Annotated in this window: 62 protein-coding genes, 1 tRNA gene and 1 pseudogene (1 of these 64 cut by a window edge); 37 read left to right on the plus strand and 27 right to left on the minus strand. The window is 41.0% G+C overall.

What is annotated here, in order from left to right; genetic code table 11:
• Positions 1-73: 73 nt before the first annotated feature.
• On the minus strand, positions 74-400 hold the full coding sequence (locus WCW66_00285) for a hypothetical protein (protein MFA6391175.1): 327 nt from the start codon (positions 398-400) through the stop codon (positions 74-76).
• 206 nt (positions 401-606) lie between these two features.
• Here WCW66_00285 and WCW66_00290 point away from each other — a divergent pair, with 206 nt between their 5' ends.
• The gene (locus WCW66_00290) at positions 607-1002 is read left to right on the plus strand and encodes a RidA family protein (protein ID MFA6391176.1); all 396 of its coding nucleotides are present in this window, start codon (positions 607-609) and stop codon (positions 1000-1002) included.
• Positions 1003-1172: 170 nt separating this feature from the next.
• On the opposite strand, the gene WCW66_00295 is transcribed toward WCW66_00290, so the two are convergent.
• The 8 genes from WCW66_00295 to miaA all read right to left on the minus strand — a co-directional run bounded on the left by WCW66_00295 (position 1173) and on the right by miaA (position 7864).
• Complete coding sequence (locus WCW66_00295) at positions 1173-2489, minus strand: reverse transcriptase domain-containing protein (GenBank protein ID MFA6391177.1); 1317 nt, start codon at positions 2487-2489, stop codon at positions 1173-1175.
• Between the two features lie 50 nt (positions 2490-2539).
• Entirely contained in the window at positions 2540-2929 is a 390-nt protein-coding gene (locus WCW66_00300; protein ID MFA6391178.1) for a hypothetical protein, read from the minus strand.
• Positions 2930-3152: 223 nt separating this feature from the next.
• The gene (locus WCW66_00305) at positions 3153-3587 is read right to left on the minus strand and encodes a hypothetical protein (protein MFA6391179.1); all 435 of its coding nucleotides are present in this window, start codon (positions 3585-3587) and stop codon (positions 3153-3155) included.
• 9 nt (positions 3588-3596) lie between these two features.
• A complete protein-coding gene (locus tag WCW66_00310; GenBank protein ID MFA6391180.1) occupies positions 3597-4142 on the minus strand; it encodes a hypothetical protein in 546 nt (181 codons plus the stop codon).
• Between the two features lie 143 nt (positions 4143-4285).
• Entirely contained in the window at positions 4286-5257 is a 972-nt protein-coding gene (locus WCW66_00315; protein ID MFA6391181.1) for a PIN domain-containing protein, read from the minus strand.
• Positions 5258-5277: 20 nt separating this feature from the next.
• The gene (locus WCW66_00320; protein MFA6391182.1) at positions 5278-6447 is read right to left on the minus strand and encodes a hypothetical protein; all 1170 of its coding nucleotides are present in this window, start codon (positions 6445-6447) and stop codon (positions 5278-5280) included.
• Complete coding sequence (locus tag WCW66_00325) at positions 6386-6733, minus strand: nucleotide pyrophosphohydrolase (protein MFA6391183.1); 348 nt, start codon at positions 6731-6733, stop codon at positions 6386-6388. The genes WCW66_00320 and WCW66_00325 overlap by 62 nt, the downstream gene beginning before the upstream one ends.
• Before the next feature lie 252 nt (positions 6734-6985).
• The gene (gene miaA / locus WCW66_00330) at positions 6986-7864 is read right to left on the minus strand and encodes a tRNA (adenosine(37)-N6)-dimethylallyltransferase MiaA (GenBank protein MFA6391184.1); all 879 of its coding nucleotides are present in this window, start codon (positions 7862-7864) and stop codon (positions 6986-6988) included.
• A gap of 77 nt (positions 7865-7941) precedes the next feature.
• Between miaA and WCW66_00335 the strand changes: the two genes are divergently transcribed.
• Complete coding sequence (locus tag WCW66_00335; protein ID MFA6391185.1) at positions 7942-8460, plus strand: hypothetical protein; 519 nt, start codon at positions 7942-7944, stop codon at positions 8458-8460.
• 24 nt (positions 8461-8484) lie between these two features.
• Here the strand turns inward: WCW66_00335 and miaB are convergent, their stop codons facing one another.
• The 6 genes from miaB to WCW66_00365 form a co-directional block, all read right to left on the minus strand.
• A complete protein-coding gene (miaB, locus tag WCW66_00340; protein ID MFA6391186.1) occupies positions 8485-9771 on the minus strand; it encodes a tRNA (N6-isopentenyl adenosine(37)-C2)-methylthiotransferase MiaB in 1287 nt (428 codons plus the stop codon).
• 6 nt (positions 9772-9777) lie between these two features.
• Entirely contained in the window at positions 9778-11577 is a 1800-nt protein-coding gene (gene thrS, locus WCW66_00345; protein MFA6391187.1) for a threonine--tRNA ligase, read from the minus strand.
• A gap of 5 nt (positions 11578-11582) precedes the next feature.
• Complete coding sequence (locus WCW66_00350; GenBank protein MFA6391188.1) at positions 11583-12071, minus strand: NUDIX domain-containing protein; 489 nt, start codon at positions 12069-12071, stop codon at positions 11583-11585.
• 247 nt (positions 12072-12318) lie between these two features.
• Complete coding sequence (locus tag WCW66_00355; GenBank protein ID MFA6391189.1) at positions 12319-13476, minus strand: baseplate J/gp47 family protein; 1158 nt, start codon at positions 13474-13476, stop codon at positions 12319-12321.
• Between the two features lie 70 nt (positions 13477-13546).
• Complete coding sequence (locus tag WCW66_00360) at positions 13547-17017, minus strand: DNA polymerase III subunit alpha (protein ID MFA6391190.1); 3471 nt, start codon at positions 17015-17017, stop codon at positions 13547-13549.
• A gap of 112 nt (positions 17018-17129) precedes the next feature.
• Positions 17130-17468: a hypothetical protein gene (locus tag WCW66_00365; protein MFA6391191.1), complete on the minus strand. Its 339-nt coding sequence runs from the start codon at positions 17466-17468 to the stop codon at positions 17130-17132.
• Positions 17469-17584: 116 nt separating this feature from the next.
• On the opposite strand from WCW66_00365, the gene WCW66_00370 reads away from it, so the two are divergent.
• From WCW66_00370 to WCW66_00445, 16 genes are all read left to right on the plus strand, one after another.
• A complete protein-coding gene (locus WCW66_00370) occupies positions 17585-18442 on the plus strand; it encodes a hypothetical protein (protein MFA6391192.1) in 858 nt (285 codons plus the stop codon).
• A 25-nt stretch (positions 18443-18467) separates the two neighbouring features.
• Entirely contained in the window at positions 18468-19577 is a 1110-nt protein-coding gene (rodA, locus tag WCW66_00375) for a rod shape-determining protein RodA (protein MFA6391193.1), read from the plus strand.
• 2 nt (positions 19578-19579) lie between these two features.
• The gene (locus tag WCW66_00380; GenBank protein ID MFA6391194.1) at positions 19580-20197 is read left to right on the plus strand and encodes a lysophospholipid acyltransferase family protein; all 618 of its coding nucleotides are present in this window, start codon (positions 19580-19582) and stop codon (positions 20195-20197) included.
• Between the two features lie 3 nt (positions 20198-20200).
• Positions 20201-21466, plus strand: coding sequence for a glycosyltransferase (locus WCW66_00385; GenBank protein ID MFA6391195.1), 1266 nt, complete (start codon positions 20201-20203; stop codon positions 21464-21466).
• Positions 21467-21590: 124 nt separating this feature from the next.
• Entirely contained in the window at positions 21591-21851 is a 261-nt protein-coding gene (locus WCW66_00390) for an AbrB/MazE/SpoVT family DNA-binding domain-containing protein (protein MFA6391196.1), read from the plus strand.
• Between the two features lie 3 nt (positions 21852-21854).
• Entirely contained in the window at positions 21855-22829 is a 975-nt protein-coding gene (locus WCW66_00395) for an ATP-binding cassette domain-containing protein (protein MFA6391197.1), read from the plus strand.
• Positions 22830-22910: 81 nt separating this feature from the next.
• Positions 22911-23711 carry an ABC transporter permease gene (locus WCW66_00400; GenBank protein ID MFA6391198.1) on the plus strand — a complete coding sequence of 267 codons (801 nt, stop codon included), beginning with the start codon at positions 22911-22913 and terminating at the stop codon, positions 23709-23711.
• Positions 23712-23824: 113 nt separating this feature from the next.
• Complete coding sequence (locus WCW66_00405) at positions 23825-24526, plus strand: hypothetical protein (GenBank protein MFA6391199.1); 702 nt, start codon at positions 23825-23827, stop codon at positions 24524-24526.
• A 9-nt stretch (positions 24527-24535) separates the two neighbouring features.
• Positions 24536-25036 carry a nucleotide exchange factor GrpE gene (locus WCW66_00410; GenBank protein ID MFA6391200.1) on the plus strand — a complete coding sequence of 167 codons (501 nt, stop codon included), beginning with the start codon at positions 24536-24538 and terminating at the stop codon, positions 25034-25036.
• A 33-nt stretch (positions 25037-25069) separates the two neighbouring features.
• Complete coding sequence (locus WCW66_00415; protein ID MFA6391201.1) at positions 25070-25492, plus strand: Hsp20/alpha crystallin family protein; 423 nt, start codon at positions 25070-25072, stop codon at positions 25490-25492.
• Between the two features lie 153 nt (positions 25493-25645).
• Positions 25646-27562: a molecular chaperone DnaK gene (dnaK, locus tag WCW66_00420; GenBank protein MFA6391202.1), complete on the plus strand. Its 1917-nt coding sequence runs from the start codon at positions 25646-25648 to the stop codon at positions 27560-27562.
• Positions 27563-27650: 88 nt separating this feature from the next.
• A complete protein-coding gene (locus WCW66_00425) occupies positions 27651-28418 on the plus strand; it encodes a hypothetical protein (protein MFA6391203.1) in 768 nt (255 codons plus the stop codon).
• 41 nt (positions 28419-28459) lie between these two features.
• The gene (locus WCW66_00430; GenBank protein MFA6391204.1) at positions 28460-28780 is read left to right on the plus strand and encodes a DUF3467 domain-containing protein; all 321 of its coding nucleotides are present in this window, start codon (positions 28460-28462) and stop codon (positions 28778-28780) included.
• Between the two features lie 17 nt (positions 28781-28797).
• A complete protein-coding gene (locus WCW66_00435) occupies positions 28798-29940 on the plus strand; it encodes a hypothetical protein (GenBank protein ID MFA6391205.1) in 1143 nt (380 codons plus the stop codon).
• A gap of 12 nt (positions 29941-29952) precedes the next feature.
• Positions 29953-31038, plus strand: coding sequence for a molecular chaperone DnaJ (gene dnaJ / locus WCW66_00440; protein MFA6391206.1), 1086 nt, complete (start codon positions 29953-29955; stop codon positions 31036-31038).
• Between the two features lie 106 nt (positions 31039-31144).
• A complete protein-coding gene (locus WCW66_00445; protein ID MFA6391207.1) occupies positions 31145-31714 on the plus strand; it encodes a hypothetical protein in 570 nt (189 codons plus the stop codon).
• Between the two features lie 49 nt (positions 31715-31763).
• Here the strand turns inward: WCW66_00445 and WCW66_00450 are convergent, their stop codons facing one another.
• The 7 genes and pseudogenes from WCW66_00450 to WCW66_00480 all read right to left on the minus strand — a co-directional run bounded on the left by WCW66_00450 (position 31764) and on the right by WCW66_00480 (position 36893).
• Entirely contained in the window at positions 31764-32324 is a 561-nt protein-coding gene (locus tag WCW66_00450; GenBank protein ID MFA6391208.1) for a phosphatase PAP2 family protein, read from the minus strand.
• Positions 32324-33712, minus strand: coding sequence for a cysteine--tRNA ligase (gene cysS, locus WCW66_00455; protein MFA6391209.1), 1389 nt, complete (start codon positions 33710-33712; stop codon positions 32324-32326). Before cysS ends, WCW66_00450 begins: the two co-directional genes overlap by 1 nt.
• A gap of 2 nt (positions 33713-33714) precedes the next feature.
• Positions 33715-34581: pseudogene (locus WCW66_00460) on the minus strand (AAA family ATPase).
• Positions 34582-34707: 126 nt separating this feature from the next.
• Complete coding sequence (locus WCW66_00465; protein ID MFA6391210.1) at positions 34708-34869, minus strand: hypothetical protein; 162 nt, start codon at positions 34867-34869, stop codon at positions 34708-34710.
• A gap of 29 nt (positions 34870-34898) precedes the next feature.
• Positions 34899-35828: a magnesium transporter CorA family protein gene (locus tag WCW66_00470; protein MFA6391211.1), complete on the minus strand. Its 930-nt coding sequence runs from the start codon at positions 35826-35828 to the stop codon at positions 34899-34901.
• Between the two features lie 113 nt (positions 35829-35941).
• Entirely contained in the window at positions 35942-36097 is a 156-nt protein-coding gene (locus WCW66_00475; GenBank protein ID MFA6391212.1) for a hypothetical protein, read from the minus strand.
• Positions 36098-36290: 193 nt separating this feature from the next.
• Entirely contained in the window at positions 36291-36893 is a 603-nt protein-coding gene (locus tag WCW66_00480) for a hypothetical protein (GenBank protein ID MFA6391213.1), read from the minus strand.
• 251 nt (positions 36894-37144) lie between these two features.
• On the opposite strand from WCW66_00480, the gene WCW66_00485 reads away from it, so the two are divergent.
• From WCW66_00485 to WCW66_00540, 12 genes are all read left to right on the plus strand, one after another.
• Positions 37145-37630, plus strand: coding sequence for a hypothetical protein (locus WCW66_00485; GenBank protein MFA6391214.1), 486 nt, complete (start codon positions 37145-37147; stop codon positions 37628-37630).
• A 3-nt stretch (positions 37631-37633) separates the two neighbouring features.
• Positions 37634-40414, plus strand: coding sequence for a type IV secretory system conjugative DNA transfer family protein (locus tag WCW66_00490; protein ID MFA6391215.1), 2781 nt, complete (start codon positions 37634-37636; stop codon positions 40412-40414).
• A 33-nt stretch (positions 40415-40447) separates the two neighbouring features.
• A complete protein-coding gene (locus WCW66_00495; protein ID MFA6391216.1) occupies positions 40448-40996 on the plus strand; it encodes a hypothetical protein in 549 nt (182 codons plus the stop codon).
• A gap of 178 nt (positions 40997-41174) precedes the next feature.
• Positions 41175-41825, plus strand: coding sequence for a hypothetical protein (locus tag WCW66_00500; protein ID MFA6391217.1), 651 nt, complete (start codon positions 41175-41177; stop codon positions 41823-41825).
• Between the two features lie 165 nt (positions 41826-41990).
• Positions 41991-43640, plus strand: coding sequence for a DNA polymerase III subunit gamma/tau (dnaX, locus tag WCW66_00505; protein ID MFA6391218.1), 1650 nt, complete (start codon positions 41991-41993; stop codon positions 43638-43640).
• 248 nt (positions 43641-43888) lie between these two features.
• Positions 43889-44158, plus strand: coding sequence for a GIY-YIG nuclease family protein (locus WCW66_00510; GenBank protein MFA6391219.1), 270 nt, complete (start codon positions 43889-43891; stop codon positions 44156-44158).
• 4 nt (positions 44159-44162) lie between these two features.
• A tRNA-Gln gene (locus tag WCW66_00515) sits at positions 44163-44236 on the plus strand.
• A 648-nt stretch (positions 44237-44884) separates the two neighbouring features.
• Complete coding sequence (locus WCW66_00520; protein ID MFA6391220.1) at positions 44885-45259, plus strand: hypothetical protein; 375 nt, start codon at positions 44885-44887, stop codon at positions 45257-45259.
• A 224-nt stretch (positions 45260-45483) separates the two neighbouring features.
• Complete coding sequence (locus WCW66_00525; GenBank protein MFA6391221.1) at positions 45484-46059, plus strand: rubrerythrin family protein; 576 nt, start codon at positions 45484-45486, stop codon at positions 46057-46059.
• Positions 46060-46080: 21 nt separating this feature from the next.
• Positions 46081-46332 (plus strand): hypothetical protein, encoded by a 252-nt coding sequence (locus WCW66_00530; protein MFA6391222.1) that lies wholly within the window; start codon positions 46081-46083, stop codon positions 46330-46332.
• Positions 46329-47375 carry an NAD(P)-dependent oxidoreductase gene (locus tag WCW66_00535; GenBank protein MFA6391223.1) on the plus strand — a complete coding sequence of 349 codons (1047 nt, stop codon included), beginning with the start codon at positions 46329-46331 and terminating at the stop codon, positions 47373-47375. Before WCW66_00530 ends, WCW66_00535 begins: the two co-directional genes overlap by 4 nt.
• A 75-nt stretch (positions 47376-47450) precedes the next feature.
• Positions 47451-48248 carry a sugar nucleotide-binding protein gene (locus tag WCW66_00540; GenBank protein ID MFA6391224.1) on the plus strand — a complete coding sequence of 266 codons (798 nt, stop codon included), beginning with the start codon at positions 47451-47453 and terminating at the stop codon, positions 48246-48248.
• Positions 48249-48442: 194 nt separating this feature from the next.
• On the opposite strand, the gene WCW66_00545 is transcribed toward WCW66_00540, so the two are convergent.
• Both WCW66_00545 and WCW66_00550 read right to left on the minus strand, forming a co-directional pair.
• A complete protein-coding gene (locus tag WCW66_00545) occupies positions 48443-48766 on the minus strand; it encodes a DNA-directed RNA polymerase subunit alpha C-terminal domain-containing protein (protein MFA6391225.1) in 324 nt (107 codons plus the stop codon).
• Positions 48767-48926: 160 nt separating this feature from the next.
• Positions 48927-50192: a M20/M25/M40 family metallo-hydrolase gene (locus WCW66_00550; protein ID MFA6391226.1), complete on the minus strand. Its 1266-nt coding sequence runs from the start codon at positions 50190-50192 to the stop codon at positions 48927-48929.
• 162 nt (positions 50193-50354) lie between these two features.
• Between WCW66_00550 and WCW66_00555 the strand changes: the two genes are divergently transcribed.
• The 7 genes from WCW66_00555 to WCW66_00585 are packed head-to-tail and all read left to right on the plus strand — an operon-like array spanning position 50355 to position 55693.
• Complete coding sequence (locus WCW66_00555; protein MFA6391227.1) at positions 50355-51137, plus strand: inositol monophosphatase; 783 nt, start codon at positions 50355-50357, stop codon at positions 51135-51137.
• Positions 51138-51141: 4 nt separating this feature from the next.
• Complete coding sequence (locus tag WCW66_00560; GenBank protein MFA6391228.1) at positions 51142-51366, plus strand: hypothetical protein; 225 nt, start codon at positions 51142-51144, stop codon at positions 51364-51366.
• Entirely contained in the window at positions 51356-52372 is a 1017-nt protein-coding gene (locus WCW66_00565; GenBank protein ID MFA6391229.1) for an EamA family transporter, read from the plus strand. Before WCW66_00560 ends, WCW66_00565 begins: the two co-directional genes overlap by 11 nt.
• Before the next feature lie 21 nt (positions 52373-52393).
• A complete protein-coding gene (locus WCW66_00570; protein ID MFA6391230.1) occupies positions 52394-53143 on the plus strand; it encodes a ZIP family metal transporter in 750 nt (249 codons plus the stop codon).
• An 18-nt stretch (positions 53144-53161) separates the two neighbouring features.
• Positions 53162-53962: a zinc transporter ZupT gene (zupT, locus tag WCW66_00575; protein ID MFA6391231.1), complete on the plus strand. Its 801-nt coding sequence runs from the start codon at positions 53162-53164 to the stop codon at positions 53960-53962.
• Positions 53963-53983: 21 nt separating this feature from the next.
• Complete coding sequence (locus WCW66_00580; GenBank protein ID MFA6391232.1) at positions 53984-54655, plus strand: energy-coupling factor ABC transporter permease; 672 nt, start codon at positions 53984-53986, stop codon at positions 54653-54655.
• Between the two features lie 54 nt (positions 54656-54709).
• A complete protein-coding gene (locus WCW66_00585) occupies positions 54710-55693 on the plus strand; it encodes an HD domain-containing protein (protein MFA6391233.1) in 984 nt (327 codons plus the stop codon).
• On the opposite strand, the gene WCW66_00590 is transcribed toward WCW66_00585, so the two are convergent.
• The 3 genes in view from WCW66_00590 to WCW66_00600 are tightly spaced (at most 34 nt apart) and all read right to left on the minus strand, a layout consistent with a single transcriptional unit that may run on beyond the window.
• Positions 55690-56118 (minus strand): NUDIX domain-containing protein, encoded by a 429-nt coding sequence (locus WCW66_00590; GenBank protein ID MFA6391234.1) that lies wholly within the window; start codon positions 56116-56118, stop codon positions 55690-55692. The two genes, WCW66_00585 and WCW66_00590, sit on opposite strands and share 4 nt — an antisense overlap.
• 5 nt (positions 56119-56123) lie before the next feature.
• A complete protein-coding gene (locus tag WCW66_00595; GenBank protein ID MFA6391235.1) occupies positions 56124-56513 on the minus strand; it encodes a hypothetical protein in 390 nt (129 codons plus the stop codon).
• Positions 56514-56547: 34 nt separating this feature from the next.
• Positions 56548-57444: the 3' portion of an ABC transporter permease gene (locus WCW66_00600; protein MFA6391236.1), read on the minus strand. It continues 303 nt past the right edge of the window; the window shows 897 of its 1200 coding nt (coding positions 304-1200); its start codon lies beyond the right edge, outside the window — the gene reads right to left on this strand; the stop codon is at positions 56548-56550.

A 57444-nucleotide genomic window follows, 5' to 3' on the forward strand; every position in this document is an offset into this window, starting at 1 on the left:
ATGGAACCGGAGATGCTGAAACTAGTTCAGCATGGCAGAATAATAACGGAATTCCTTTCAATGGGTACTGTTTTTATGTTAATAGACGATATAGCTCCAGCAAGCAATCTGAGTTGCGATTGAGATAAAGTGTCTTTGATCCCTTGGTAACATTTGGAAATCTTATTGATGATAATCTGTCGAACTCTTCATCACTAAGCTCGGTGTCGGTTATCTCCAGACCATTTTCCTCTGCCAGTTGTTTGATCGCTTCGGCCTGCTCGATAGATAGACCGACCAACAGGATTTTGCCGTTAATCGATGCGGTTTGTGATTTGATAAAATCCAGAGAGGGGATAGTATCATGAGTATCGGTTGACTCACTAATATCAAGACTCGGGTTCATGTCCAGTGTTTTCATAGAAGATTGTTATGAATTATTGTATTAGATAGTTATTTAATTTCAGCAATTATTTGCACAACATTATCTTAACATTACGATTCAGGTAAAGCAATCTGAATGTGGCCAAAATGCAGTTGACACATTTTAGTCGGTATTATAATATTGCTAACCGTTCGCGCCTGTATTTGCAGGCATTTGCTGTGTCCGCAATCCGGGAGGTTACAATGCCCAAGAAACAGAAGCCCGCGGGGATCCTCGCGATGGAGAGTGTCGGTCAGCCGTTTTCGACCTGCGTGCAGATCGGCAACCACTTCCACTTCTCCGGCACGGTCGGCCGGGTCGTCGACGGCAGGGTCGTCGGTGATCTCGAAGAGCAGATCGAGGAGATCTTCACCAAGATGGATAGCATGCTGGGCGTCTGCGAACTGTACCCCGACGATGTCTTCAGCGCCACGATCCTGCTGGCCGGCGACATGTCGGGCTACGGTCTCGTCAACACGAGCTGGAATCTGTTCTTCCGGTCCGCGGAGATCATGCCCCGTCGCAAGGCCTACGCCGTGAGCGCGCTGCCCTTCGACGCGCTGATCGAGATCGAGTTCGACGCGGTCAAGCAGGACTGAACGCCCAAGCGGAACAAGCTGTACACAAGAGGATTCCATCCGGGGTCCTCATTTTTTATTATAAAAAGCCATCATTTTGTGGCTCATGGGGAAATAGGATAATAATCTTTACAACAAAACAGGCTCTGAATGTTTCAGGGCTTGTTTTAGATTTTTAGGTTTATTAGAAATCAGCAACCATTGCGAGTACTACGAATGTAGGACGATGCAATCCTGATACTTTTTGACTTAAGTGCATTATCCCTAGGATCTTTTTTTGTCTCACCTTTTTTATTAATATTCTTATAATTTGTAAGACTTTCTGTAAATGTCGGCATTCCAATTTTAACTAGGGTATCTTTAGTTACATCACCATTAGTAGGCTTAAGTCCATATTTTTTTAATACTTTCTTTATTACCGATTGAAGGCTATCGTCTAAAACAGAGTAATGTGATTTTTCATAATTAGTATAATAGTATGTTGCTCCCCAATTATCAACTCGAGTTTTCAGATAGTTGAGTGTTTTAAATAGACCATTTCTGTTTACTATTTTTATATCTTTAATAATTTTCTTAAATGCATTTGGCACAGGATATATTTTACTGCCTCGGAATTTGATTCCAAGAAATTCAAAATCACTTCTCTCTATAGTGCAATACTTGTTATTATCCTTTGGTTTACTTATTGATAATGGATGTAATTTAAGTCGTAGTTTGTTCTCAATAATTTCTTTAGCAACTTTATGCATTTTTACTGCCTCTTCTTTTGTCTTGCACATAATAATAAAATCGTCTGCATAACGTACCATTTTATAATTATGTTTTATCATTATCTCATCTAGTGGGTATAAATAAATGTTTGCAAATAATGGTGAAAGTATCCCTCCTTGAGGTATTCCGCCCTCTTTTGTCACGAAATTATCATATTCTCCAATTAAAATAAGATCATTCTTGTTACCTATCTCATTAATCAATGCACCTTCAATCAACTTATTTATTGATTTATCAGGTAAACAAGGAAAAACATAATTATTTAGTAGATTAGAGACATCTATAGTATCAAAAAATTTTCTAATATCTGCATTATACACCCATTCATAACCGTGTTTTTTATAAAGTACAATTCTATCAACAGCATCTTTAACACGCTTTTTTTTAATGTATGCAAAACTTACAGGATTATCAATGTTATATCTTACTTTGATATAGTCAAAAATTACAAGTTCAATTGCTTTTTGAACAACTCTGTCACGAACTGCGGGTATTTTGATAGCTCTAGTTTTCGATCCTTTCTTTAAAGGATAGCCTCTTAATGCTAAAAATTTGTATTTATTGTTAAGTAGATCTTTTCTAATAAAATTAAGCTGATTTTTTAAGTCATTTTCGAAATCCTCTATTGTCTGATTATCAATGCCTTTAGATTTATCTCTATGCTTTATTGAATCCCAAGAAAGTCGCAAATTATTTTGAGTTGCGACTTTTTTAAGTAGATTATTCGTTTTTTTCATAATTAGTACCCCTAAGCTCTCCGGCTGGTCTGCACCAGTGTAACCTGCTTTTAAGGATATAGTGCAGTCTTAGAGTTGGTAACATTCAGGCTGATGGTTATAACCATTAACATTATTGTCAGCATTCTGAGACTTAAGCTACTTAGTACCTTGTAGATTGAATTATACCGATTCATCGTGAATTGGCAAATATTGTCTATTTTGGTGTTTAAATAAGCAGCTAAATTTACTCGGCCGCCGATATCCGCCAAAATGCTATCGGCTTCCGGCGCTATTTTTCGCCATTCCATGTTCTTTGCTGTTAATAATAATTCTTGTTCCGCCAATCCGGAGGCTTGGGCGCTACAATTAGCGGTTCCAGAATAAAGCAAGTTACATGCAGTCTTAGAGTTGGTAACATTCAGGCTGATGGTTATAACCATTAACATTATTGTCAGCATTCTGAGACTTAAGCTACTTAGTACCTTGTAGATTGAAATGTACCGATTCGTCGTGAATTGGCAAATATTGTCTATTTTGGTGTTTAATAGCATATACAAAATAACATAGAATATAGTTTTGTCAACTCCATTAGTATACTAATCGATATCAATCCGTGATCATAGAATCGAGAATAACCAAAACAACGCATTTAGAAATTATTGATAATAACTATTTTTCGTTCTAGCAATCCTTCTTCTCATCTTTTTCCGACTGCGCCAGTAAATACTCCAAGACCTTGTATTCCGAAAGTTCTTCTACATTCGACTTTTTAATTAATCTATCGAAGTATAAAACTAAAAACAAAACAATGAAGAGTGATATAGTAACATACCAATTCATAGAATGAATGACTTCATTCAAAGCATTTAATAGTAAACTACCAGTTATACCTAGAGCGAATCCAAATGTAACTGATACCAACGTTTGTCTATCTTGTTTGATATTATTCAAAGCATTTTGCAATCCGATATTTTCTATATCAAAAGCTGCTATGTATTTTTCAACTACAGCATTTTGTTGATTAGCCGAAAGTTTCTGCCACAACTTCTTATTGGAGCGCTTTAGTCTTTTAGTAATTTCTTTCCTAAGGTCATTTTCCCTCTTTTGTAAATTCATAATGATAATCTAATTTTTAATTTTCTTCGCGATCCATGCTCCGCCCCCAATAAGTATTCCTAAGCCTACAGCCCAATCCGTGAATGATCCTGAATTGTTTGACGAATTAGTGCTTGCAGAATTTGTCGGGGTAATCTGATTTGCTAAAGTCGCTGCACCTTTTACTTCGCCTTGATCATCAGTTTGTACAGAAGCCTCATCAAGTTCTCTTTGTAAATTTTCTTTTTCTTCTTCCAGTCTTTTGATTTCCGTTTGCTGATTTTCGTACTCAGTTTTGGCATTTGAATAATCAGCGTAAGAATAATATGTCCTACCATTAAATTCATAGGTTATTGGTGTTGGGGCGGTGTATGTTTCTGCCTCTTCTTCTGTTCCATTACATTCTGGATAATATGGCGCACATGTAGCGGATAATGGCGTGCCATCACAACAACCACAACCACATACCCCATCATGATGTGAACAGCATCCACTTCTTGCATCTGCATTATATTGTGGCAATAACAAAAACAACCCAAATATGAAGATACTTAGGATATAATGCACTTTTTTCATTGTGATTTGCCCAATAGTTAGCTATATTTCAACACTACTCCAACTTATCCTAGAAATCAAGAAAACCGCTTTTGGAGGATGCTTAATTAACCTCTGTACAGACACAATATTTCTGTTTAGGAACCATCATGTAGTAATCTGTGTCAAATCAATCTACTAACAGAAAAACCGTCTACTTTTTTCGTGCTCTTGTTTATTTTAATACTTATATTTTTAACTACACTTGGAAGTATTTCATCAACAGATTTATCAAGATTTATTGAATCACCTGAACAGGTAATACTAATTGCAATGCTACAATTCACATACACGTAATAGTACTTTTCATCAGCTTTATATATATAATAATTCCATATAAATACATCATTGTATTCATGATCAACAATATTTTCAAGTTGTATATTTCTGTCTATATTAACTGCGAAGAATAATTCTTCAGGGTATACAAGATTATTTATATCATTTAATCCTATCTCCTCAATCATCAGCGATAAGTATTGCTCATTAATAAATTCTATCTTTTCAGCATAATCTGTTAAAAATTTATCTAATAAATTATAAAAATAAACATCAGATTCTTTTCTTAATTCTTCATGTAACTCATCTGAATCACCAAAAGCATTTCTATCATTTGAGATAAAACATAAATCATTACATTTATTGCGAGCAAATTTAACTTCCTCCCATATTATGAAATCTCGAAATCCAATGTCACTATACTTTTTAGTAGAGTGGAAAGGAGGTTTATTATTTAATGATCTACTTATAATTTGTGGGACTAGTACAGGACAGCTTAAATTATCAATAATCTCTATATTCTTATTTTCTACTATCTTTAGCAACCTTTTTTTGTATCCAGTTACTTCATTATTTTTAAGCGTAATTTCGCTTGATGTAGATATTTTCAATTTCTTTTTGAATTCTTTCAATGACTTTTCTATATCTTTACAGTCATCAATTTCTTTACTGAAGTTTTTTATTGTTTCAGATATCACAATGTCAGGAATAAATAGTTTCGATTTAGTTTTTTTTAAATACGCAAATAATGCTTGGAATCTTGGAGTATCAAGATAGTAATTATCTTTTAATTCAGTTGAATCAAGAATTATATTCATTAAAATATTATTAAATTATACTAAATTTGGGAGAATCCCAAATCCTTTCCAATTGGCTTGAGCACCCCATCATTTACAGTTGCAATACCAAGATCTAGCGAATTAATAAACTGTATGTATTTATCATCACGCGGTTCACGAGAAGGTGTAAGTATTTTGTATTGATCACTGAATTTAAGATTTTTTTCTTTTTTAAATTTGTTAATCTCAAAATAGTCATATTCATATAATTGAACAATTGCTTTCCTTGCCTGTGATCTAAAATTTCTATTTTCAGTACTTTTTACTTCAAATAAGAATGAGCGTTTTTCATCATGTGCAAATAAATCAACAAATTCATTTGATAAGGTTGCATATCCTTTTTTTCTAAAAATATCGATTAGATTTTGCAAAACTGAATAGTGGGATGATTCTGCCCTCGCAAGAATCTCATTATCTCTTGTTATTATAGAATGTGGCTTAGTGATAATTCTTTCATTAATTTCATTTATAAACCTTAATGACGCTGCGTGACGCAGTGTCTCAGTCGCATTATGTACTTCATAAAAATCAGATGGCTTATCCTGTATAATATTTCCTCTTGTTGAGTGTCCAGAATATAAATATAATGATCTCTGTCTGAATAATATTTGTTTCGCAACCTCTGGTGAAACTTTTGAGAAACTACCCATTCGTGGGAAGCCTTCTATTTCCGATACTGGTATTGAGTTTTCAACCAGTTTATCAATTAAATGAGCTGTCTGTTCATTATTATTTGGATTAGGGGATTCCCAAGTTGCTGGATCGGGTATTTCACCAAATAAATATATTTCTGTTAGTGGAACTAATAATGGCCATCTATTTTCATTATGTTTAACTTCGTAATGCCATAAATAATTATCTTTAATTGAAAAATGAAACCCAACGACCCCTATTCCTATAATCCCGGATTTTGCATTTCGAAATGCAGAGTTATTTGAGCCAGTACTATGGATAAAAAAGATATCACCAGTCTGTATTTTCCCCCATCTTTCCTTTAAATGTGATTCCAATCCCCATGTCATGTACTTAAAAGCAGTCAGCCAATGCTCAGGTGGACCTGTAAATCTAAATAATTGTTTTGTGCTTATAGCTGAACTTAAATTCATATTACAAATTTGTATATTTTGTGTGTTTACCCTTTGCTTTGTCAATTGGATACTTTTCTTCATTCTTTTTAATCTTTTTCTCAAGCGCTTCTTCAATATCAATATTCAAATCATTACTCATTAATAGCACCCAGTATAAAACATCCGCCAACTCTTCTCCAATATCCGATTTGTTTGTATCAATATATTTTTTTATCTCTTCATCATTCTTCCATTGGAAATGTTCCATAACTTCTCCTGCCTCAAGCATAAGCGATAATGCGACGTCTTTTGGATTGTGAAATTGTTTCCAATCTCGGGCATCCCTGAAAGCAATTACTTGTTTTATTAATTCTTCAATATTTTTCATATAGTTTAAATAATGCTTATATATATAACAATCCTACGCCCATATTAGCCAATTATCAAGCTCTTTTTTGTTGAGGAAATAATAGCAAAATAACCATAAAACCTGGGGGCCGGGGCCACATGAAGGATGATAGAGAGAATCAGGATAAGACCCCCGGAATTAATTCACTTATTTCAAAGAGTAACGGGATTGCTTCATCCTACATTCGTAGGACTCGCAATGGTTACTGCTATCTGTATTGGTGTGAGGGGATTATCCCAGAAAATCAGCAACTAGTGCTTCCGCCTCTTGGGTGCTTTTAACCCATTTTATCCGACCGTCGCGCTTGAACCATGTCATTTGCCGTTTGGCGTAATGATGGGAGTCGTTCTTAATACTGGCTATCGCATCATCAAGTGACAGCTCATGCTTAAAATAGGCGGAAAGCTGTTTGTAGCCGATCGCGGACATTGCAGGGATCTCCCAGCCGTATTGCTCGCCCAGTGCTTTCACCTCATCTACCAAGCCCTCTTGAATCATCTCATCCACTCGGCGGTCGATGCGGTCATACATTTCTTCCCGGGATAATTTGATGCCGATTTGCAGGGCATCTAAGTTCGGTGATTTTTTCCCCTTTAGTTCCGAATACTTCTCGCCGGATATTTTGAAAACTTCTATTGCCCGGATCAGCCGGCGTTTATTATTAATATCTATTTCCTGTGCCGATTTATAGTCCAGCTGAATCAGCATCTTGAACAGCTCTTCGGCGGTCTTTTCTTCCAATTTGTTACGTAAAACTTTATCGACTCCTCCTTTGGGGATGTCCAGATTATCCACGATGGACTGGATGTAGAGGCCGGTACCGCCGACCAGGAAGGGTAGTTTTTCTTTTTCTTCGTTGATGATGGCGAAGACTGTTTTCTGAAACTGCGCCAGACTGAATTCCTGATCCGGGTCCATAATGTCAATCATCCGGTGAGTAATGCCCTGCCATTTGTCTTTGGTTAATTTTCCGGTGCCGATATCCATACCGCGGTAAACCTGGCGGGAGTCGGCAGAGATTATATATCCGTTAAATTTCTTCGCCAAGGCTAAAGACATGCCGGTTTTACCGGCGGCGGTTGGTCCTAGGATGACGACGATTTTTTTCATTGACCTCTAAATAAGTTTATGTTAAATTATGATACTTCGACCGTGCCTTTGGATTCACTCTGACAGGAGGTCATTGCATGGTTTTCTTGCTGGACGAGCTATTCTTCGTCTGGTCAGCCATCTGGCAGGAAGAGGTAACGGCCTTCGCCGTCTTTCTAGCCGGGTATGGCTTCTGGAGGGGGTTCTTCACACTGCTCATCGGCTCGAGCATCGGCATGTCGCTGATGTTCTACTTCCCCGAGATGCTCCTGTGGCTGGGCGAGCAGATAATCGTGCTTACCAAGCGCGTCCTCCGGCAGAACGGCGCCAATGGCCGTTCACAACAGATGGAGCTACGACTTGTCGCAATCAACGCTGGTCTGCAGAGATTTCGCGACATGCTGACTGGTTACATTGTGAACAGCCGGTACCCCAGCGTCGTGATCTTCATCCTGGTCGCCATCCCGCTCCTGCCGTACGCAGTCACGGTCTCCATCATCACTGCGCGGCTTCTGAAACTGCCGCGCGCGTTCCTGCTCATTTTCACAGGGAACATGGTCGGTGTTCTGACCACAGCTCTCATGTCTTACCACCTGTTCTCACTTTTCAATCGTTAAGCTTTGCTCCCGGCTGGACAAGGCTTATTTTTTTAAACTGCCTTCCAGACTCCAGGGATTAACTTTCGTTACTTTAACTTCTGTAAACTTTCCGATCAGATCTTTTGTGCCGTTTTTTATCTGGATTGGTTTGTTGGTGTCCGTTTTTCCGAACAACAAACCTTTTCTAATATTCTCCGGCAAAACCATTACAGTTTTATTCAGTAATTTCTGATTATTCAAAAGTGCATATTTTTTTACATACTCGTTCAGCTTCACTTCCCGTCGCTTTTTAACATTTTGCGGAATATTATCTTTAAAAAGTTTTGTCGCCTGCGTACCCGGTCGTTTGGAATACTGCGCCAGATAGGCCATATCAAATTTTACTTTTTCATATAGATCCAGTGTGTCTTGGAAATTTTCTTCTGTTTCATCGCAGAACCCGACGATGATATCCGTAGTGATTGCAACGTCGGGCATTTTAGTTCTGATCCTTTTGATAAGATCCAGGTATTCTTCGCGGGTATATTTCCGGAGCATTTTTTTCAGCATGTTGTTACTGCCGGCCTGAACGGGGATGTGCATGTGCGGACAGATTTTTTTGTCGCGAGCTATTACATCGATCAGTTCATCGGAAAAATCAGTTGGGTAAGGGGATATGAAGCGGATCCAGAAATCGCCTTTAATCTGCCCAAGTTCTGTAAGCAGATCAGCAAATGACTTTACTGTTCCTTTTTCCGGGTTGATATACGAATTGACGGTCTGTCCGAGCAGGGTTACTTCTTTGTAACCGCTGTTAACTAAATCACGCACCTCGGTAATGATTTGGCTTGCGGGACGTGAAACTTCCCGGCCTCTGGTATAGGGGACGGCACAGTAACGGCAGAATTTGTTACATCCGTTCTGGATGGTGACAAAAGCCTGGAAATGGGATTTGTGTTTGGTCGGCAGTTTGAAATAGTCGCTTGCCGGATTTATATCCTCAATATCCTGCATGCGTTTTTTGAGAACCTGCGGGAGTGTGTGCATTTGCGACATGTCCAGAAGAATATCAAACTGCTTGCCGAGTCCTTTTTTATCCTTCGGTAAGACACATCCAGTTAGGAGGGTAGTGAGCGGTTTTTCTTTCCGCAGTTTATTCCAAGTTTTTAATTTACCGTCAATCCTGTTTATTGCTGATTGTCTTACAGAGCACGCCAAAACATTAATCAAATCTGCTTCTGATTCATTGTCCGTCGGCGTAAATCCCATCTGCTCAAGCAGAGCGTCCATTTTCTCCGCGTCCAGCTTGTTCATCTGGCAGCCCAGGATGTGGTTGTAATATTTCGGCATGCAGGACTATTTCCGTTCTTTAATTTCTTTTTGAATCTTTTCCACAAATTCTTCCTGGGTCATTTTCTTTGTATCTTTAGAACCCCTGGTCCGGACAGTCAGATCTTTATCCTTTACTTCCTTGTCGCCGATGACCAGCATGTAGGATACTTTCAGTTTTTCCGCTTTGCGGATTTTGTAGCCGACAGTTTCCCGGTTCAAATCAACTTCCGTGCGGATGCCCTGCGCTTTCAGCGATTTGGCTAGATCCCCTGCAAACTTGAAATGATCTTTGCCGACCGGAATTACATATACTTGAGTAGGGGACAGCCAAGTCGGGAAAGCTCCGCCGAAATGCTCAATCATAATTCCGACGAATCGTTCCATGGAACCGAACGGCGCGCGGTGGATCATCACCGGCCGGTGGTCTTTGTCATCCGCACCTTTATATTCCAGTTTGAATCTTTCCGGGAGATTGTAGTCCACCTGGATCGTTCCCAGTTGCCATTCTCTGTTGATCACATCTCTGACCACAAAATCAAGTTTCGGTCCGTAGAAAGCTGCTTCGCCCTCCTGTTTGATATATTTAACTTTCTTTGATTTAACCACTTCCTCGATTTCCTTTTCCGCCCGCTCCCACAGCTCATCAGAGCCGACGTATTTGCTGGATTTCGGATCCCGAAGGCCGATGCGTGCTTCAAAGTCTTTAAACTTCAGGGTGGAAAAGACCGTTTTAATCAGTTCAATCACATTGGAAAATTCTTCCTTAATTTGGTCCGTTCGGCAGAAAATATGAGCATCATCAATCGTAAATCCGCGCGCCCGGACCAGTCCGGTCAGCTCGCCGGATTGTTCGTAGCGGTAAACAGTACCGAATTCTGACAGGCGAATCGGTAAGTCACGATAACTGCGCATCTGAGACGAATAGATGTGAATGTGGTGGGGGCAGTTCATCGGTTTCAGCACAAACTCTTCGCCGTCGATATTCATCGGCGCATAGATATTTTCACGGTAATTCTGCCAGTGGCCGGATGTTTTATACAGATCAATCTTGCCGATATGCGGGGTAATTACCTGGTCATAACCGTCCTTTTCCTGCAGTTCGGTCAGGAATTTCTCCAGTTCTCTGCGGATCGTCGTACCTTTCGGGGTCCAGAGTGGCAAGCCCGCTCCGACTTCGGCTGCGATATGGAAGAGTCCTAGTTCTTTGCCGATTTTCCGGTGGTCTCTTTCCTTGGCCAGTTCCAGATTGTGCTTGTACTCTGAAAGCTCTTTCTTACTGTTGAAAGCCAAGCCGTAAATTCTGGTCAGCTGTTTGTTCTTTTCGTCCCCGCGCCAATAAGCGCCGGCGATGCGGTCCAGGGAAAAGGCACAGTTTTGCAGTTGCTCCGTGGTTTCAACGTGTGGCCCACGACAAAGGTCGGTAAAATCACCGGTCTTGTAGATCGTCACTTTGTCTTTCTTCTGCGGGTCCAGATCCTGCGCCTCATCTTTTGAAATTCTGGTAGTACCCTTTGTCTGCAGGTCATTTAAAAGTTCCACCTTATAGTCCTGTTTCTGCTCCGAAAAAAATTCTACCGCTTTTTTAATCGGAAATTCTTCCAGGATAAAAGCCTGTTTCTGGTTAATCAGCCGGATCATTTCCTTTTCTATTTTTTTCAGATCATCCGGAACCAGCTGAGCAGGCAGGTCAATATCATAATAAAAACCGTTTTCAATAACCGGTCCCACTCCAAATTTGGCTCCCGGATAAAGATTGGCGACCGCCGCTGCCATAACATGGGCCAGAGAATGTCGTTTTAGTTCGATTGGTATTTCTTTCTTCATATTTTTTAGGTTAATGGTGTAATAATTATTTTTTTTAAATTATATTTATCATCATATTCAATTTTTACGAATTGGAATGTATTTGGATTTGCAAACATTTTTGGTAACCAATTATTCAGATCAGGAACAAGTTGATAATCAAGTAAATTATTCTTTGGTATCCACTCCAGTGTCCCTTCATCCACTTCTTGTATAGTTATATTTTTCTTGTAGATATTGCCATAAAAAATATATATTTGCCAAAATCCAAATTTATCTTTTACAGATAGATTTGCTCTGTAATGCAAATTTTCCATTGAGGTTACTCCTGCCTCTTCTTTTGCTTCTCTTTGGATTGCTTGTAGTGGAGTTTCACCATTATCAATCTTACCTCCCAAACCATTATATAAATTTGGCAAAATCTTTTTCTTTTTACTGCGTTTCAACATTAAAACTTCCTCAAATTCATTTTCGAGAAAAACGTCAGTTACGCAGAAATGTGATGATTCTTTCATATTAATTTGAAAATTAAAAAACCAAACAACTAACAGTGTTTGGGGTCCCAGAGTCGTGGGACGGTTCCACCCATATTCCTAAGTGTAATAATACAAGGATTAGGCGCTTTTTTTGAATTGGCTGATAAACTTAGCGGTTTTGGCCATACCCTTTTACTAGGGTAAGAAAGTTGGTAGCTTTCTCAATCGTTTAAAAGTAGTTTAAAGATATTCCAAAACAGACTGTTTGTCAAATTCAGCAGTTTAGTTATTTCGAGATTACGATTTCGATATGATCCTTTAATGAAGGGGAGCGGAACACCCAAAACGGAGAGAATTTCACGTCCACATTTTGAATTTCCGGGAAGTCCAGAAAATATGTCTTGATCTCCTGTTTATCACGGTTCAAAAGATTGTCACGGTCAAAAATCGGACTGGCTAATTTTACTTTGGTTGTGCCGTCCAGTTTAACGCTTAAAACAGCCGTTTGGTTTTCCAGGTCAAATGATTTTATAGCATATTGCAGGAGGTTTATTTCCGTACCGGCCAGTTCTTTGTTGCTGGAGACTTTTTCTGACAATAAATTTTTCGCGTAATTGAACAATTCAGTTTCGTCAAAGACAGCAGCTATTACATTTATCTTGCTGGTTATTTCAAAAGAATTAACCTCGGCATCGGGTTTAACACTCGCTTCTTCATTCAGTATCTGATAGACAACTGCCTGTGGCAGGATTTTTTCTGCTGAATTTTCTATTGCAATCTCTCGGGACAATTCTTCCGCCGCTTTTTCCTTTAATTCAACGGCAAACTCTTCTTTGGAATCGTTGATGTCTTTCAATGTGGCGACAGTTACATCACGGAGTCCATTATTCATTGCTTCTGAACTCTCGGCGTAAATTTTATCCTGCAAACCTTTCCAGAGGGCGACAATTGTAAAACGGGAAGGTCCGATATTTCCCGTCTCGCCTGACTGGTCGGCTTCCACTTCGACTTCCACTTGTCCGCCGGCCGGGACGGTTACTGTTTCTTTGGTCCGGAACAGAACATCGTCTTCAGAAAGCAGGCGTGTAGACGCGACCAAAGGTTGATTGCTAGTATATTTATTATAAATTGTAACCGTTCCTTCCGCCTTACCCTGAACTTTGCTCTGACTGGTTACATTGGTAAATGTTTTAGTTTCCTCGATCTGTTTTTCCACCAACCGACCCGGTAGAGAATTAGTCTGATTTTCAAGTTGATTTATTTCGGCAGTCAAAGGCAAATCAAAAGAAATACTGACCGCTTCGGGGCTTGGGGTGATTGTAATCACCGTTTTGGCCAGTGATACATATACAATGGCGACTACCGCAACCAAAGCCACACCAAGAAACAGTACAGCCATTTTTGAATAGCGCTTTCCAATTTTTGTTTTTTTGATTGTCGGCATTTAACTTAAAAAGAATGGTTATTTTCCATTCTTATCATACCAAAAATACAATATTATCGGAAGAGTGCCGTTATTCTGACACTTCAACCGCTCCATCGCCTACGATAGCCTCAATTTCTGCCACTATTCTGCCACTTAAACTGATTGCCGTTTTGGTTGAGATAGTTTTCGGACTCCCGCCATTTTTCCATACCAGAAAAACTTTATATTCTCCCTGATTCTTTTCAAAAATTACTTTCAGCTTGTCCAGGGTTTCTTTTTCTAAATTGGCAATTTTGATTGTGATTTTCTTCTCTATAGATTCGGGTTTATTGGAATCAGATTGTCCGGAAAATTCTTTTACTTTTTCACAAATCAATTTCGGGATTCCTTCTTTCGTATTTACTTTCCCGGTAACCAGCAGCATTTTATCTTCTGCCCAGATTTCATGATTGTCCTTCAGTGTGGATGGAAAAACTATTATTTCCACCGCTCCGGTCAGATCTTCCAAAGTGACAAAGAGCATCTGCTCGTTGGTCTTGGTAATTATTTTTTTAATTGAAGTGATAATTCCACCGACAGTTATATTTCTTTTCAGTCCCTTACTAAGTGTGTTGATCGGGCTGGTAATTTTCTCCAGCTGCTCACGATAATCATCGAGCGGGTGTTCGGAGATATACATCCCGAGCAGTTGTTTTTCCCATCCCAGTCTTGTCTTCTTATCAACCGGTTCTGATTCGGTCAGGCGTAACTTTGGGCTGTGCTCGGCGGGAAGCATACCGAAAAGGTTGGTCTGGCCGTTAAGTCTTTCTTTCTGACTGTTTTTCGCGTAAATCAGGATTGACTCCAGATTATCGAGAAGGGTTTGGCGATTGCCAAAATCATCCATTGCTCCGCATTTGATGAGGCTCTCCAGTGATTTCTTATTCAAATCCCTAGTTTGTACGCGTCTGAGGAAATCCTCCAGGTTTTTATATTTACCGTCTTTCTTTCTTTCATCAATTATGGTACGGACAATATTAGTTCCGATATTTTTGATGGCCATCAAGCCAAAACGGATGCGTGGCTGCTCGGTACCGAGACTCTCCTTAACCACGGTAAAAGTTGAAAAACTTTCATTAACGTCCGGCGGAACAACCTCAATGCCGTGCTTTTTTGTTTCCGCAACTTCTACGGCGATCCGGTCAGTATTGCCGTAATCAGCGGTTAGAAGGGCGGCCAGAAACTGCGCCGGCCAATTGGCTTTCAAATAGGCTGTCTGATAGGCAATCAAAGCGTAACAGGCTGCGTGTGACCGGTTGAAACCGTACTCAGCAAATGGTTCTACGAAATCGAACAGTTTTTCAGCAATCCTTTTTTGAATGCCGTTTGTTATCGCCCCTTGGACAAATTTCTCTCTTTGCTCCATGAGCAGTTTACGGATTTTTTTACCGATAGCTTTACGCAGAATATCAGCCTCGCCAAGGGTGAATCCGCACAAATCACGGGCGATCTGCAGAATCTGTTCCTGATAAACGGCAATCCCGTATGTTTTTTTCAAAATGGGTTCCAGTTTCGGGTGGAGATAGGTAATTTTTTTCTTACCGCGCTTGCCCGCGATGTAATCTGGGATCAGCTCCATCGGACCCGGGCGGTACAGGGAAACCATTGCAATGATATCTTCTAAATCCGTCGGTTTCAGTTCTTTCAGATAACGGGTCATGCCGGAGCTTTCTAATTGGAACACCCCGATCGTATCGCCCTTTTGAAACAGTTTGAAAGCATTTTTATCATCCAGCGGAATTTTATCTATATCAACTTCTTCGCCGGTTGTCTTAAAGATTATATCTAAAGCGTTTTCCAAAATTGTTAGATTCTTGAGTCCGAGAAAATCCATTTTCAAAAGTCCCAGATCTTCAATCGGATTCAGCGAATACTGAGTGATGATTGTTTTATCATCTTGACTGGCATATTGCGTCGGCACGTGCTGTTCTAGCGGATCCGGAGCGATGACTATTCCACAGGCATGGGTAGAAGTATGACGTGCTACACCTTCCAGTTTTTTTGCAGTATCAACCAGTTTTTTCGCTTCAGAATCTGTATTGTATAGATCTTTCAGTTCGGGGACGGATTTTAGCGCTTCATCCAACGTCATAAACATCGGGATCATCTTTGCCACCTGGTCGCAGAAATTATACGGCAGTCCCTGCACCCGGCCGACATCCCGGATAGCGGCTCTTGCTGCCATCGTACCAAATGTGATTATTTGGGCGACATGGTCTTTGCCATATTTTTCTTCAACATATGTTATGACTTCATTCCGGCGGGAGTCAGCGAAATCGATATCAATATCCGGCATCGAAATTCTCTCGGGATTCAAAAATCTTTCAAACATTAGTTCATAGTGCAGGGGATCCAGGTTGGTAATATTTAAAACAAAGGAAACAAGACTGCCGGCGGCAGAACCTCTACCCGGGCCGACCACAATTTTATTATTTTTTGCCCAGTTAACAAAATCCTGGACGATTAAAAAGTAGGAGGAAAATCCGGTTTTATGAATTACACTCAATTCATATTCCAGCCGGTCAATGATTGTTTTTGTTTTTTCATCCGTAATATTTTGTTTTTCCGGGTCAGACGGAATGTCGATTCCAAATCTTTTTTTAATTCCCTGAAAGCACAACTCCCGCAGATATTCATCGGTTGTTTTTTTCTCCGGTGTTTCGTAATGGGGGAGCATGATTTTACCGAATTCTATTTCAACATTGCATTTTTCGGCAATTTTTACGGTGTTTTCGAGCGCTTCCGGGACATGACTGAAATCTCTGGCCATTTGTTCCGGAGTTTTCAGGGAAAAATCCTCCCCGACATAGGAAATACGGTCCGTTTCTTCCTGCTTTCTTTTCATCTGGATGCATAAAAGCACGTCCTGCGGATACGCGTCCGCCGGTTCCAAGTAATGAACATCATTGGTCGCAACCAGCGGGATACTCAATTTTTTACCCAGCTCGATTAAACTTTCGTTGACTTTATGCTGTTGTTCGATACTCGGGTGATTCTGGAGTTCCAAATAAAAATTACCCTCGCCAAAAAGGTTGGCATAGTTTTTAATCAGTTCTTCCGCATGACCAAGGTCATTATTTCTGATCGCTGATGGGATTTCTCCCTGCAGGCAGGCGGTCATGGCAATCAATCCCTTGGAATGTTTTTGCAATAATTCCCAGTCAATACGCGGTTTATAATAGAAACCTTCCAGGTGCGCTTTTGTAATCAGTGTAAGCAGATTCTGGTATCCGGTCTGATTCTTTGCCAGCAGAATTAAATGATACGGTCGGTCATCAACCCTGGATCTTTTATTATGCATTCCGTTTTTTGCGACATATGTTTCCACGCCGATAATCGGTTTGATTCCCGCTTCCGTTGCTTTTTGAAAAAATTCAATCGCACCATATAAAACACCATGGTCAGTTAAGGCCAGGGCATCCATATTCAGTTTTTTTGCTTTGCTGACTAAATCACCAATTTTGGGCAGGCCGTCGAGCAGGCTATAGTGGCTGTGAGTGTGGAGGTGAACAAAACTCATGCTTGTTTTGGGTTGTTAATTCAGTTGTCAATTATAACACTTTTTCACTCACCCGATCAATGCGATCAAAAAGCCCCCAAGATCGAGGGGGCTCGAAACAAAGAGGTCTGAATTATTTTTTTCTACGTCTTGCTTTATTGTTTACTTCTTCTTCAAATTCATCTTCATATTCATCATCCTTTCTGGACTTTCTGCCTTTAAACATATTCAATAAATCAGTTACGCCTTTTACCACTGTGGTAAGCATTGTTGTAGAATGTGTAATTTTTTCCCTAATCAAATTCAATACATTACCGAACTCCTCTACCTTACTCTTCACCTCTTCAACCATTTCTTTTGAAGATTTCAAAATCTGGGCGATGTAGTAAAGAATCCAAACTGAAAATATTGTAACAATAAAAACACAAAGGGCGATCACAAGGAATAGAACGTCTTTGCTAGTTTCAAACATATGTTTATTTAATAAGAATAAATTTAACAAGATTAAGTATATCATATATTTCAAATTTCAAGTATTATACTTCATTTTTTTGCCTATTTGTGGTATTTTATATGCAGGAACAAACCATGGCAGAATACAGCGATAAACAACTTAAGATAAGTATTTGGTGGGTAACGCACCGATATCAGCTTAAAAAATGGTGGGTCATTTTGATTGCCGTGGCTGATTTGATGGTTTTTTTGTATATTCTGTTCAATGTCATTATTTTGCTTGTCACATGGACCAAGTTCACTACTATACCTAGTCAGATCGGTGTATCATACATCGACTTTGGGGCGTATCAACAGACGAATTCCCCGCAAGCTATCCAGGTGATAAACACCAGTCTGATACCAATTCCTGGACAGGTTCAAAAATATAATTTAATTGCAGAAATAAAAAATCCGAACGCAAAATGGGTTGCTAATTCCTTAGTTTTTCATTTTGTTTTAGACGGGGTTGACTTAGATCAGGAAACTACATTTCTTCTGCCTCAGGAACAGCGCTATGTTTTTAAATATGCCGTAAAAAGTACAGCGGAAAAGCCAATTGCCAAATTAGTGGTTGACGCTCCGGGATGGGTGAGGGTAGATTTTCCTGAAAAAAAACCCGCTATCAATTTTGAAGTTACGGACATAAAAACTGATCTGATTCCTATCCTAGGTGAAAGAGGAACGCAATCTTCATATTCGACTAGGGTTACAGCAATGATAAAGAACAATACTGTTTACAATTTCTGGAATGTTAAATTTCTGGTTGTTTTGTATAGCGGTAATTTGCCGGTTGCTGTCAACGAAGCAAAATTTGATCGATTTGCTGCATTGGAATCAAGGGAGTTGGGACTTTCCTGGGGTGAAGAATACGGATCTGTTACAAGTGTGAAAGTTGTCCCGGAAGTGAATGCATATGATCCCACTATGCTGTATTCACCGGATGAATTCTAGAATTTGATTTTTTCCTTTGATCGGTATGATATTTGATAAATATTTCTCACAATTTAAAAGGTTTGACTGGATACTTTTCACGATCGCCGTTATTCTGGTGATATTCGGGTTATTGGCGATTTATAGTATTTCGGTCAATCAGGAAAATGGATCATTCAGCCTGCTGGTTACTCAGCTGGTTGCTTTTGGTTTGGGAACAATTTTTCTGTTAACGCTGGCATTCTTTGACTATCGGATATTGCGGGGGTATGCCAATATAATATATTGGATAGGAGTTTCATTGTTATTAGGTGTTTTAATTTTTGGTATCACGGTGAGAGGAACAAAAGGATGGTATTCTTTCTTCGGCCAGGTATTCCAGCCGGTAGAGGTTGTTAAAGTATTAATGATTATTTTCCTGGCCCGCTATTTGGCGCACAAAGCATCGGAACCTTTTACATTTAAAAATGTATTGATCAGCGCCCTCTTTATCGGTCTGCCGGTTGTACTGGTGTTAATGCAGCCGGATTTAGGGTCGGCAATAATATTTATTTCCATCTGGGCGGGGATGACCTGGTTAACCAGAATTAAAAAGTCACATATCCTGATAATCATAGGCACTATGTTTTTTGTTATGTTCATCAGCTGGTTTTTTCTGGCGGATTACCAAAAAGAGCGGGTTTTAAATTTTGCCCAACCGACCCGCGATCCATTAAAACAGGGATATAATGTCACACAGTCGATAATATCTATCGGATCAGGGCAATTTTGGGGCAGAGGTCTTTCGCTCGGTCCGCAAAGCCGTTTAAACTTCCTGCCGGCAAAAGAAACAGATTTTGTTTTTGCTGTGATTGCGGAGGAGCTTGGTTTTATCGGCGCGTTTTTTGTAATTTCCATATTTGGTTTATTGTTTTGGCGGATTATTAAAATAATCCGCTCGGCTCAAGATGACTTCGGAATATACGTTGCCTGGGGAATTTTGGTCATGATTGTTGTTCAAATGTTTATTAATATCGGTATGAATTTAGGACTAGCCCCGGTCGCGGGATTGCCGTTGCCATTCATCAGCGCGGGAGGCAGTTCACTGATGATGAGCTTGCTTTCCATTGGTATCGTTGAAAGTATATATATCCGCAGAAAATCCTTAAAACTGTAAATATGAAAATCCGACTGAATTCATGGATTATGCAGCCATTATATTTATTTGTTACCCTACTTACAAAAAAGCCAGAGGGTTGTGAAAATATTCCAAAAAAAGGGCCGTTAATAATTGCCGCAAATCACATCAGTTATTTTGATATGTATATATTAATCGCACCGATAGTACGTGCAACTTCACGGCATATGAATTTTATCGCAAAAACAGGTAACTATCGCATATTTGATGCTGTCGCGATTGATCCGGCTGATCCTGCGCGCAGTTTGGAAAAAATGAGTGAGGTATTGAAAAATGGAGAACTTGTTGCTATATTTCCTGAAGGCAAAGCTAATCCGAACAAAGAATTGGCAAAAGGTAAAACGGGTGTAGCAAGACTCGCCCTGTATAACAGGGTTCCTGTTTTACCGGTTGGAATTGACGGCCCTCACGGTTCAACAGTCAAAGAATCCTTCAGAAATTTTTTTAAAGGGATTGGCAGAGCAAAGATCAAGATCGGCAAGCCGATTTACTTTGACCGATATTACGAAAAGGAAATAACTAAAGATTTGCTGGTAGAAGTGACGGGAGAAATAATGAAGGAAATTTCAAATTTGTCCGGTAAACCATATCCATTTTAATTTATGACCAGAAGAAAAAAAATATTATTTTTACCGCACTCCGACGGGTTAGCGCACATAACCCGGTGTTTGACGATTGCTGATTTGTTGCCGAAATCAAAATATCACATAAGATTTGCGGTGAGTCGTGATAAACGTGACTTTGTCCGAAAAGCGGGGTATGGAACGTATACATTATCACCGTCAACCAGTTTTGATGTGGCGGAGGAGTATAAATTCGCGCAGAAAAATGAATATCTGGATTTGCTTTCCAATAACGTAGAAGAGGACTTGGATATTTTAAATAAATATAAACCGGATGTGGTTATTTCTGATAAACGGACAACCGCCTGTATCTCAACCAGAATCAAAAAAATTCCGTGGATTACAATCGCGAATTCTATTTACCTGAAAGAGTTCTGGAAGGGGAACGGTTTGGATCTTTCAGAAAAAAAGCTTTTGAACCAATTTTACTATTTTGTCGGGTGGTTTTTTGTAAATTTTATTTCCAGGCAGGCAATGAAAGTGCCTTTTCATAAAGTATCAAATCAATTCGCCAAGGCCTCGGTTTATGCCCAGTATGATGCGGATTTGAAACTGGTTGCGGACGTGCCGGAATACGCCTCTCTCTCACCGCTACCCAGCGATGCATATTTTGTTGGTCCGTTATTGTGGCGTGGATTTGAAAAAAAAGAGCCGTCCTGGTTTAAAGATTTGGATAAAACAAAGCCGATTATCTACTTATCACTCGGCGGAACTATTTATAACCAGGAAATGCTGAACAGTACTGTTGAAGCAGTTACTAATTCTGATTATCAGTTAATTGTAAGTCTAGGGCCGAATTTTAAACGAAATAAAATCGGTAAACTGCCGGATAACGTTTGGCTGGAAACTTATCTGCCCGGGCAAAGAGCCTGTGAGATCAGCGATATTGTAATTCATCATGGCGGTCATGGTACGGTTATGCAGGCATTGAAATACGGCAAGCCATGCATTGTAATTCCGCATAATTACGGTCAATGGTACAATGCAAAAAGAATTGAACGGTTAAAGTGCGGGATAAACTTGAATCCGATTAAGGCATCATGGGTCAATCCAAATTCGTTATTAAAGGACGCATTGGATGTTAAACCCTCTGAAATCAGATTTGCGATTGAAAAAATATTAAAACACGATAAGTACAGAAGAAATTCCGAAAAATTCAGAAAAACAATCCGTTCTTACCGTGAAGGTCATCGCGCGATAGACATTATTGAGCGTTTTATTAATACCCACCAAAAGCGGAAATAATAGGAATATTTAAAACAGCTTATGTCGATATTTTAGCTGTTTTTTGTTCCCTTGACGGATATTATAGGGGATATATAATTAAGTACGATTAATCATACATTTCATACATTACAAAAAATACATTATGCATAAAGAACATTGCGAAAAAGATCATAAGGTATGCGGTACAACAACAATCGGTGAGCGAGGGCAGGTAGTCATCCCGGCAGAAGTTAGAAAGCGCATGAATCTGAAAACCGGTGACCGGCTTTTAGTATTCTGCAAATTTGATAAATTTGTCGGATTAGTAAAATCGGACGATATTGATACATTTTTGGATAAAATGACCGAAAAAATGGTAAGTAGGGTGGAAAAAATTAGAAAAGAAATAAAAGGAGTAAAATAAATTATGAATATAATTGAAGTAAAAAACTTAACCAGGAAATTTAAAGACTTTACAGCAGTTAAAGATGTCAGCTTTAACGTGGAAGAAGGGGAAGTCTTCGGTTTTCTCGGACCCAATGGCGCCGGTAAAACTACCACGATTAATATGCTTTCAACATTGTTAAAACCGACATCCGGTGAAGCGATAATCAACGGGCATTCCGTAACGACAGACCGGGTGGCGGTCAGAAAATCAATCGGTTTGGTTTTTCAAGAATCAACTCTGGATGAGGAACTGACTGCACTGGAAAATCTGCGGTTTCACGCGGAGTTTTACGGCGTTCCCAAAGAAATATACCGAAAAAGGTCCGAAGAACTGCTTAAGATTGTTGATTTGTCGGACCGTGCCAAAACAGCCGTCAGGAATTTTTCCGGCGGCATGAAAAGGCGTCTGGAAATTGTCCGCGGAATGCTGCACTACCCGAAAGTTCTTTTTCTGGATGAGCCGACGATCGGTCTGGATCCGCAAACCCGCGCAACTATGTGGCAATATATTTTAAAAGTGGCAAAGCAGGAAAAAATTACGATCTTCCTGACTACGCACTATTTGAATGAGGCGGAAAACTGTAATCGTATTGCGATTATCGACCACGGCACGATTGTTGCGCTTGATACACCTGATAAGCTGAAGGAAAAGGTGGGCGGAGACATAATTACACTTGAAACGGATAATAATTCGGCAGCAATAGAATCCATCAAGAAATCATTTTCGGAAAATGTGCGCGAAGAAGATGGCAAGATTGTTGTGATTGTTAAAGACGGAGATCAGGTATTGCCGAAAATGGTTCGTGAATTGCCGCAGATGGTTAAAAGTATTGAACTCAAAAGACCTTCGCTGGATGATGTATTCCTGAAACTGACCGGATCAAAAATCCGTGAAGAAGAACCGAATAACGCTGAGAAAACTAAAAGATTCTTAAGATCTAGGGGGAGAAGATAATGAATCCCGTTAGAAATTAACGAAAATAACGGGATACAATTATCAAATTTTATAAACATTAATCACAGGATTTCTAACGGGATGAAAAATGACATCAAACTGGAATTTAGATCAATGCGAAATATCTTTATGCGGGATATTTTGAGATTCTTCCGCGACAAGGCCAGAATTATCGGTTCAATTATGCAGCCTCTGATTTTTTTGGGCATCTTCGGGGTCGGATTGGAATCAACAATGAACATGGGTGGAGAGGGTTTAGGATTTAATTTTGTACAATTCATGTTTCCTGGAATTATTGCCACGACTACGCTCGGGGTTGCGCTGAACACTTCCATCTCAATTGTGACTGATCGGGAATTCGGATTTCTGAAGGAAATCCTTGTCGCACCGGTTTCCCGGGCATCGATCATACTGGGGAAAATATTGTCCGGAGTTGTGATCGGATTATTTCAGGCAGTTTTATTGATTGCTATATCACCGGTTTTCGGACTTTCGATTGACTGGGGCACGGTACCAGGGTTGCTGTTTGTTTCTCTTTTACTGTCTTTTGCTGTTACTTCGCTGGGTCTCTTTATCGCTACCAGGATGCGTAATGCCGAGGGGTTCCAGTTTGTGTTTCAGTTCTTATTCTTTCCGATGATGTTTCTTTCCGGCGCCTTCTTTTCACTGACGAATGTTCCAAAATGGATGGAGATTGTCTCATCTATTAATCCGTTGACATATGCCGTAGATGGTCTGCGGAATATCGTATTCAGTAATGCGCCACAGCAGGTGATCGATTCCATTGTCATCCATTCATTATCTTTTGACGCACTAGTTATTGTTGCATTCGGGTTGGTAATGTTCGGATTGTCTTTCTGGAGCTTTAATCGCGCGGAATAGCTTATATTAATAAAAGGGGCGGATCTCCTGTTTGTCAGGGGACTTGACCCCTTTTTTTGATATGTTATACTAAATTAGCACTCTACCATTAGGAGTGCTAACAGGTACCAAATATGGAACTAAATGACCGAAAAAAAGCCCTCCTTGCGGCTATAATCAAACAGCATATTAAAACTGCTATTCCGGTTGGATCCAACCTTTTGGTTGGCAAAGGCGGGTTTGATCTGTCCACGGCCACAATCCGCAATGAAATGATGGATCTGGAAAAGGAAGGATATCTCACTCATCCGCACACTTCAGCCGGACGCATTCCAACCGAAAAGGGTTACCGTTTTTTTATTGATAATTATCTGGATGAAAGAGATTTAAGTGATAAGCACAAAATACAGCTTCAACAGATGTTAAAAGCAGATAACGAAGATTCATTTGCGGTAAAACAGGTGGCGAAAGAAGTAGCAGTTCTTTCCAACGGTGCGGTAGTCGTAGGATTTTCGCCAAGAGATATCTATTATACCGGACTGACCAATGTTTTCCGTCAGCCGGAGTTTGCGGAACTGGATGTTATTTATAATTTAAGTGAAGTTGTTGACCATCTGGATGAAGCTGTAGCGGGAATTTTTGATGATATCAGCAAAGACGTTCACATCCTACTTGGGAAAGAAAATCCTTTTGGTAAACAGTGCAGTACTATTTTAACCAAGTATCAAAGAGGAAGTGTTGAGGGTTTGATCGCAATCCTCGGACCGATGCGGATGAATTATTCCCATAACCGCGCGCTGATCAAATACACTCAGGAACTTATAACTAATTTGTAATTAATATTTATGACTCACCACGACAAGCACGAAAAACAGGATCAGGAGGCGGATAAGAACATTCAAAAAGAATTGGAAACTGCGAAAAATCAGGCGGAAGAATACCTGAACGGATGGAAAAGGGCCAAGGCCGATTACATCAATTTCAAAAGAGAACAGGAGCAAAGGCAGGCGGAATTGATGGAATTTGCCACCGCGGGAATGCTACTCGATATATTTCCGCTTGTTGATCAGTTTAAACAGGCAATGAAGCATGTGCCTAAAGAGATTGAGAGTTCGGACTGGATTGTAGGAGTCAAACACATCCAAAGCAATTTAAATAATGTATTAAAAGGTATGGGGATAGAAGAAATAAAAACAGTGGGTGAAAAGTTTAATCCGGAAATGCATGAAGCAATTGAAGAAGTGGAATCGGAAATGGAAAAAGGAATGGTAACGGAAGAACTAACAACTGGCTTTCGACTGAACGGCCGGGTAATCCAGCCGGCGAAAGTCAAAGTAGCTAAATAATTATTAACAAAAGGAGATAAATATATGCATATTATGAAATATCGACCAATGATCCAGCCTTGGGAGGACATGGACAAATTCATGGAAGAATACATGTCGGGCATGGCCAGCGGTTTCGTACCGGCGATTGACGTTTATCAGACCAAGGATTCGGTAATTGTTGAAACACCTCTGGCTGGCGTTGATCCGGAAAAGGTAAATATTTCCATCGAAAACGACGTACTGACCATAGAAGGTTCCATGGAAAAGAAGTCGGAAGTAGATGAAAAGGAATATTACCGCAAAGAGGTCAGAACCGGCAGTTTCCACCGCGCAGTCGCATTGCCGATTGCTGTAGATGGTGACAAGGCCAATGCCGACTTTGAAAATGGAATTTTGAAAATTACCATTCCCAAAGCGGAACAGGTAATGCCAAAAACAATCAAAGTTAACGTATTAAAAAAAGGTTCCAAATAGGAATCACTCGGAGCTTCTGGCTCCGGGCAGCGAAATGTCATTCTGAGCGAGACGAGAACTCGTCAAGCCGAAGAATCTATTTACATTTCGCTTCCCGGGTTCATAAGAAATTATTTATCAAATATCAATCATTAAAGAAAGGAATTAAGTAAAATGGCAAAGATATTAGGTATCGATCTCGGTACCACCAACTCAGCAATGGCGATCGTCGAGGGAGGCGAGCCGAAAGTGCTGGAAAATAAAGAAGGCAACCGCACCACTCCTTCCGTGGTTGCAATTTCCAAAAGCGGTGAACGTCTGGTCGGCCAGCTGGCCAAAAGACAGGCGGTAACTAATCCGGAAAATACAGTATTTTCAGTGAAACGTCTGATCGGACGCAGATGGGAGGAAGAAGAAGTCCAGAACGACGCGAAAACATTGCCTTACAAAATTGAAAAAAATAATGACGGTGTTACGGTAAAAATGGGCGATAAACAACACACCCCACAGGAAGTTTCCGCGATGATCCTACAGAAATTGAAGGCGGATGCCGAAGACAAACTGGGTGAAAAGATAACCGAAGCGGTAATTACCGTGCCGGCATATTTTGACGACTCACAGAGGCAGGCGACCAAGGATGCCGGTAAGATCGCCGGGTTTGACGTGAAACGCATTATCAACGAACCAACCGCGGCGGCACTTGCCTACGGGTTCAATAAGAAGAAAGATGAAAAGATCGCAGTCTATGATCTGGGCGGTGGAACATTTGATATTTCCATTTTGGAAATCGGTGATGACACCGTGGAAGTGAAAGCAACCAACGGCGATACACATCTTGGCGGAGATGATTTTGACCAGAAGATAATGCACTGGATCCTGGATGAATTTCAGAAAGACCAGGGAATTGATCTCTCCAAAGACAATCTGGCACTACAGAGAATCAAAGAAGCCGCGGAAAAAGCCAAGATTGAATTATCATCCACACAGGAGACAGAAATCAACCAGCCGTTTATTACAACCAATGAATCAGGCCCGAAGCATTTGGTATTGAAATTGACCCGCGCCAAACTGGAAGATATCGTCGGTGATTTCGTGGAAAAAACACTGGAGCCTTGTAAGAAAGCGCTGAAAGATGCCGGTTTGGAAGCCAAAGATATGAATGAAATAGTGCTAGTCGGCGGACAAACCAGAATGCCGTTAGTACAGAAGAAAGTAGAAGAATTCTTCGGCAAAAAACCGAACTCATCTGTAAACCCGGACGAAGTAGTAGCAATCGGTGCAGCGGTACAAGCCGGTGTATTGCAGGGAGAAGTAAAAGACGTTCTGCTATTGGATGTTACCCCGCTAACACTTGGTATTGAAACTCTAGGCGGAGTACGCACACCATTAATTGAAAAGAATACAACCATTCCTGCATCAAAGAGTCAGGTGTTTTCTACCGCAGCAGATAACCAGACATCCGTAGAAATTCACGTCTTGCAGGGCGAAAGAGAAATGGCAGCCGACAACAAATCACTGGGCAGATTTATCTTAGACGGCATCCCTCCGTCACCGCGCGGAATCCCGCAGGTGGAAGTAGGGTTTGACATTGATGCAAACGGAATCCTGAGCGTGAAAGCAAAAGACAAAGCAACTAATAAAGAACAAAGCATCCGCATTGAAGCTTCTTCCGGACTGTCCGACGAGGAAGTTGAAAAGATGAAGAAAGACGCGGAGATTCACGCGGAAGAAGATAAGAAAAAGAAAAATTTGATCGAAGCCCGTAACATGGCAGAAACCATGGTGATCACTTCTGAAAAAGCGATCAAAGAGGGTGGCGATAAGATTAAAGAAGAAGACAAGAAAGCCGTGGAAGAAAAGGTTAAAGCGGTTAATGATGTAAAAGACAAAGACGACGTGGAAGCGATCAAAAAAGCCACCGAAGAGCTATCAACAGCTGCTCAGAAGATTGGACAGGCGATGTATGAAGCACAGCAGAAGGAAGAAGCGGCAAAGAAAGCAGATGCATCAAAGGCCGGTGAGAAAAAAGAGGGAGACAAAGAACCAGTTGAAGGTGAATTCACGGAAGAGAAGAAGGAAGAGAAGAAATAATAAGTAATTAATTCGGTAGGCGAGAATACGTATTCTCGCCTACCGGTGCAAGTAAAATAATTAATCCTGCAAGTTGCGGGATACATGTATGAGATTAAAAAACAAATTCACTTTACCCTATATAGTCGGATCAGCTTTAATAGTACTTTTTTATGTAATGTTTATTATTAGTAGTATCGCTGGTAAGGTAACTATGGATGGTATGACTTTTTGGACTGCCACAAGTTCAATTGGATCAATATTCATTATTATTATCGCAATTCAACCAATATTGAGAGAAAAGAAACTTCGAGAATTACAATATTCTGGTGGTCTTCAAATAGCTATGACTAAAGATGCAACAATAGTATTAGTGAATAAAACCGATGAACCGCTTGAAACAATTAAAATTAATCAAAAAATTTACTCTGGTGAATGTTTAAAAGAACAACCTAAGGGATATGTAAAAATTATTATTGAGGGTGGTACTCCTGAACCAACAGGGGACAATGTGACAAGAATTTTAATTAATCAAGCATACAAAAAAGTTTCAGAACTGAAAAAACAAATACAAAAAGAATATAATGAAAAAATGCGGAACACTATTGATTCAATCGTGTCCGAAAAGGATCAAGAAATTTGGGATAATGAACAGGAAGATTGCTTTAAGCTTATGATTTCTCCTGGCGAAACTATTGGTTGGCCGGTGTCGCTAGGGCATGATTTAAAATATGGAAAAAGTGGAGTACCTTATTGTTTATTTAGAGTTGAAGTGTATTTTAGAACTCTAAATGGATCGGACAAAAGAAGTATAAAAGCGTTTTTTAGATTTTCTCTATATACCCCTCCAGAGGGATGGGTAAAAGTTTCGTCATAATTATTCATAAAGAACATTAATACGTAATAAATAAAACCACCATGCCAAACCAACCAAACCAACAGCCCCCACAAGGGCAACAGCGACAAATGCAGATTAAGATCCCGGATAGCGTTTTAGCCGGACCAAATTATGCGAACAGTATGCGAGTCATGCATACCAAAGACGAGTTTACGATTGATTTTATCAATATCCACCAGGCGGAAGGCGTGGGCGTGGTTACCAATCGGGTAAAAACCTCACCAGGTCACATGAAACGGGTTTTATCCGCTCTCGCGGACAATATCAAGCGCTATGAGACAAATTTTGGTACAATAGATGTTACGGATGCGCCGGCGGACGAAGTCGGATTCAAAGCATAATCAATAAAGCAAAAACCATGACCAAGAATTCCAAATCAGCTGTTTTAGGAGTGCTGACTGTACTGGCCAGCGTGCTGGCTTGGTTTTCTTTATCTACGGTTTTCAATATGGAGTGGTCCGGAGATAATATTCCGATTGTACAGATTTTACTCAGATTGATTTTTCCGGTTGTTTCCTTTTGTTTCTATTTGGCTTTAGTAAGTATAACAACAATCTTAATTCAAAAAGAAAAAATTCAATTGCCGATCTGGACTTTATCCAGTTTACCGATGCTTTTATTCTTTCCCTTTTCTCCGTGGCTTCTGATTATTTCTTTGCTTCAGATACTGATGTTTGTGTATTACGCCTATCGGGTGCATAGTGAGAAAAAATCCAGAATAAAATTCAATTTGTATAAAATAATGCATTGGGGTATCGGCGGAGTAGTGGTGGCAATGGCATTGTCTATTTCATTACTGTACTATATCACTACAACAACAGAGGAGCGTGATTCGGGCAAAGAAGCGATTGACTCGCTGATTCTCAGTACCACAAACATTGCCAACGAGGTTATTCCTACACAAATAGAGGGTTATGATCCCGATAAAACTCTGGACCAGTTTATTTTGGAAACCAGCGCCGGTGTGGTGGAGGATATCAGCGGTCAGCTGAATAAAGAGCTGGAAGATACACTGGATGATCCAAAAGTAAAAGAGGGTCAGGCACTGATTGACGATCTGCGAAGCAAGGTACAAAGCGGGGAAGTGGATATTAAAGCATTACCTCCCGAAATAAGGGATAATCTGTATAGCGACAAATTATCCGCGGATACCTTAGTTTCATCCTCATTCGTCCAAAGTATTTTTCAGGAACAGATCAATGACGCCCGAGATGAATTTATGAAAAGCGTCGGTATTGAGGCGCAAGGTTCGGATAAACTGTCGGTAGTGATGGCCAAGATCATCCGCAAATACGCTTTTCAGTTCCTGGGACCTTACGAGGATTTCATCACCCCGCTGCTGGCATTGAGTTTGTTTTTTGCCCTGAATCTGTTTGGTTTTGTATTTTTAACATTAATCAATTCATTTACATCTCTGATTTTTAGAATATTATCCGCCACAAAATTCGTCAGGATTATACAGGAAAAGAAAGACGTGGATGTTGTAATATTGGGAGAATAGAAAGAAAGAATTATGGCAACAGATTACTATGAAATTCTGGGCGTCGCGAAAGATGCCTCGCAGGAAGAAATAAAAAAAGCTTTTCGTAAGAAAGCGCACCAATACCACCCGGATAAAAATACCGGTGATGAAGCTAAATTTAAGGAATTAAACCAGGCTTACCAGGTGCTTTCCAAAGAAGACAAGCGCAAACAGTACGACCAGTTTGGGTCCGCTTTTGACCAGCAGGGTGGTTTTTCCGGTGGTGCCGGATTTGATCCACGGCAAGCTGGTTTCGGCGGAGCGGACGGAATTAATTTTGATTTTGGCGATCTGGGTGATATCTTCGGTGATTTCTTCGGTGGAGGAAGAGGAAGGGCAAGTGCGCGCCAGCAGAAAGGCGCGGATATTGAAACAGAAATGCAGGTTACCTTTTTCGATGCGGCGTTCGGCGTGGAAAAAACCGTGGAACTTTATAAAACAGTAGCTTGTGAAAAATGCAGTGGTTCCGGCGCAGAAAGTTCCAGCGGGATTGTGGAATGCCCGATGTGCAAAGGTTCCGGACAGGTTGATCAACTGCAACGAACTATTTTAGGCCAGATCCGAACCCGCGGTGTGTGTCCGGAGTGCAAAGGTGAAGGAAAAACTATTAAAGATAAGTGTACAAACTGCCGTGGCACCGGTGTGGATCGCGCGAGTAAGCGGATCAAAATAAAAATTCCTGCCGGGATTAATAACGGGCAGTCTATCCGTCTTTCCGGTGAAGGCGAAGCCGGCCAGCGTGGAAGTGTAGCGGGGGATTTGTATGTTGCTATTCGAGTAATGCCACACCATGAATTTCAGCGGGACGGCGACAATGTTTTTTCCGTTTCGGAAGTCAGTTTTGCGCAGGCAGCACTTGGAGATAAGATTTCCATCAACACTCTGGATGGTGAAGGTCAGCTTCGAATTCCGGCCGGTACTCAATCGGGCAAAGTATTTAAAATTAAAGGTAAGGGAGTTATGCACTTAAATGCCCGAGGCAGAGGTGACCAGTTAGTTGAAATTATTGTAAAAACACCGGAAAAATTATCCCGGAAACAACGCGAATTATTGGAAAATCTGCAAAAACTGGATTAAATCAGTTTATCCACAGTAGTATAGGCATAGCAATTGCCTATTTATTGTTTTTGTGTTATACTTACAAAGTAATCAGATAAAATAAAACAAAAGGGGGAGAAATACAATGTTTTTCGCAACAGTTGTAGCAGACACCGGTTCGTGGGTAGCTAATTTCGACTGGTCAGAACCAACCTGGGACCTCTTTATTATCCTGTTTTTTGTCATCGCTGCCCTGCTCTACGGTATGTCACTGGGTCGCGATCGGATTATCGTAATTCTGATCAGCATCTATATGGCGATGGCTGTAATCAATACTGCGCCGTTTTTGGGAGACACTACCGGCGAGATCGGCATAAACCAGTTTTTCGTAGTGAAGATAACAGCTTTTGTAGCTGTTTTTGTTGCGTTATTTTTCATGCTTTCCCGATCCGCTTTAATCTCTACTGTCGCCAGTTCTGATGATCGTGGAAAATGGTGGCAGGTGATAGTTTTCAGCATCTTGCACGTCGGGTTATTAATCAGTATTACTTTATCATTTCTGCCAAAGTCAGCAGTTGAAGGACTTGCTCCGCTGACTAAGACATTATTTACCTTGGAAATCAGCCAGTTCATCTGGGTGCTCGCTCCGATTCTTTTAATGATCCTGATCAAAGGCGGAGCGGCTGCAAAGAAAAGATATAAATACGATATTTAGAATATAAAAAAATCCGGCAAGTTAAACGCGGGATTTTTTGTTTGCCGAATTATATCTGTTTGTGGAACAGTGCTTTATAAAACCGCGGAAGGTAAGTCGAAGATAGCCAACCGAGCAGGGCGCCGATTATCCCGCCGGTAATTACATCACCGGGGAAATGCACTCCCAAATAGATTCGGGAAAGGCAAATCAGTACTGCCAGAACAATTAGCAATTTATGCAGTAGCTTTGATTTTGTGTTTAAGATAATCACCATGGTAAAACTGAATGCAACCAGGGCGTGGCTGGAAGGGAAGGAAAATCCTTCCGCAGTATGGTCAATTGTGGTTACCCAATCGTAAAATTCAAAAGGTCGCAGGCGCGCAAAAATATTTTTAACCATGTATTCGTTTATAACAACACCGATACCGATGGCGATGGCGGATTCAAAAAACATCCATCCTTTATGCTGTTTATAAAAGATTAAGAACAGGATGATTAAAGGAAACCAAATTATTTTCGGATGGGCGATTGTAGTAAGTAACAGAAAAAACCAATCAAAAAACAGGTTATGAGGAATAACCTGATAAATCTTTTCAAAAATTAGCTGATCCAGATTTAATAGTAGCATTATTTATTTTTATGAATTTTTGGCCCCGAAGATGTATCAGTAACAATATACCCCAATGATTCAATTTCCGCTCTTATTTTGTCCGCTTCGCTAAAATCTTTGGCTAAACGCGCGTGCTCCCTTTTTGTCGCCAGTGTTTTAACGTGCTTTGGTGCTTCTTCTGTTTGCTCAAGTTTATCCAATCCGAGTCCCAGTACTTTGTCATATTCCAGTACTGTTCCTTTTTTTGCACCTGCCGGTAAGTTGGATTTAAAAATTTTCCAGACCAGTGCCAGTGCTTTAGGCATGTTCAGATCATCATTAATTGCATCCTCAAATTGCTGTTTAAAATCCTCATTAACGACCGGGTTGGTGTCTTTATAACTTTCCATCTGCCGATAAATAGAATCAAGCGCGGTGTTGGCTCCTTCCAGGTTTGTCCAATTGAAAGTCAGTTTCGAACGGTAATGGGTGGTAAGCAGTAAATAGCGATAGGCGAGGGGATTAATCCCTTTCTCTTTCAGTGTTTCCAGAGTTATAAAATTCCCTTTTGATTTTGCCATTTTTTCGTCCTTCAGAATCAGAAACTCCCCGTGCAGCCAGTAGTTGGCCAGTTTTCTGTCGTTTGCCGCTTCACTCTGCGCTATTTCGTTCGTATGGTGGACGGGAATATGATCAACTCCGCCACAGTGAATATCAAAAGGCTGACCCAGATATTTTACGGCCATTGCCGAACATTCTATTGCCCAACCGGGAAATCCGATGCCCCACGGCGATTCCCATTCCATCTGGCGCTTCGGCTCGCCTTTCAAAGGGTCTGGTGAAAATTTCCACAAAGCAAAATCATTCGGGCTTTTTTTGCCTTCCACGACCGCCACTCTGGCACCGGCCTTTTGCGCTTTGATATCTAGCCTGGCCATCTGTCCGTAACTTTCAAATTTACCGGTGTCAAAATATACGCCATCCGCAATGGTATAGGTGTAACCCTTTTCCTCTAACTTTTTAACCAGCTCAATCTGTTCTTTGATGTGGTCAGTGGCTTTGCACCAGATCACGGGTTCCGTAATGTTGAGGTCCGACATGTCGTTTTTAAATGCAGAAGTGTAATACTCAGCAATTTCCCATACCGTTTTCTTTTCCTGCTTGGCCCGTTTTTCCATTTTATCTTCACCGGTGTCCGCATCTGATACCAGATGCCCGACATCAGTAATATTCATCACATGTTTTACTTTGTAGCTATTGTATTGCAATACCCGTCGTAATATATCCTCAAAAACATAAGTCCGGAGGTTTCCGATGTGCGCAAAATTATAAACAGTCGGACCGCAAGTATATAAACCAACCTCTGAATCTTTCAGAGGTTTAAAGGTTTCTTTTTTTCTTGAAAGGGTATTAAACAGCGTAAGCATTATTTTTGCTGATTTGAATTACTAATAACTTTTGACTTATAGTCGATTAATTCGTTTGTCCACTCATTGATTACTTCTTCTACATCTTTGGCAGTTACTTCCGGAAGTGTTTCACCTTCTTTTGGATTCGTAATAGCTGACAAACGGACTTTTGCCGATGCTTCATCCATAATATCGATTGCCTTATCTGGAAAGTAGCGGTCTTTTAAGTATTTATCCGCCAGATCCACTGCCGCTTCCACTGCGCCATCAGTGATTTTAACCATATGATGTGTTTCATAATTGCCCCGGACGCCTTTAAGAATCATCAGAGTGTCATTGATACTTGGTTCTTTGACCATGACCGGCTGAAATCTTCTTTCCAACGTCGGATCGGTTTTGATATATTTGATGTATTCTTCTTCTGTGGTAGCTCCGATAGCCTGTAGTTCTCCTCGTGCCAGTGCCGGTTTCAGAATATCTGACGCGTCAATTGCCCCGGATGCCTCGCCGGCTTCCGCTAAAGTTTGTAGTTCATCGATAAAAAGAATAATATTTCTTTCGGCATTCCTTATTTCATCTACAATTCCTTTTAATCTCTGCTCGAATTCACCGCGATATTTCGTACCGGCAACCAGTCCAGAAAGGTCCAAGGCCAAAACGCGTTTGTTTTTCAACGAGCTTGGGACATTATTGTTTCTTATTTCATTGGCCAATTCTTCCACAATCGCGGTTTTACCGACGCCGGATGGTCCGATTAAAACCGGATTATTTTTTGTCCGTCTGGAAAGAATCTGAATGACACGTTTCAATTCGTGATAACGGCCGACTACCGGATCCAGTTTACCTTTTTCCGCTAATGCCGTAAGATCGCGTGAGTATTTGTCCAATACTGACCCTTTTTTTTCGTGGTTTTTTTGCTGACCATACCACAGTGAAAGACCGATAGAAACAAATATAATAATTGCAATGAAAAAATATACTGGGTCAGATGCCATAATAGAGAATTTAAATAATTACTTAGCTAGATTGTATGAAGTTAAAATGATTGCTGCAGCAAAGAAAGATGCGGCAATAGCAGTAAATGTAAGCAAAGTAATTACCTGGTCAACTCTCATCGCAAGTTGTGTTGACGTTTTTTGCTTTGTCATTGTCTGCGCGCGGTTTAAATTTACCATTTTGTTTATATAAAATTATTATACTAAAATTAAATCCAGCGCCTCCTCTTAAAGTAGATTGCCACTGTTCCCATTACGACGATGTTGATTGCAACCATTATCCAGAATCCATATGGATTCTGCGCAAAAGGAATGTTTTTCATATTCATACCGAAAAAACCGGCGATAATACCAACAGGAAAAATAGTCAAAGATATTACAGTGAGAGTCTTCATAATGTCATTTATTCTGTGAGAAATCAGGGATTCATTTGTATCCTGGAGTGTCTCCACCGCTTCTTTATATCCGCTTAAGGCGTCCCAGAATTCTTTCGTGTGATCGATTAGATTACTGTAATGCATGTCGTCGTTTTTTGTTATGGCATAGCTATCATTTGCCTGTAGCCATGTTGTCAATTTCTGCAGAGTGTTTTTATGAACCTGCATTATTTTCCTGAAATCAGTGATACTCCTACGAATAATCAGTATCTCCTCCACCATCTTTTTTTCATTTCCGGAAAATATCTCCTTTTCACTGATATCTATTTCAAGGCTCATATGATCAAGCATGGGATAAACTGAAAGCAATAGTTTCTCCAATATGAAATAAAGCAGCATTTCCACTGACTGGTCAAAGTGCTTTTTCCGGATTTCTTGGTTATTTTGACACATCCTGAACGAATCGACTAAGGGTGGGAGATCATTATTGTGGATGGTAACGATATAGTCATTACTGATAAAAAAGTGCACTTCCGATGGTCGTACTTGGCGTGTTTTTTTATCGTATAAAGGAAAAAGAAGTACCATGAAGTAGTACTTCCCATAATCGTCTATTTTAGATCTGTGAGTTGGAGTTATGCAATCTTCCAGTGCAAGGGGATGGAAATCGAATTCATTCCGCAGGTATTCAATCTCTTCCTGAGCAGGATTCACAATATTTATCCAGCGCAGTTTTTGTGTTTTTATTTCGTGGACATTCATCCTGTTATAAATTTAATTTTTGTTTTAATCTGATTATATTGTAGCACACTTTTCTAATTTTGGCAAGATAAAAAAAGGATGAAACCAGTGGGTCCATCCGAGCAATGCTGGTGCTATAATGTGCTGTTGTTGGATATATTGGATGCCTCGCGAAGGAATTCATCCTGTTCTGTCGGCGTCATGCCCTTGAAGTTCTGCCAGATGATTCGGGTGACAATGCCGACTAGAAACAATACTACGATAATCGCTCCAACTGTTAAGATGTTCATCACAACCTCCTCTTAAGTCCGGAGGATAGAACACTATTCTAATGCTGATTCATCTTTTGTATTTTGTCAAACTGAGATACAAAAAAACTGACATATATTTAGGTCAGAGTTATTAAGGGATTGGGTGGAGGGAGTTCGTAACGGCGTGTTGCAAACTCCCTCCTCGAAAAAATAGATTGTGCGAAGGTGCGAATTACCGGATTATGTACCAGGGATCGAATTCTAGCAGGCCATAGACGGTCTGCTTAGAGTCCTCGATCAACGGCCCCCTGTAATGCGGGCCGTACGTCTGCCCCCAAGTTACCTCCACGGTAACCAGGTGCATACCCGGTGCGAGGTTAGTGAACCGCGCGTTGTCCAGGCCGACTAACCATGGGTTGTCGGTCCGTATCCGGAAGTAGAAGTAGCCGTCGCGACCCTGCTCGGCAACGATGGGGCCGAAATCGTCGACCCAGACCTCGACGAGCATCACCTTGGAAAGAAACTCGTCGTGCTTCCCGACCTGAACCCTCATCAAGCTCTCGGTGTACCGCAGCTTGAAAGGTTTCTTCGGCTTTTCCGGCTTGGAGTAGCCGATCTCGCTGAACATCACGTGCCCGTTCTCGTCGGTGTAGCGCAACGCCATCAACTTGAGCTCCTTGGAGCCGAAGTTGGTTTCAGTGTGGATGTTGTACACGCCTTCGAAGTTTCTCCACATATGAGTGGAACAACCCGAGAGCGCGAACGTGGCCGCAAGGACCACCAGAGTGGAAATGAACGTGCGCTTCTTCATGGCGCTCTCCTTTGGGTTGATCATCCGCTTTCGGATGATGTGTGATCGCCGAATCTCGAGAATCCTGAGAGTCTGGATATCCGCTTTCGGATGATTGAGTTGCTGATTCACCCATTGTGAAACATTAGAGTATATACCTAAAATTGGTTTTTGTCAAGGCCATTAGAGAAAATCCTCTAACGGGATCAAGCCAGAATGGATGAATTGTTGCAAAAATAGCTAAAATGTGATATACTATATTCATTATTATTAAGAAATATTATTAATCAAATTATATGCCGGAACCGTTTGAGAAACCGATTACACCTGAAACTGCCCCTCAACAGATGCCAGACAAAGATAGGCAGGAGGGTGGTGCTGAGGTTGAGAAGGAGTTAGAAAAACTGGAAAGTGAAATAAATAGGCAGGAAAAATCAATTCACTCAGTTACCGCGTCACTGCCGATTAAGCAGATGACTCCGACAAAACCGCAGGTTGTAAAATCGGCCACACGAAAACAAATTGAAGGAATTTTATCAGAGGATCTTAAGGAATTGTTTCAGGGGATGGATGCAGCACACAAAGCAGAATTTAAAAGGCAAGCCTCGGAAACAGCTTCCGCACTGGAAATATTAATAGCTTCGGCAAAAGCTACGGCCAGGAAAGTAGTAAAACTGATCAGCACCTGGTTGAAGCTGATACCCGGTATTAATGAATTTTTTCTGGAGCAGGAGGCAAAAATAAAAACGGATAAGTTAATGGAGCTGGTTAAGAAAAAATAGGATATGGATTTTGATATTCAGACAATTTTTTCCAATCCAATAATACTTGGCGCGATCATATTTATATCCGCCATCTTTATTATTGTTATTCTGCTCAAGATTGTCCGATTATGGTTGAAGAGAGGTCATTATCTCCCCGCAGGATTCCACAATGACACGTTACTGGTAATGGTTCCTAAAGAATTTGCCAGGGAAGATGATGAACGAAGAACAATTCCGGAATTAATTCTGCAGTTGGAACCGCTCTATACCAACCTTGGCGGATTGAAACCGCAACGTGGTTTGAATGCTTTTCTGTTCGGTCGGCATGACAATATTGCTTTTGAAATAATAAAAGATAAAGAGGAACGCATATCGTTTTACGTAACTGTGCCACACTATTTAAAAAATTTCACAGAACAGCAAATCCATTCGGCATATCCTTCGGCAACTGTTGAAAAAGTGGAGGATTATAATATATTCATGGCACAGGGTGAAACTGTTGGCGCGTATTTGGTTCTGAAAAAACCATATATTTTCCCGATTAATACTTACAAAAAATTAGAAGTAGACCCGCTAAACGCAATTACAAATTCATTATCAAAGTTGAACGAAGGAGAAGGAGCAGCGATACAAATATTGGCGCGCTCAGCTAATGCAGCCTGGCATGCCTGGCCGGCGAAGGTTGCATCGGAAATGCAACAGGGAAAAAAGCTGAAGGAAGCAATGAATTCATCGGCAGGCAGTTCCAAAGGTTTTGTCGGCAGTATTTTTAAATCAATATTTACATCTTCAAAAGCTAAGGAAGATGATTTGCTTGATAAACCAAAACCGCATCAACTATCTCCAATGGACGAGGAAATAATTAAATCACTGGGGGAAAAGACCTCCAAAGCCGGTTTTGACGTAAATATCAGGATTGCGGTTTCCTGTAAAGAAAAAGAGAACGCGGAAAGGCAATTAAGAAATATTGTGAATTCATTTTCTCAGTTTTCCGGATACGAGTATGGAAACGGATTTTCAACTATTTTGGTAGGTGGCAAACGTCGCATTTTTCATGATTTATTTTTCCGTAATTTTAACGAACGCAGGTCGGTTCTGCTCACCAAAAACAGGTTCTTCCAGGATTTCATATTCCGTAATTTCAGCGATCGGAATTCTTATGTACTGAATACTGAGGAAATGAACAGCATCTATCATTTTCCAATCAAGCTGTCGGAGACACCAAATATCCGCTGGCTCATGGCCAAAAAAGCGGCTCCGCCAAGTAATCTGCCAGATGAAGGAATTATTTTGGGTGAGACTGATTATCGCGGACAAAAATCATTGATCCGAATAAAAGACCAGGATCGGCAAAGACATGTCTACATCATAGGACAAACCGGATCGGGTAAGTCATATACCATGGCCAATATGGCGGTCCAGGATATCCAAAGAGGAGAGGGCTGTTGTTTGATTGACCCGCACGGCGGATTGATCGATGAATACGTATTGCCGAACATACCGAAAGAGCGCGCGGAGGACGTGATTTATTTTGATCCATCAGATATGGAGAGGCCGATGGGTCTGAATCTTTTGGAATACGATAAAAAATACCCTGAACAGAAGACTTTTGTAATCAATGAAATGATCAATATCTTTGATAAGCTGTACAACCTTTCCCAGACTGGCGGTCCGATGTTTGAACAGTATATGCGTAATGCAATGCTCCTGGTGATGGATGATCCGAACGATACGGCTACACTCCTCGAAATTCCAAAAGTAATGGCGGATAAACAGTACCGCACGGAAAAACTTGCCAAGGCGACTAACATTGTTGTTAAAAGATTTTGGGAGGAAGAAGCGGAAAAAGCCGGCGGTGAAGCGTCGCTTGCCAATATGGTTCCCTACATCACCAGTAAATTGAGCACTTTCATTTCAAACGACTATATGCGTCCGATTATCGCTCAGAAAGAAAGCGGATTCAATTTTCGGAAAGTAATGGATGAGCGAAAAATATTGCTGATCAATCTTTCTAAAGGAAGAATCGGCGATCTGAACGCGAAGCTACTGGGTTTGGTGATGGTGGGAAAAATACTGATGGCATCATTAAGCCGTGTTGATATTCCGGAAGAGGAAAGAAAACCGTTTTACCTGTATATTGATGAGTTTCAAAATTATGTTACGGACAGTATTGCTGTCATATTATCAGAAGCCAGAAAATACAAATTGTGTCTGACTATGGCTCACCAATATTTAGGACAATTAGTAGAAAATAACGACACTACAATCAAGGATGCGGTATTTGGAAACGTCGGCACGATTGCCGCATACCGGGTGGGTGTGGAGGATGCGGAACTCTTTGCCAAGCAGTTTGAGCCGGTATTTAACGAATATGATGTAATGAATGTAGATAAATATGGGTTTAATCTTAAGCTATTAATCGACAATACACATGCCCGACCTTTTAATGTTAAAGGAAGAACCCTGCCTAAAGGCAATCCGCAAATGGTGCAGGCCATCAAAGAGCTATCCAGGCTGAAATACGGAAAGGACCGCAATATTATTGAATCGGAAATTGCACTGCGCACGGCAATTAAAAAACCTCTGCCTCTAAATCCTGCTTTCTCCAGACGCGCATCAATCAGCGCTTTCCCAGTAAAACCGCTGGCAACTGACCCAGTGTCCGGAAACAAACAACCAGAGGCTACGGTTCAAACTGCACCTCTGCAGAATCCAATACAGAATACTGTTGTGTCCAATCCTGTTTCAAAACCGCCATCATCTGTGCCGTCTCCTGATATAAATACAAACATTAAGCCATAGTGTACTCAGTTTTGAATGCAAAAATAGAAATATATGTTTGATTCTTTTTTTTATTTTATCTTAATAATCGCAGTACTGTTACTATTTGGGACAATGGCGTATGCCGGTTATCGGGGTGCTCCCTGGGTACCGACAAAAAAGAAAGATTTAAATCGCCTGATCGAACTTTCGGGAATAAAAGACGGTGATATAGTTTTTGAATTGGGTTCCGGTGACGGGCGCATTCTTTTTGAAATTGCAAAGCGTTTCAAGGTGTCCGCAATCGGAGTGGAAATCTCATTACCGCCGTATTTGGTTTCGAAAATCAAGGCCTGGCTAATGAATAAAATATTTGTTCATAAAATGAGGGGTACTGTCAGTATAAAATATCGTGATCTGTTTCAACAAAGTCTTACTTCAGCTGATCTGGTTGTTTGTTTTCTCATGCCGAAATCAATAACTGAATTGGAAGAAAAATTTGCCAAGGAATTGAAAAAAGGCGCTAAAGTTATTTCGTACGTGTTTCCGCTGAAATCATATGAGCCAAGAGCAGTAAGTAAGCCGGAAAAATCAAGTATTGCTATATATTTATATCAGTTTTAGTATTTCGATTAATAGAATGTACGCGGGGATTCAACCCGTTTTTTTGCTGAATAAGTTGAATTGCACTTTACATTTGAAAACTCAATATGATACAATGTTAATAACAAAAAACAAACATAAATTTACATAAAATAAAAAATAAATATAAAGAAGAATAAAAAGGGGAGGCAAAAATAAAATGGTAGACGAAAATAAACTGGCACAAATAAAACAACTCATTGCTTCAGCGGAAGAAGCTATTCGTGTTGCTAAAGGCATGTTGGAAGGGGAATCGGAAGAATCGGATGCTGATTCAATTTCAAACGAAATCAGTCATTTACAAAAAGCCCGTTCGGTCGGTTCTGTGGACCACAACGGACGTGTCGTTGAAGGAGTTTTTGACGGTTTGAATATGGTTGGGCCGGATGGAAAGCAGTATAATGTGCCGGCGAACTATGCTTCCAAATCAAAACTGGTTGAGGGTGATGTATTAAAACTGACCATTTCTAATGATGGTTCTTTTGTTTTTAAGCAGATTGGCCCAGTTGAGAGAAAAAGATTGATCGGTATGCTCACTCAAGAAGAGTCAACGGGCGAATATCAGGTTTTAGCAAACGGTAAAAACTATAAGGTTCTTTTGGCAAGTATTACGTATTTTAAAGGAGAAGTCGGGGATGAAGTAGTTATACTGGTTCCAACAAACAAGCAAACGGAATGGGCGGCCGTGGAAAATATTGTTAAAGGCGGTGAAAGCCAACTGATTATTGATAACGGCGTAAGTACGGTAGCAATTCATGATGAGGAAGTAATTCCTGAAAAGGAGAAGGTTATAGACGATTTAGAAATATAGAAGTTGATAATTTCTTAATAGGAAGACTATACCGCTGGGCTGGCCAGTACATTTTCTTCGAAAATTCCCTGGCTGGTGCAGGGTCTTTTTTGTAATAGTTATGCAGATTGCAAATCTTTAAAATTCGCGCTAGTATAGTAGGTACCAAGAATAATGGATTGAATTATGTCCCAAACAATATATCGAAAATATCGGCCGCAGTCTTTTAAAGATCTGGTTGATCAAAACCACATACGCATCACACTGATTAACGAATTAGAAAGCGGGAGAATCGCGCATGCTTATTTATTTACCGGACCGCGCGGTGTGGGTAAAACAACGATCGCGAGGCTTTTCGCGAAATCCCTGAACTGTAAAAAACGCAAAAAAGATTCTGCCGAACCGTGTAACGAATGCTCATCCTGCAAAGACATTATGAAAGGACGGCTACTTGATCTGATTGAAATTGACGCCGCATCTCATACCGGCGTAGATAATGTCAGACAAAATATAATTGACAATGCCCGCGTTGCAACTGTCTCAAGCACTTACAAAGTATTCATCATAGATGAAGTACACATGCTTTCAATTTCAGCATTTAATGCTCTATTGAAGACATTGGAGGAACCGCCGGAAAATGTTGTGTTTATCCTAGCGACGACGGAGGTACACAAAGTGCCACAAACCATTATTTCCCGTTGTCAGCGTTTTGATTTTCAGAAGGTTGGTGTAAAAGATCTGGTTCTACGGTTGAACACTATTATTAGTCAGGAAAAAGTGCAGATTGATGATGCGGTTTTGAAGGCGATTGCCCTGGCATCTGACGGTAGCGTGCGTGATGCGGAAAGTATGCTGGGACAGGTACTGTCACTTGGTGAAAAGAAAATTACCATGGACCACATTGATCTGATCGTTCCTCATTCAGACGATACTTTGGTAATCCAATTTTTGAGTTTGGTTGCGATGGGCAACACGCCTGCATCAATAGAACTGGTAAACAGACTGGTAGATGAAGGCGGTAATGTCAGGAATTTTGTTAAAAATATAATAGAGGTTCTGCGGAGAATTATGTTACTGAATATTTCCAGTTCGCTGGAGAAATTTGTTGTGTATGAAATGGATGATGAACTCCAGAAAGAAATGACAAATATATCAAATCGTTATGATTCTAAAGAATTGATCCGATGGATTAATATTTTCCTAGAAGTTGAACCCATGATTAAAACACAGACTGATATTATACAGCTGCCACTTGAAATAGCTGTTCTTGAGATTATTGAAGGAGATAAAGATATATCATTACCGGGTGAAAAAAATCGACCGTCATTTACACCTAGTTTTCAATCTCCGGTTAAAAAGAGTAAAGCCGAAATAAAACCATTACCAACGGTACAAAGGATTGTTAAAGAAGAAATTGAACCGATATTTGCTGAAAAGAAGAAGGATGCGAAAACAGATGAAATAAAAAAAGAGGTGCCGATTATTAAACTGTCAGAAATTGAGAAAAAGTGGAGAACGTTTTTAAAAAAATTAAAAGCGCATAATCATTCTCTGTCGCTTACTTTAAGTGTAGGGGAAGTTGTAGAAATCAGCGGTAAAATCATTACCATCGCTTTTGGTTTTCAATTCTATATGGACCGGGTGTGGGAGGCAAAAAATAAGCAGATTATTGAAAATGTACTGGATGAGGTTTATGAAACCCCACTTACTTTCACTTGTGTAATTGATAATGCTCTGAGGGATAAAAAGATACCGGAACACAATAAAAGTGAAGAAGAAAGCAGTGAATTGAAGGATGCGCTTGACACCTTCGGTGGTAAAGTGGTAGAAGGTTAAATAAGAATATTACTGTCACGCGGTAATTGGGGGATTATTTTTTTGAAAAAATCATTGGGGAGTAGCTCCGTTCATTCCACAAACGGAATGCACGGACGAGCAAGCGGTAATTATTTACATACTTGCTTTAACAATACATCATTGGGGAGTAGCCAAGTGGTAAGGCAACGGGTTCTGGTCCCGTCACCGGGGGTTCTGCGCCCGAGGCGCACTCGCCTCCGGCGAGGAATCCTAAAATCTAAAACACAATGTATTCAACCTATGTAATAAAAAGTATACATTTCCAAAGTAGGTACGTTGGCAGTACAGATAATGTTGAAAAAAGAGTAGAAGAACATAATAACGGCAAGTGTAGATATACTAAGGGACGATCACCGTGGGTATTGATTTATAAAGAAGATTTTAATAGCAGATCTGAGGCAATGAAAAGAGAAAAGTTTTTGAAATCCGGTAAAGGTAGAAAATTGCTTGATGAAAAACTGAAAAAAATAGCAGATATCGAAAACAAAAATATTTAAACGATGGGGAGTAGCCAAGCGGTAAGGCAACGGGTTCTGGTCCCGTCACCGGGGGTTCGAATCCCTCCTCCCCAGCCAAAAGGATTTTAGAAAGAATCAACGTGAATAGAGCACGTTGTTTTTTTATTAGTGTGGATTCGAACGGGCAGAAGCGAAACAATCCGGAGCGAAGTGAAGGAGCAGTAGAGCGTCGACAAATGCGAGCCTGCGTAGCATTTGGCGCTGCCCAGGACGAGAATCCCTCCTCCCCAACCACGGGTCATCAGACCCTTCACCTGTCACAACCAAGCAAGCTTGGTTGTTTTAGGTTGCGGGTCTGTGCCCCTTTCCCCAACCCGCCAAGGGCGGGTCGGGGGCCCCATTTTTTGGTTTTATTTTCTGTCTCGGCGAAGATGAGCTCGGCTAGTCAAGCCAATGCCTTGCGCGCTCCTGTTGCGCTCAGGATAAATAATGAATAAAGATGTTTGTTTATAAATGGGATTTGAACGGATGTGCTAAGCAAGGACGTTCTGGCTATTATTGACATGCCAACCTACATAATGTAAGTTGCACACTGCGTAGCTCATCTTCAGTCTGAAAGGGAGGAAAAGCATGAGCTTCAGTGACTTGATATTGCGGATGTACTGTCTTAGTCCATTCCGCTTCACGGCAACCAAGTGCGGTCATCGCACAAAGCGTACCGGAAAGTTGTCCGCGTTCGGACTCACTGTGATCTGCAGGAGCCCCATGAACACTGACGGTTCGGTGGATTACTGTCATGACTGCCTTGGCAGTATGACCATCCAATGCGTGTGGTGCGGTGAACCGATTCTTGTCGGTGATCCGATTACGCTGTACACGCCTGCGATTGCACTGTTTGCGCCGGTAGATGAATGGTGTATTCCCAAACATGCGGTCATCTACCGCAAAGAGCATCCTGTTCAACTCGTCGGTTGCCTCAGAATGAGTTGCGCCGATTCCAGCGCGGATCGAGCAGGGTTCTGGCTTCCGGGTGAAGACGGTAAAGGCCGTGTCCTGCGGGTACAAACTGCACTTGAAGCCATCCTTAACGCACCTGTATCGTCAATCATGCTGGTGCGCGACACGCACGACTTCGCTTGAAGCGATGAATTTGACGTTCATTCCTCTCGATAACCATCCGGCTAGGTAGCCACCAAATTCCGGTAGGTATGGCGGGCTGACATTTCATGATGTTAGCTCTTTTTATTGGAAAAATGACTGCATAATTAAACCCCTATACTTAGTTTTATATTTTTTTAAATTGATAATCCGTGCAAATCTGCTATAATTAAATCCGATATAAATAATCATTAACATCAATTGATATGGGAAATTTAGCAGGTTCTCAAACAGAAGAAAATTTGCTCAAAGCATTTGCCGGGGAATCACAGGCCAGAATGCGTTATGATTATTTTTCCAAGCAGGCAAAAAAAGAAGGACTGGAACAGATCTTCGGGTTTTTTGAGGAGACGGCGATGAACGAACGCGAGCATGCCAAAGTGTTTTTTAAATTCCTGGAAGGCAATATGGTGGAAATTACCGCGACCTATCCGGCGGGAAAAATCGGAACTACATTGGAAAACCTGAAAGCGGCGGCGGATGGGGAGAACGAAGAATGGACGAAGCTCTATCCGGAATTTGCAAAAGTTGCTGACGAGGAAGGATTTAAGGAAATTGCCAATGCCTTTCGGAATATCGCTAAAGTAGAGGAACAACACGAAAAAAGATACAGAAAACTGTATCAAAATCTGGACGAAGGAAAAGTATTTGTCAGTGGAGATAAAATAGTCTGGAAATGTCGGAATTGCGGCTATTTGCATGAGGGCACAAAGGCTCCGAATATCTGCCCGGCTTGCCAGCATCCGCAGGCTCACTTTGAAATATTTAAACAAAATTATTAATAACTAGAAAGGATTAAACCCATGAAAATTACCAAGAAAAGAGTTCCAACTTCATCGTCAACCGGCGAACACGTTAAGTTCGATAAACTGATTGAACATACCAATAAGATAAAAGGTAAGTACAGCTCGATGGATGATGAAACAAAAAAGAAAGTAATGTTGGGTTTGGCGGGTGCATTTGCTATATTGACCAGCATTGCGACGGTAAAAAGAGTGAATAAAACACGAAAAAAGATAAAGGCTAGAAAGGATTCCAAGCGAGAAGGATTATGACCAAAAAAAACCGAAAAGTAAGCGTTGCTTTTTTTGAGGTTGAGCAGTGGGAAAAAGAATATTTAGAAAAAAGATTAAAAGGATTTGAACTAATTTTTTTTGGTAAAACAGCGGACAAGGAAAGTCTGAACAGTATTCAGAATGTCAGCATCTTGTCTCCTTTTATCTATTCTAAAATAAGCAAGGATATTCTATTAGCCCTACCTAACCTGAAATTAGTGGCGACCCGCTCTACCGGATTTGATCACATTGATCTGGTGTCGGCGCGCAAATTAAATATCAAAGTGGCGAATGTCCCGACGTACGGAGCGAATACGGTTGCGGAGCATACCTTCGCCTTAATCCTTTCGTTGAGCAGGAAAATCCATCAGGCTTATGAGCGGACATCACGGGGAAATTTCAGCCTGGAGGGATTGCGCGGTTTTGACCTTAGAGATAAAACGATCGGTGTGGTCGGCGGGGGAAATATCGGACAGCATGTTGTGCGGATCGCGCAGGGGTTCAACATGAAAGTAATCGTATATGATGTTCACCGCGACCGGAAATTAGCAAAGAAAATGGGTTTTGAGTATGTGACGCTTAACCGGCTGATCAGTACATCAAATATTATTACCCTCCACGCGCCATATAACAAAAAAACCCATCACATGATCAATAGGCAGAATATTAAGCTGGTAAAAGACGGGGCAATGATTATCAATACTGCCCGTGGAGGCCTGATTGATACTACGGCATTAATAGACGGGTTGCGCGACGGCAAGCTAGCCGGTATTGGATTAGATGTTTTGGAAGAAGAAAAATACATTCTGAAAGAAGAAGCGGAACTATTATCCCCGCACTTCATCAGTAAAAATCAGCAGAATATAAAAGAAAATCTGGAGACAGTCGTGGAAGGACATATGCTACTCATGTCGGATAAAGTTGTAGTAACTCCGCACAATGCATTTAACAGCAAGGAGGCACTGGAAAGAATATTGGATACGACCATTGAAAATATTACTTCCTTCAGTAAGAAAATAAGGATGAAAAACTTAGTTAAATAGCTTGAGCCAGTTCAAAAAAACCGTCTGATTTAGACGGTTTTTTGTTATTGATATTCTTGATATACTTATTATGTAATGAAAAGAAAAGCACTAATTCTTGGCGCTACGGGATATTTAGGGTCGGAAGTTGTAAATAACGCTCCCGAAAATCTTGTTTTGTATTTTGGAAGTAGAGATGTGAGAATCGCAGGACATAATCAAGTAATGGTCGACCTGCTTGATTATGATACCGTAAAAAAGGCGATTGCTGATATTGCTCCTGACATTATTATTCATTCGGCAAGATTAGGCGAATTTGATGATGATCCAGTAAAGGCCAAAGAGGTAACCGCGAACTTAGTCTCATCCATTAAATCAGTTAGCGCGAGATTGATTTATATGTCTTCAGACGCGGTGTTTGACGGAACAAAGGGAGAATATAAAGAAGACAGCAGGGGTAACCCCGTGACCGATTATGGCAGGGCAAAATTAGCAGCAGAAAATGTAATCAAATCTGAGATGGATAATTATACAATCATTCGTGCCGGGTATATTTATGGCGTTGGGGCGAAGGGGATGGACCGAAGATGTGAAAAAATACTCGCAGAAACGAAGGATGGAAAAAAAGTAAAAAGATTTAACGACGTGTTTAGAACCCCGATCCATGTTACAAAATTGGCTAAGTTTATTTGGAAACTGGTGGGGTCGGATTTTAAAGGGATTATTCATGTTGGTGAAGAGAAGCAGAGCGTCTACCAGTTTAGCCAAAAGATTTTAAAAGATGCTGGTGCAGACAGTAGCCTGGTTGAATCTGATTCTGCAAGAGATAAGGGATTAAATATCGCAATAGACACGTCTCTAAACACAAAGCTTTATCATACTTTAATAAAATAAAAACAGTCCCAGAGAGCGAAGGAACTGTTTTTTAGTATTTATCTGTCAGTGGCGTGTTCTATGAGTATGTATAATTTGTTACATAACAATTTATATTGTGTTGTTTTGGTTAAATAAAAAAATGGACCGTTGAACTGAAGGCAGTTCTCGGGTCCCTTATCAGGAATGTGCGATAGCCGTATTAGACGGCGCAGTTAGGGGTTATCTGGTGGGACGAGGATCATGTTGAGCGACATACCGAGCTTGCCGAGTTTCTCGATGAGATCGATCAATGTCCTTCTACCAAAGTTCCGGACCGACATGAGGTCTTCTTCGGTCGTGAGGACAAGATCGAGGATGGTGCGTATGTGGAGATCACGGCAGGCGTGCTTCATCCGTACAGAGGCATCTAATTCTGCCACTTTCATGCACACCACTTGGATGGGGATAACGACTGTGTTGCCATCCTGTGCGCGGAGTGGAATACACAGTTCACCCGATTGTCTCACGATCATGCCAACGGCTAGTAGCTTACTCATCTGTTCACCTCCTCCTATGGAGCAGTCTAAAGAGACACAAAGGCGATGCTCCATCGTAATTTAATGTTTCTAAATTGTCAAGCCCCGTTTGAAATAAAAAAATGGACCTTTGAACAGAAGCTGTTCGCAGGTCCTTCACGGGAATGAGCGGGTGGCCGTACTAGACGGCCTGGTACTCGGTGTACAGAGCGATGATGTGCTTCAGGATCAAGGCAGTACACTCGAGCTCATCGACCACCAGGAATTCCTCCTTGCCATGGAGGTTGCGGGAGCCGTAGCCGATGTTGGGTGTGGCACAGGTGGGGTAGATCATGTTGAAGCCGGCGCCGTCCGTCCCGCCGCGGACGTTGTGATCGGAGGTGGTGACACCGTGGATAGCGTGTGCCGCGTAGATCGGCTGGAGCAGGTCGCGGTTGGCTTCGTTGATCGAGCGGTTGTTGATGCACACCGTCTCGTCCGACACGATCTTGAAGGTACAACCTTCGGCCCTGGCGCACTGCTGTGCGACCTGGACTGCGCGTCGCATCATCACGTCCGTTTCCTTCTCGTCGAAGGAGCGGGGGACGATGAGCAGGCTGGCCTTGCCGGCGTCCATCTTAGCGTCCACGATGTAGAAGAACGGTGCCCTGCGGTCAGCGATGCCGGCGTACGGGTTGAGGAAGAGCTGTTCCATCTGCATGGCGAATGCCATCGCCGCGTAATGAGCGCGGTGGAGCTTGTGCGGGTAGACGCCGGGGTGGGCGTCAGCGCCGTAGAACTCCATCTTCACCATCCGGCAGGCGAAACAGCCCAGGTCGATCTCGCCGACCGGACCTCCGTCCACGGTGAGCAGAACATCCCACGCACCGGCGATCTCCGGCGGGATGTTCTTCCCCTTGATGCGACCGATCTCCTCGTCGGTGCAGATCCACAAGTCGAGCGGTCCGTGCGAAAGTTGCTTGAGGAGCATGTTGCCAACTGCGTCAACGATGACGGCTAGACCACCCTTGTCGTCTGCACCGAGCAGACTGTCGCCGGAGCCGGTGATGATGGTCTTGCCCTCCAGTCCCGTGAGGTCTTCGGCGGGGATCACGACATCACCCTTCGGCAGCACGATGCTCCCGCCCCGATAAGGGGGATGGATGATCGGAGTGACGGCGCCGGAAACGCCGGGGTAGGTGTCGACGTGTGCGGAAAGGCACAGGTACGGCTTGTCTTCGAGTCCTTTGGTCGCCGGGAAGCGAACGATGAGTTCACCTTCCGGCAGGTCCACGAACTGGCCATCGGCAGTGCCCAGCTCGAGCAGGCCGTCTTTCAAGAGGTGCATGACTTCAAGCTGTCCGGGGCTTGTCGGGAACTCCGTTGACTCGGCGTTCGAAGCTGAGTCCACGCCGACATAGCGCAGGAACAGTTCCGTGACCGGAGCGAGTGCGGTCGGTTGGTTCATGCCGAAACCTCCCAAGAATCGGGTAATTGTCTACTGTACCCGGAAATTGGGCACAGTTTTGGTTTTTACCATATTATTTTGACTCTGGCAAGCTAGGGTAGTCACATAGTGACTGCACTGACAAGTCGCCAGAAGCAGCAATATTTGATACAATAATCCGGTATGAATAAGGAAACAAAGATAATAATCAAAGCAGTAGAAGCCGGCGGGGAAGTATTAAGGAAATATTTTGGCCAGGAGCTTAAAGTTGTTCAAAAGACACTTCCGGCTGATGTATACACAAAAGCGGATATTGAGTCGGAAGCAGCGATTTTAAGTATTGTTACCAAAGAATTACCAGGCTATAATATCTTTTCCGAAGAAACGGGAGAGATCAGGAGAAATTCCGAATATACATTAATTATTGATCCCTTGGACGGGTCAAATAACTTTGTTCTGGGGATTCCCAATTTTTCTGCATCAATAGCCCTTTTAAAAAATGATGAAATAATAGCGTCTGCAATTTATGATCCGATTCAGAAAAAAACCTATCACGCGGAAAAGGGAAACGGCGCATTCTGCAATAAGAAAAAAATTGAAGTAAATAAAATTTCTGAATGGGAAAAATCAACTGTTGTTTATATAACCCATTATACTGTGAACCGCAGACCGCATAAGCTAATTATTGACCGGATTGAGAATAAGAAAGTAAAAAGAGTTTTGCGCAACTGGTCACCCTCACTGGATTTTTGCATGCTCGCTTCAGGAAAAATTGAAATTCTGATTAATAATTACAGCGAGATTTATGATCATATTGCCGGTAAACTGATTGCCAGGGAAGCCGGGGCACGCATTACAGATTTTTCCGGAAAAGCTGAAAAAAATGACATGAATAGCATATTCATGGCCACTAACGGCACCAAACTCCATGGCGAAACTGTAAAATTATCACTGACAAATAAATAAAATTATGAGTGAAGGATTATCAAAATTTAATGAAGGTGGAATATCTAATGAGGATGAGCAAAAAAAAGCGCGCATTGATGTTATTCGTTATGAAATTATGCAAATTGAAAGAAAAATCATGAAATTGAATATTCACCGCAAACCAGATTCTGAAGCTGAAATTAGTAGCCTACACGAAAGACAAGCAGAACTTTTAACCGAATTACAACAACTTGAAAATGAAAATTAAAAAAGAAAAAATAGCCTCTATTTCTAGTGGTCATGATCCATTGCATATCGGTTTAATGGGAGCACTCGCTATAATGCTCGCTGCTTTTTTATGGGCATTTGACGGAGTGGTGCTGACACCCTGGGTGGTTGATCTGGGACTTTCTGATATACCGACATTTGTTTTTATGCTGCATGCGGTGTCATCGGTTTTCCTGAGCTATTATTTATTTAGAAAGTTTAAAGAATTGAAAAATCTGGACAAAAAAGACTGGTTGGCATTCGGTCTGACCGGATTCTTTGGCGGAGCGGTCGGTACCATGGCGATTATTGCGGCGATAGTTCAGGTTTACAGCGAGGGTTTAAACATTTCTGTTGTACTATTACTGCAAAAACTTCAGCCGATCTTTGCTATTTTACTGGCCTTTATTTGGCTGAAGGAGAGGCCGAGAAAAATATTTTATGTCTGGGCCGCGGTTGCTTTAATCGGTAGCTATCTTTTGACATTCGGCCTGCATAGTCCGGATTTTAAAGCAACTGGCATGTTCATTCCGGCAATGCTGGCTATTTTAGCGGCGTTTTCGTTCGGATCCTCCACGGTATTTTCTAAAAAAGCGGTTGCTAAAATTAATCATGGATTGAGCACGGCACTGCGGTTTTTTATCACAACCGCAATTATGCTGGTAATAATTTCGGTTATAGAACTGCTAAAATCAGCTGGAATTGAAACGAGCTATGCCGGGTTTAGCGGATTTAGCGCAATTAACTGGAACCTGATCGGCGCGTTTGTTGTTATCGCTTTGAGCACCGGCGGAATGGCGATATTTATATATTACTGGGGGCTGAAAAAAGTTTTAGCATCACGTTCGACTGTTTATGAAATGGTATTTCCGGTAAGTGCAATAATTCTGGAATACTTTATTCATAAACAGACTCTGACAGCCGGACAATGGCTGGGTGCTGTAATTGTATTTGGCGCAATCTGGTCAATTCTGCGACTGAAAAAGATTGATGCGCAGGTTGAATAATAATGATATAATAAAAAAAATATGACAGAAATTTGGCTTTATACAATTGGTAGTGTTTTTATAGTCAGCTTGGTTTCCTTTATTGGAATCCTGGCGATTTCGATTAATCTGGAAAAGTTGAAGAAAGGTCTTTTATTCCTGGTCAGTTTTGCCGCCGGCTCACTTCTGGGCGATGCATTTATCCATTTGATTCCGGAGGTATTTGAGGAATCAGAAAATACAGAGATCGTACCCTTTATGATATTAGCGGGATTTATCATCTTCTTTATTTTGGAAAAGATTCTCTGCTGGCGTCATTGCCATGTACCGACATCCGAAGAACACCCGCATCCGGTGGCAGTGAACAATTTGGTTGGGGATGGATTTCACAACTTGATAGACGGTATGATTATTGCCGGCAGTTTTTTAGTGAGTATACCCTTAGGTATCGCAACCAGTATTGCTGTTTTACTGCATGAAATACCGCAGGAAATAGGTGATTTCGGCATATTACTGCACGCCGGGTTCAATAAGCGGAAAGCATTAATATTCAATTACCTGTCGGCATTGACGGCATTGGTCGGTGCAGCTCTTACTCTGATTATCGGAACAGCGCTGGAAAACAAGCAGGTTTTTGTGATTGCATTTACCATCGGAGGTTTTATCTATATTGCGGCGGCGGATTTAATACCGGAAATGAAGAAGGAAACAAACTTTAAAAAATCCTGGTTCCAGCTTTTGTCTCTGATGCTCGGAATTGGCGTGATGGCACTTTTACTGTTGCTAGAATAAATATCTTTTGATAAATCTGTGGAAAATAATTATTTATTGGCTTTTGCATTAACTTTATTTGCAGGACTTTCGACAGGGATCGGAAGCGCTGTGGTTTTTTTTACAAAAAAACCGTCAGGAAAATTCCTATCTGTTTCACTGGGTTTTTCAGCAGGCGTGATGATTTATGTGTCGTTCATGGAATTACTGCCGAATGGTATTTCTAAACTCGGAGAGAAAATGAATGGATCGGGCGAATGGGTTGGTCTGCTGGCTTTTTTTGTTGGAATATTTACGGTTGCATTAATTGATAAACTGATTCCAAGTCATGATAACCCACATGAAGTGCATACTATGGAAGATATTGAAAATGATACCTTGGGTCATCATCACAAGATGTATAGAATTGGGTTGTTGTCCGCGCTGGTTATTGCAATCCACAACTTTCCTGAAGGTCTGGTTACTTTTGCCGGAACGATCGCTGAGCCCTCACTTGGCATAACGCTTGCGATCGCCGTTGCCATCCACAATATACCCGAAGGGATAGCAGTCGCAGTTCCGGTATTGTATGCTACAAAAAGCAAAAAGAAAGCGTTTTGGTTTTCTATTTTTTCCGGTATCGCAGAACCGGTCGGCGCAGTTGCAGGATATTTTGTTTTATCATGGATATTCACCGATATACTTATTGGAATACTTTTATCATATGTCTCGGGTATAATGGTATTCATATCTCTTGATCAATTGCTTCCAACCGCCAAAGCATACGGTGAGCATCATCTTGCGATTTATGGATTAGTCGCTGGCATGGCTTTAATGGGAGCTAGTCTACTATTATTCTAAATATTTTGCTAAAATAATTGTATGCATTTACCGGACGGGTTTATTGATACAAAAATTGCAGCTTCTTTTCTGGGAGCGGCTTTGACTTTCGGCGCATTCTCAATTGCAAAAATCAAAAAAAACATTTTAGTTAAGAATAAAAAATTTGCTTTAGTTACACCGGAAGGAATTAATTTCGGGTCTGGTGAGACTATGGGAATTTCAAAGTACGGAAGGAAACTGCTGATCAACATGGTTTTGGTTGGGTCATATATTTTTGTAATGCAGATGGTGGATTTTGAACTCGTAGGTGGTCAAATTGGCCATTTTCTTGGCGGAGCGCTGGCCGGCATTTTGCTCGGACCTTTTGCCGGTATGATAGTTATTTCCATAGTTCTCGCGATCCAGGCATTTTTTATGGCGGATGGGGGAATGATTGCACTTGGCTTGAATATAGTTAACATGGCGGTAATCGGCGCGGCGGGCGGGTATTATATTTTCACGTTTATCAGAAAAAGTGTTAGACACAGAACTATTGCAGTTTTACTTGCTGTGTTCTTAAGCGTTGTACTTGCAGCCTTTGCTTACGAATTAGAATCAATGATGACTGGTGCTATTTTTAATCCGGCATTTATTCAAACTCACATGATTGTCGGTTTGGCTGAAGGATTCATTACATTACTGATGCTTAGGGCATTTAATTTTAAAGAATAGATAATCCCAAAAAGCTGATTGGACGTGAATCAGTTTTTTTAATACAATGGATCTATGCAATCCACAGACAAAATTTACGGAGACATCGAAATAACGGAGCCGGTGGTTTTGGCATTGATTGAAACCCCGCAAATGCAGCGGCTGAAAAAAATCCACCAATACGGCATTTATCATTATTTCTATCCGGAAGCAGGTACTACCCGCTTTGAACATTCGCTGGGTGTTTACTGGATATTGAATCAGTTCGGAGCAAGCCTTGAGGAGCAGATTGCGGGGCTGTTGCATGATATTTCCCATGGTACTTTTTCACACGTCATGGATCATTTGTACAATCGCTACGAAAAAGAAGACTACCAGGAAAGTGTGAACGAGAAATATTTTCAGACTGATATCAGTACGGTTTTGCGCAGGTTTAATATTGACCCTGCCGTTGTGGAAGATATTAAAAGATGGCCGCTCGCGGAGAACAATCTGCCGGATATCTGCGCGGATCGTCTGCAATATACGCTGGCTGATGCTGTTACTGCGAATAAAACTGACCAAAAGAAGGCAATGACAATAATCAGCGATCTGACAGTGAAGAATAATATGATTGTTTTCCGGGATGCAAATATTGCGAAAGAATTTGCCGAATTGTCATTATGGATGTGCGGGAATTTTTGGCACTCGAACTGGGGTGTTTATTCCTATGATATGCTGAAAAATATTCTGGTGATGGCAATGGACGCAGGTATACTGAATAAAGAAGATCTGGATACTGATGATGACGCGGTAATCATGAAATTAGAAAATTGCAAAAACAAAGATATTGTTTATGCGACCATGAGACTGAAAAATCTTGACCGCAGCAAAGTTATTGAAGATGTGGACAACTATGACTATATTCACAAAAAATCCAAAATGCGCGTGATTGATCCACTGATAATTATTGGTGATAATATGACTAGGGTTTCTGAAATCTATCCCGAATTTAAGATGGGATTTGAACAAGAAAAGATTAGGGTGAATAGCCCCCGGTATTTAAAACTTATTGATTAGTCTTTGTTTGGCCGAGCATTGTAGCTTTCAAATGCTGGTTTTAGGTTATCAATAAGTTTGAATTTCATGTATTCTTTCGGATTAATCCATTCATATTTATCATGATCATCACTTAAGTTAACTTGGTCGGTGTCGGCCTGACATTCGAAAAAGATCCCGACAATTTGCCACAGCTCACCGTTTTTTTCCGGTCGCCATTCGTTCACAAAAAACGGATCTCCGATTGCGATATTTAACCCGGTTTCTTCTTTAATCTCTCTGCGCAGACTTTCATCAAACCTTTGTCCCGGTTTAACCCGCCCGCCGGGAATATCATAATATCCCTCATTAGTGCCGTCCTTATATTTTCCTGATTCCCGAAGAATCAGTATTTTACCGTTATATTTGATAAATGCTTTAGTGGCAGTGAATTGTTTTATATCCATAGAAATTATATTTTAAGGATAAAATCAAATAATATTCCCAGTATCAATGCGATCCCGGAAAGTATAAAAATCGCATAGTTATTCCATTTTTCTTTGGAGGATACCAGCGTGCCGAGAATATAACGCAGTGCTTTTTTATCATCGTCGGTCAAATGGTCTAAGCTGTCCATTTTCTCGCGTAGTTTATGTTCTACAATTAATTTTGATCGTTTTTTTGAGATGTCGAATCGATGAATAAAATAAATAATGAATCCGATAGTACCGATGTACCAGAATATTTTTACTACAGTCGCGTCATTAATAACAATTATAGCGCGGTAAGCAAATGTAGCGATTATGCCGGACCAAAAATAAAACAACCGTAGCGGTTTTGGACTTGTTTTCGGTTCTTCCATGTTTTTTAAATATCCCTTCTAGTTCTATTTATAATTATTTACCCCAGATAGCGTTTAACAATTTTATCCTAGTGATCATAAAAGAGGGAATTAGGCTGACCAGAATTGAAACAATGATAATTGATTCCATCCGGAAAATGAAATCCGCAGGCTCAATTGCTAATGTGGCGTCAACAATCGGCAATACAAAAGGGTGAGCGATAAAATACGGCATAATTGCACCGAAAAACAATGCAGCGCCTAGAGCAACGCCGATCACGGAATATATAGAAGAGATTATTACGTACGCGGAACGGATGATATAAGGTTTCACGCCGATCGCCCTTAGAATTCCAATTTGCTGTTTTTTATTTGAGATATCTATGTAAACGACAATAAATATTGTAACTGCGGCAATCAGCGTGGCGACCAGACTTAAAATGAAATCAATTGACAGAAAACTAGTCGTTACCGAGTTCATCATACCGGCCGCGTCCTCCCAGGTATAGTATGTTCCATGAATTCCACTTTCTTTTATTTGTTCTATCACTGCCTGCTCATCACGGGGTTCATTAAGCCGGACTAAAGCGGTATTTGCCTGATCAGCTAATGATGGAAAAACCGAATCCAATCCTGCGTATGTGATGAATGCGGTATTGTCCACGGACATATATTTTGAATTAAATATTCCCCTTACGACAAACTCTTTTTCAATGCCGTTAAGATTTGCTTTTATGACATCACCGATTTCCGCGTGCAGGGAGAAAGCGTCTAGTTCCGCGACATCTCCGCCGGCAATCTGTTTGCCGAGAATAATTCCACTCTGATCGCCGGACTTTAAGTATTCTCCGGAAATCATATTGTCAAAAATCTTTGTTACTTTTATTTCTTGTTCGGGATTAATTGCATTAACAATCCAGTTACCGTTTTTTTCACCCAATGCAAGATTTCC

The organism is Patescibacteria group bacterium, assembly GCA_041664365.1.
GTDB lineage: Bacteria > Patescibacteriota > Patescibacteriia > UM-FILTER-42-10 > UM-FILTER-42-10 > JAHJEX01.

Bases quoted from the DNA above. Each gene is read 5' to 3' on its own strand.
- WCW66_00590 (MFA6391234.1), bottom strand. From the start codon at position 56,118: ATGGATATAAAACAATTCACTGCCACTAAAGCATTTATCAAATATAAC.
- WCW66_00570 (MFA6391230.1), top strand. From the start codon at position 52,394: ATGACAGAAATTTGGCTTTATACAATTGGTAGTGTTTTTATAGTCAGC.
- WCW66_00540 (MFA6391224.1), top strand. From the start codon at position 47,451: ATGAAAAGAAAAGCACTAATTCTTGGCGCTACGGGATATTTAGGGTCG.
- WCW66_00495 (MFA6391216.1), top strand. From the start codon at position 40,448: ATGTTTGATTCTTTTTTTTATTTTATCTTAATAATCGCAGTACTGTTA.
- WCW66_00510 (MFA6391219.1), top strand. From the start codon at position 43,889: ATGTATTCAACCTATGTAATAAAAAGTATACATTTCCAAAGTAGGTAC.
- WCW66_00410 (MFA6391200.1), top strand. From the start codon at position 24,536: ATGACTCACCACGACAAGCACGAAAAACAGGATCAGGAGGCGGATAAG.
- rodA (MFA6391193.1), top strand. From the start codon at position 18,468: ATGATATTTGATAAATATTTCTCACAATTTAAAAGGTTTGACTGGATA.
- dnaX (MFA6391218.1), top strand. From the start codon at position 41,991: ATGTCCCAAACAATATATCGAAAATATCGGCCGCAGTCTTTTAAAGAT.
- WCW66_00585 (MFA6391233.1), top strand. From the start codon at position 54,710: ATGCAATCCACAGACAAAATTTACGGAGACATCGAAATAACGGAGCCG.
- WCW66_00480 (MFA6391213.1), bottom strand. From the start codon at position 36,893: ATGATCAACCCAAAGGAGAGCGCCATGAAGAAGCGCACGTTCATTTCC.
- cysS (MFA6391209.1), bottom strand. From the start codon at position 33,712: ATGCTTACGCTGTTTAATACCCTTTCAAGAAAAAAAGAAACCTTTAAA.
- WCW66_00525 (MFA6391221.1), top strand. From the start codon at position 45,484: ATGGGAAATTTAGCAGGTTCTCAAACAGAAGAAAATTTGCTCAAAGCA.
- WCW66_00350 (MFA6391188.1), bottom strand. From the start codon at position 12,071: ATGAAAGAATCATCACATTTCTGCGTAACTGACGTTTTTCTCGAAAAT.
- WCW66_00325 (MFA6391183.1), bottom strand. From the start codon at position 6,733: ATGAAAAATATTGAAGAATTAATAAAACAAGTAATTGCTTTCAGGGAT.
- WCW66_00355 (MFA6391189.1), bottom strand. From the start codon at position 13,476: ATGCCGACAATCAAAAAAACAAAAATTGGAAAGCGCTATTCAAAAATG.
- WCW66_00555 (MFA6391227.1), top strand. From the start codon at position 50,355: ATGAATAAGGAAACAAAGATAATAATCAAAGCAGTAGAAGCCGGCGGG.
- WCW66_00475 (MFA6391212.1), bottom strand. From the start codon at position 36,097: ATGAACATCTTAACAGTTGGAGCGATTATCGTAGTATTGTTTCTAGTC.
- WCW66_00530 (MFA6391222.1), top strand. From the start codon at position 46,081: ATGAAAATTACCAAGAAAAGAGTTCCAACTTCATCGTCAACCGGCGAA.
- WCW66_00310 (MFA6391180.1), bottom strand. From the start codon at position 4,142: ATGAAAAAAGTGCATTATATCCTAAGTATCTTCATATTTGGGTTGTTT.
- WCW66_00500 (MFA6391217.1), top strand. From the start codon at position 41,175: ATGGTAGACGAAAATAAACTGGCACAAATAAAACAACTCATTGCTTCA.
- WCW66_00315 (MFA6391181.1), bottom strand. From the start codon at position 5,257: ATGAATATAATTCTTGATTCAACTGAATTAAAAGATAATTACTATCTT.
- WCW66_00470 (MFA6391211.1), bottom strand. From the start codon at position 35,828: ATGAATGTCCACGAAATAAAAACACAAAAACTGCGCTGGATAAATATT.
- WCW66_00335 (MFA6391185.1), top strand. From the start codon at position 7,942: ATGGTTTTCTTGCTGGACGAGCTATTCTTCGTCTGGTCAGCCATCTGG.
- WCW66_00535 (MFA6391223.1), top strand. From the start codon at position 46,329: ATGACCAAAAAAAACCGAAAAGTAAGCGTTGCTTTTTTTGAGGTTGAG.
- WCW66_00285 (MFA6391175.1), bottom strand. From the start codon at position 400: ATGAAAACACTGGACATGAACCCGAGTCTTGATATTAGTGAGTCAACC.
- WCW66_00580 (MFA6391232.1), top strand. From the start codon at position 53,984: ATGCATTTACCGGACGGGTTTATTGATACAAAAATTGCAGCTTCTTTT.
- dnaK (MFA6391202.1), top strand. From the start codon at position 25,646: ATGGCAAAGATATTAGGTATCGATCTCGGTACCACCAACTCAGCAATG.
- thrS (MFA6391187.1), bottom strand. From the start codon at position 11,577: ATGAAGAAAGAAATACCAATCGAACTAAAACGACATTCTCTGGCCCAT.
- WCW66_00295 (MFA6391177.1), bottom strand. From the start codon at position 2,489: ATGAAAAAAACGAATAATCTACTTAAAAAAGTCGCAACTCAAAATAAT.
- WCW66_00320 (MFA6391182.1), bottom strand. From the start codon at position 6,447: ATGAAGAAAAGTATCCAATTGACAAAGCAAAGGGTAAACACACAAAAT.
- WCW66_00290 (MFA6391176.1), top strand. From the start codon at position 607: ATGCCCAAGAAACAGAAGCCCGCGGGGATCCTCGCGATGGAGAGTGTC.
- WCW66_00415 (MFA6391201.1), top strand. From the start codon at position 25,070: ATGAAATATCGACCAATGATCCAGCCTTGGGAGGACATGGACAAATTC.
- miaA (MFA6391184.1), bottom strand. From the start codon at position 7,864: ATGAAAAAAATCGTCGTCATCCTAGGACCAACCGCCGCCGGTAAAACC.
- WCW66_00465 (MFA6391210.1), bottom strand. From the start codon at position 34,869: ATGGTAAATTTAAACCGCGCGCAGACAATGACAAAGCAAAAAACGTCA.
- WCW66_00595 (MFA6391235.1), bottom strand. From the start codon at position 56,513: ATGGAAGAACCGAAAACAAGTCCAAAACCGCTACGGTTGTTTTATTTT.
- WCW66_00520 (MFA6391220.1), top strand. From the start codon at position 44,885: ATGAACACTGACGGTTCGGTGGATTACTGTCATGACTGCCTTGGCAGT.
- WCW66_00395 (MFA6391197.1), top strand. From the start codon at position 21,855: ATGAATATAATTGAAGTAAAAAACTTAACCAGGAAATTTAAAGACTTT.
- WCW66_00550 (MFA6391226.1), bottom strand. From the start codon at position 50,192: ATGAACCAACCGACCGCACTCGCTCCGGTCACGGAACTGTTCCTGCGC.
- WCW66_00385 (MFA6391195.1), top strand. From the start codon at position 20,201: ATGACCAGAAGAAAAAAAATATTATTTTTACCGCACTCCGACGGGTTA.
- WCW66_00390 (MFA6391196.1), top strand. From the start codon at position 21,591: ATGCATAAAGAACATTGCGAAAAAGATCATAAGGTATGCGGTACAACA.
- WCW66_00365 (MFA6391191.1), bottom strand. From the start codon at position 17,468: ATGTTTGAAACTAGCAAAGACGTTCTATTCCTTGTGATCGCCCTTTGT.
- WCW66_00400 (MFA6391198.1), top strand. From the start codon at position 22,911: ATGAAAAATGACATCAAACTGGAATTTAGATCAATGCGAAATATCTTT.
- WCW66_00435 (MFA6391205.1), top strand. From the start codon at position 28,798: ATGACCAAGAATTCCAAATCAGCTGTTTTAGGAGTGCTGACTGTACTG.
- WCW66_00560 (MFA6391228.1), top strand. From the start codon at position 51,142: ATGAGTGAAGGATTATCAAAATTTAATGAAGGTGGAATATCTAATGAG.
- WCW66_00485 (MFA6391214.1), top strand. From the start codon at position 37,145: ATGCCGGAACCGTTTGAGAAACCGATTACACCTGAAACTGCCCCTCAA.
- WCW66_00445 (MFA6391207.1), top strand. From the start codon at position 31,145: ATGTTTTTCGCAACAGTTGTAGCAGACACCGGTTCGTGGGTAGCTAAT.
- dnaJ (MFA6391206.1), top strand. From the start codon at position 29,953: ATGGCAACAGATTACTATGAAATTCTGGGCGTCGCGAAAGATGCCTCG.
- WCW66_00545 (MFA6391225.1), bottom strand. From the start codon at position 48,766: ATGAGTAAGCTACTAGCCGTTGGCATGATCGTGAGACAATCGGGTGAA.
- WCW66_00405 (MFA6391199.1), top strand. From the start codon at position 23,825: ATGGAACTAAATGACCGAAAAAAAGCCCTCCTTGCGGCTATAATCAAA.
- WCW66_00490 (MFA6391215.1), top strand. From the start codon at position 37,634: ATGGATTTTGATATTCAGACAATTTTTTCCAATCCAATAATACTTGGC.
- WCW66_00300 (MFA6391178.1), bottom strand. From the start codon at position 2,929: ATGCTGACAATAATGTTAATGGTTATAACCATCAGCCTGAATGTTACC.
- WCW66_00450 (MFA6391208.1), bottom strand. From the start codon at position 32,324: ATGCTACTATTAAATCTGGATCAGCTAATTTTTGAAAAGATTTATCAG.
- WCW66_00380 (MFA6391194.1), top strand. From the start codon at position 19,580: ATGAAAATCCGACTGAATTCATGGATTATGCAGCCATTATATTTATTT.
- miaB (MFA6391186.1), bottom strand. From the start codon at position 9,771: ATGCCGAAATATTACAACCACATCCTGGGCTGCCAGATGAACAAGCTG.
- WCW66_00305 (MFA6391179.1), bottom strand. From the start codon at position 3,587: ATGAATTTACAAAAGAGGGAAAATGACCTTAGGAAAGAAATTACTAAA.
- WCW66_00430 (MFA6391204.1), top strand. From the start codon at position 28,460: ATGCCAAACCAACCAAACCAACAGCCCCCACAAGGGCAACAGCGACAA.
- WCW66_00360 (MFA6391190.1), bottom strand. From the start codon at position 17,017: ATGAGTTTTGTTCACCTCCACACTCACAGCCACTATAGCCTGCTCGAC.
- WCW66_00565 (MFA6391229.1), top strand. From the start codon at position 51,356: ATGAAAATTAAAAAAGAAAAAATAGCCTCTATTTCTAGTGGTCATGAT.
- WCW66_00370 (MFA6391192.1), top strand. From the start codon at position 17,585: ATGGCAGAATACAGCGATAAACAACTTAAGATAAGTATTTGGTGGGTA.
- WCW66_00425 (MFA6391203.1), top strand. From the start codon at position 27,651: ATGAGATTAAAAAACAAATTCACTTTACCCTATATAGTCGGATCAGCT.